The 55,116-nt window shown below is 66.1% G+C and carries 56 protein-coding genes (1 of these 56 only partly in view); 30 read left to right on the top strand and 26 right to left on the bottom strand.

The window, feature by feature from the left end; translation table 11 throughout:
* The 5 genes in view from V9K97_RS15140 to V9K97_RS15120 are tightly spaced (at most 45 nt apart) and all read left to right on the top strand, a layout consistent with a single transcriptional unit that may run on beyond the window.
* Positions 1–603, top strand: the 3' portion of a protein-coding gene (locus V9K97_RS15140) for an ankyrin repeat domain-containing protein (protein WP_337319149.1). The gene continues 96 nt to the left of window position 1, outside the view; 603 of the gene's 699 nt are visible here — the last part of the coding sequence; its start codon lies off the left edge, out of view; the stop codon is at positions 601–603.
* A gap of 45 nt (positions 604–648) precedes the next feature.
* Complete coding sequence (locus V9K97_RS15135) at positions 649–1,293, top strand: FMN-binding negative transcriptional regulator (protein ID WP_337319020.1); 645 nt, start codon at positions 649–651, stop codon at positions 1,291–1,293.
* Between the two features lie 7 nt (positions 1,294–1,300).
* Complete coding sequence (locus V9K97_RS15130; protein ID WP_443303424.1) at positions 1,301–1,531, top strand: hypothetical protein; 231 nt, start codon at positions 1,301–1,303, stop codon at positions 1,529–1,531.
* The gene (tadA, locus tag V9K97_RS15125; protein WP_337319017.1) at positions 1,521–2,645 is read left to right on the top strand and encodes a tRNA adenosine(34) deaminase TadA; all 1,125 of its coding nucleotides are present in this window, start codon (positions 1,521–1,523) and stop codon (positions 2,643–2,645) included. The genes V9K97_RS15130 and tadA overlap by 11 nt, the downstream gene beginning before the upstream one ends.
* On the top strand, positions 2,642–3,604 hold the full coding sequence (locus V9K97_RS15120) for an LD-carboxypeptidase (RefSeq protein ID WP_337297529.1): 963 nt from the start codon (positions 2,642–2,644) through the stop codon (positions 3,602–3,604). The genes tadA and V9K97_RS15120 overlap by 4 nt, the downstream gene beginning before the upstream one ends.
* Positions 3,605–3,623: 19 nt before the next feature.
* Here V9K97_RS15120 and V9K97_RS15115 read toward each other — a convergent pair whose 3' ends face one another.
* Positions 3,624–3,866 carry a hypothetical protein gene (locus tag V9K97_RS15115; protein WP_258506417.1) on the bottom strand — a complete coding sequence of 81 codons (243 nt, stop codon included), beginning with the start codon at positions 3,864–3,866 and terminating at the stop codon, positions 3,624–3,626.
* A 394-nt stretch (positions 3,867–4,260) separates the two neighbouring features.
* Here V9K97_RS15115 and V9K97_RS15110 point away from each other — a divergent pair, with 394 nt between their 5' ends.
* Positions 4,261–5,202 (top strand): adenylate/guanylate cyclase domain-containing protein, encoded by a 942-nt coding sequence (locus V9K97_RS15110; RefSeq protein ID WP_337319014.1) that lies wholly within the window; start codon positions 4,261–4,263, stop codon positions 5,200–5,202.
* Between the two features lie 10 nt (positions 5,203–5,212).
* Here V9K97_RS15110 and V9K97_RS15105 read toward each other — a convergent pair whose 3' ends face one another.
* From V9K97_RS15105 to V9K97_RS15085, 5 genes are all read right to left on the bottom strand, one after another.
* On the bottom strand, positions 5,213–5,572 hold the full coding sequence (locus V9K97_RS15105) for a response regulator (RefSeq protein WP_258506412.1): 360 nt from the start codon (positions 5,570–5,572) through the stop codon (positions 5,213–5,215).
* A 76-nt stretch (positions 5,573–5,648) separates the two neighbouring features.
* Positions 5,649–6,869 carry a hybrid sensor histidine kinase/response regulator gene (locus V9K97_RS15100; RefSeq protein WP_337319012.1) on the bottom strand — a complete coding sequence of 407 codons (1,221 nt, stop codon included), beginning with the start codon at positions 6,867–6,869 and terminating at the stop codon, positions 5,649–5,651.
* Entirely contained in the window at positions 6,859–7,464 is a 606-nt protein-coding gene (locus tag V9K97_RS15095; RefSeq protein ID WP_337319010.1) for a chemotaxis protein CheB, read from the bottom strand. Before V9K97_RS15095 ends, V9K97_RS15100 begins: the two co-directional genes overlap by 11 nt.
* On the bottom strand, positions 7,461–8,327 hold the full coding sequence (locus tag V9K97_RS15090) for a CheR family methyltransferase (RefSeq protein ID WP_337319008.1): 867 nt from the start codon (positions 8,325–8,327) through the stop codon (positions 7,461–7,463). The genes V9K97_RS15095 and V9K97_RS15090 overlap by 4 nt, the downstream gene beginning before the upstream one ends.
* Entirely contained in the window at positions 8,324–11,830 is a 3,507-nt protein-coding gene (locus tag V9K97_RS15085) for a response regulator (RefSeq protein WP_337319006.1), read from the bottom strand. The genes V9K97_RS15090 and V9K97_RS15085 overlap by 4 nt, the downstream gene beginning before the upstream one ends.
* Before the next feature lie 214 nt (positions 11,831–12,044).
* Between V9K97_RS15085 and V9K97_RS15080 the strand changes: the two genes are divergently transcribed.
* Together V9K97_RS15080 and V9K97_RS15075 are read left to right on the top strand one after the other, a co-directional pair.
* Positions 12,045–14,333 carry a helicase C-terminal domain-containing protein gene (locus V9K97_RS15080; protein WP_337319147.1) on the top strand — a complete coding sequence of 763 codons (2,289 nt, stop codon included), beginning with the start codon at positions 12,045–12,047 and terminating at the stop codon, positions 14,331–14,333.
* Positions 14,320–14,928 (top strand): alpha-ketoglutarate-dependent dioxygenase AlkB, encoded by a 609-nt coding sequence (locus tag V9K97_RS15075; RefSeq protein ID WP_337319004.1) that lies wholly within the window; start codon positions 14,320–14,322, stop codon positions 14,926–14,928. Before V9K97_RS15080 ends, V9K97_RS15075 begins: the two co-directional genes overlap by 14 nt.
* A 19-nt stretch (positions 14,929–14,947) precedes the next feature.
* On the opposite strand, the gene V9K97_RS15070 is transcribed toward V9K97_RS15075, so the two are convergent.
* Together V9K97_RS15070 and V9K97_RS15065 are read right to left on the bottom strand one after the other, a co-directional pair.
* Positions 14,948–15,643 (bottom strand): UdgX family uracil-DNA binding protein, encoded by a 696-nt coding sequence (locus V9K97_RS15070; protein WP_258506407.1) that lies wholly within the window; start codon positions 15,641–15,643, stop codon positions 14,948–14,950.
* A 39-nt stretch (positions 15,644–15,682) separates the two neighbouring features.
* Positions 15,683–15,871 (bottom strand): hypothetical protein, encoded by a 189-nt coding sequence (locus V9K97_RS15065; RefSeq protein ID WP_258506406.1) that lies wholly within the window; start codon positions 15,869–15,871, stop codon positions 15,683–15,685.
* A gap of 175 nt (positions 15,872–16,046) precedes the next feature.
* On the opposite strand from V9K97_RS15065, the gene V9K97_RS15060 reads away from it, so the two are divergent.
* The 4 genes from V9K97_RS15060 (at position 16,047) to bioD (ending at position 20,560) form a co-directional block, all read left to right on the top strand.
* The gene (locus V9K97_RS15060; RefSeq protein ID WP_337319002.1) at positions 16,047–16,907 is read left to right on the top strand and encodes an NmrA family NAD(P)-binding protein; all 861 of its coding nucleotides are present in this window, start codon (positions 16,047–16,049) and stop codon (positions 16,905–16,907) included.
* Positions 16,908–17,227: 320 nt separating this feature from the next.
* On the top strand, positions 17,228–18,625 hold the full coding sequence (gene bioA, locus V9K97_RS15055) for an adenosylmethionine--8-amino-7-oxononanoate transaminase (RefSeq protein ID WP_337319000.1): 1,398 nt from the start codon (positions 17,228–17,230) through the stop codon (positions 18,623–18,625).
* Positions 18,609–19,841 carry an 8-amino-7-oxononanoate synthase gene (gene bioF / locus V9K97_RS15050; RefSeq protein ID WP_337318998.1) on the top strand — a complete coding sequence of 411 codons (1,233 nt, stop codon included), beginning with the start codon at positions 18,609–18,611 and terminating at the stop codon, positions 19,839–19,841. Before bioA ends, bioF begins: the two co-directional genes overlap by 17 nt.
* A complete protein-coding gene (bioD, locus tag V9K97_RS15045; protein WP_337318996.1) occupies positions 19,838–20,560 on the top strand; it encodes a dethiobiotin synthase in 723 nt (240 codons plus the stop codon). The genes bioF and bioD overlap by 4 nt, the downstream gene beginning before the upstream one ends.
* A gap of 13 nt (positions 20,561–20,573) precedes the next feature.
* Here bioD and V9K97_RS15040 read toward each other — a convergent pair whose 3' ends face one another.
* Entirely contained in the window at positions 20,574–21,623 is a 1,050-nt protein-coding gene (locus tag V9K97_RS15040) for an aldo/keto reductase (protein WP_337318994.1), read from the bottom strand.
* 223 nt (positions 21,624–21,846) lie between these two features.
* Here V9K97_RS15040 and V9K97_RS15035 point away from each other — a divergent pair, with 223 nt between their 5' ends.
* Entirely contained in the window at positions 21,847–22,842 is a 996-nt protein-coding gene (locus V9K97_RS15035; RefSeq protein ID WP_258506397.1) for an AraC family transcriptional regulator, read from the top strand.
* Positions 22,843–22,863: 21 nt separating this feature from the next.
* Here V9K97_RS15035 and V9K97_RS15030 read toward each other — a convergent pair whose 3' ends face one another.
* The 10 genes from V9K97_RS15030 to V9K97_RS14985 form a co-directional block, all read right to left on the bottom strand.
* Positions 22,864–25,233 carry a phosphoketolase family protein gene (locus V9K97_RS15030; RefSeq protein WP_337318992.1) on the bottom strand — a complete coding sequence of 790 codons (2,370 nt, stop codon included), beginning with the start codon at positions 25,231–25,233 and terminating at the stop codon, positions 22,864–22,866.
* A 35-nt stretch (positions 25,234–25,268) separates the two neighbouring features.
* On the bottom strand, positions 25,269–25,514 hold the full coding sequence (locus tag V9K97_RS15025) for a BON domain-containing protein (RefSeq protein ID WP_337318990.1): 246 nt from the start codon (positions 25,512–25,514) through the stop codon (positions 25,269–25,271).
* A 170-nt stretch (positions 25,515–25,684) separates the two neighbouring features.
* On the bottom strand, positions 25,685–27,100 hold the full coding sequence (locus tag V9K97_RS15020) for a DUF5666 domain-containing protein (RefSeq protein WP_337318988.1): 1,416 nt from the start codon (positions 27,098–27,100) through the stop codon (positions 25,685–25,687).
* A complete protein-coding gene (locus tag V9K97_RS15015) occupies positions 27,097–27,939 on the bottom strand; it encodes a DUF6502 family protein (RefSeq protein ID WP_258506393.1) in 843 nt (280 codons plus the stop codon). The genes V9K97_RS15020 and V9K97_RS15015 overlap by 4 nt, the downstream gene beginning before the upstream one ends.
* A gap of 118 nt (positions 27,940–28,057) precedes the next feature.
* Entirely contained in the window at positions 28,058–28,552 is a 495-nt protein-coding gene (locus V9K97_RS15010) for a GspH/FimT family pseudopilin (protein ID WP_337318986.1), read from the bottom strand.
* 31 nt (positions 28,553–28,583) lie between these two features.
* A complete protein-coding gene (locus V9K97_RS15005) occupies positions 28,584–31,661 on the bottom strand; it encodes a pilus assembly protein (protein ID WP_337318985.1) in 3,078 nt (1,025 codons plus the stop codon).
* A gap of 46 nt (positions 31,662–31,707) precedes the next feature.
* Positions 31,708–32,259: a pilus assembly PilX family protein gene (locus tag V9K97_RS15000; RefSeq protein WP_337319145.1), complete on the bottom strand. Its 552-nt coding sequence runs from the start codon at positions 32,257–32,259 to the stop codon at positions 31,708–31,710.
* 2 nt (positions 32,260–32,261) lie between these two features.
* Complete coding sequence (locus V9K97_RS14995) at positions 32,262–33,425, bottom strand: PilW family protein (RefSeq protein ID WP_337318983.1); 1,164 nt, start codon at positions 33,423–33,425, stop codon at positions 32,262–32,264.
* On the bottom strand, positions 33,422–34,012 hold the full coding sequence (locus V9K97_RS14990) for a prepilin-type N-terminal cleavage/methylation domain-containing protein (protein ID WP_337318981.1): 591 nt from the start codon (positions 34,010–34,012) through the stop codon (positions 33,422–33,424). Before V9K97_RS14990 ends, V9K97_RS14995 begins: the two co-directional genes overlap by 4 nt.
* Positions 34,006–34,413 (bottom strand): type IV pilin protein, encoded by a 408-nt coding sequence (locus tag V9K97_RS14985; protein ID WP_337318979.1) that lies wholly within the window; start codon positions 34,411–34,413, stop codon positions 34,006–34,008. Before V9K97_RS14985 ends, V9K97_RS14990 begins: the two co-directional genes overlap by 7 nt.
* 285 nt (positions 34,414–34,698) lie before the next feature.
* On the opposite strand from V9K97_RS14985, the gene V9K97_RS14980 reads away from it, so the two are divergent.
* The 3 genes from V9K97_RS14980 (at position 34,699) to V9K97_RS14970 (ending at position 36,428) form a co-directional block, all read left to right on the top strand.
* On the top strand, positions 34,699–34,959 hold the full coding sequence (locus tag V9K97_RS14980) for a hypothetical protein (RefSeq protein WP_337297511.1): 261 nt from the start codon (positions 34,699–34,701) through the stop codon (positions 34,957–34,959).
* A gap of 25 nt (positions 34,960–34,984) precedes the next feature.
* Positions 34,985–35,224, top strand: coding sequence for a hypothetical protein (locus V9K97_RS14975; protein ID WP_126745835.1), 240 nt, complete (start codon positions 34,985–34,987; stop codon positions 35,222–35,224).
* Positions 35,225–35,399: 175 nt separating this feature from the next.
* Positions 35,400–36,428 carry an AraC family transcriptional regulator gene (locus V9K97_RS14970; protein WP_337318978.1) on the top strand — a complete coding sequence of 343 codons (1,029 nt, stop codon included), beginning with the start codon at positions 35,400–35,402 and terminating at the stop codon, positions 36,426–36,428.
* Between the two features lie 13 nt (positions 36,429–36,441).
* Here V9K97_RS14970 and V9K97_RS14965 read toward each other — a convergent pair whose 3' ends face one another.
* Positions 36,442–37,641 carry an ABC transporter substrate-binding protein gene (locus tag V9K97_RS14965; protein WP_337318976.1) on the bottom strand — a complete coding sequence of 400 codons (1,200 nt, stop codon included), beginning with the start codon at positions 37,639–37,641 and terminating at the stop codon, positions 36,442–36,444.
* A 200-nt stretch (positions 37,642–37,841) separates the two neighbouring features.
* Between V9K97_RS14965 and V9K97_RS14960 the strand changes: the two genes are divergently transcribed.
* The 10 genes from V9K97_RS14960 (at position 37,842) to V9K97_RS14915 (ending at position 45,837) form a co-directional block, all read left to right on the top strand.
* Positions 37,842–39,101, top strand: coding sequence for a dienelactone hydrolase family protein (locus V9K97_RS14960; RefSeq protein ID WP_337318974.1), 1,260 nt, complete (start codon positions 37,842–37,844; stop codon positions 39,099–39,101).
* Positions 39,101–40,066 carry a PDR/VanB family oxidoreductase gene (locus V9K97_RS14955; protein WP_337319143.1) on the top strand — a complete coding sequence of 322 codons (966 nt, stop codon included), beginning with the start codon at positions 39,101–39,103 and terminating at the stop codon, positions 40,064–40,066. The genes V9K97_RS14960 and V9K97_RS14955 overlap by 1 nt, the downstream gene beginning before the upstream one ends.
* Before the next feature lie 27 nt (positions 40,067–40,093).
* Positions 40,094–41,398 carry an aromatic ring-hydroxylating dioxygenase subunit alpha gene (locus V9K97_RS14950; RefSeq protein WP_337318972.1) on the top strand — a complete coding sequence of 435 codons (1,305 nt, stop codon included), beginning with the start codon at positions 40,094–40,096 and terminating at the stop codon, positions 41,396–41,398.
* Complete coding sequence (locus V9K97_RS14945; RefSeq protein ID WP_337318970.1) at positions 41,395–41,880, top strand: aromatic-ring-hydroxylating dioxygenase subunit beta; 486 nt, start codon at positions 41,395–41,397, stop codon at positions 41,878–41,880. The genes V9K97_RS14950 and V9K97_RS14945 overlap by 4 nt, the downstream gene beginning before the upstream one ends.
* A gap of 20 nt (positions 41,881–41,900) precedes the next feature.
* The gene (locus V9K97_RS14940) at positions 41,901–42,509 is read left to right on the top strand and encodes a cysteine hydrolase family protein (RefSeq protein WP_337319141.1); all 609 of its coding nucleotides are present in this window, start codon (positions 41,901–41,903) and stop codon (positions 42,507–42,509) included.
* Positions 42,506–43,288, top strand: a complete 783-nt coding sequence (locus V9K97_RS14935) for an SDR family oxidoreductase (protein WP_337318968.1) — start codon at positions 42,506–42,508, stop codon at positions 43,286–43,288. Before V9K97_RS14940 ends, V9K97_RS14935 begins: the two co-directional genes overlap by 4 nt.
* Positions 43,289–43,421: 133 nt before the next feature.
* Positions 43,422–43,709 (top strand): BufA1 family periplasmic bufferin-type metallophore, encoded by a 288-nt coding sequence (locus V9K97_RS14930; RefSeq protein WP_258506368.1) that lies wholly within the window; start codon positions 43,422–43,424, stop codon positions 43,707–43,709.
* 15 nt (positions 43,710–43,724) lie between these two features.
* The gene (gene bufB, locus V9K97_RS14925; RefSeq protein ID WP_337318967.1) at positions 43,725–44,570 is read left to right on the top strand and encodes an MNIO family bufferin maturase; all 846 of its coding nucleotides are present in this window, start codon (positions 43,725–43,727) and stop codon (positions 44,568–44,570) included.
* Entirely contained in the window at positions 44,567–45,355 is a 789-nt protein-coding gene (locus V9K97_RS14920; RefSeq protein WP_337318965.1) for a DNA-binding domain-containing protein, read from the top strand. Before bufB ends, V9K97_RS14920 begins: the two co-directional genes overlap by 4 nt.
* Positions 45,352–45,837, top strand: coding sequence for a DoxX family protein (locus V9K97_RS14915; RefSeq protein ID WP_258506364.1), 486 nt, complete (start codon positions 45,352–45,354; stop codon positions 45,835–45,837). The genes V9K97_RS14920 and V9K97_RS14915 overlap by 4 nt, the downstream gene beginning before the upstream one ends.
* A 121-nt stretch (positions 45,838–45,958) precedes the next feature.
* On the opposite strand, the gene V9K97_RS14910 is transcribed toward V9K97_RS14915, so the two are convergent.
* Positions 45,959–46,903, bottom strand: a complete 945-nt coding sequence (locus V9K97_RS14910) for an alpha/beta fold hydrolase (protein WP_337318963.1) — start codon at positions 46,901–46,903, stop codon at positions 45,959–45,961.
* Positions 46,904–47,019: 116 nt separating this feature from the next.
* Between V9K97_RS14910 and V9K97_RS14905 the strand changes: the two genes are divergently transcribed.
* The 4 genes from V9K97_RS14905 (at position 47,020) to V9K97_RS14890 (ending at position 50,968) form a co-directional block, all read left to right on the top strand.
* Positions 47,020–47,841: an AraC family transcriptional regulator gene (locus V9K97_RS14905; protein WP_258506362.1), complete on the top strand. Its 822-nt coding sequence runs from the start codon at positions 47,020–47,022 to the stop codon at positions 47,839–47,841.
* A 72-nt stretch (positions 47,842–47,913) separates the two neighbouring features.
* The gene (locus V9K97_RS14900; RefSeq protein WP_337318960.1) at positions 47,914–48,597 is read left to right on the top strand and encodes a hypothetical protein; all 684 of its coding nucleotides are present in this window, start codon (positions 47,914–47,916) and stop codon (positions 48,595–48,597) included.
* Between the two features lie 407 nt (positions 48,598–49,004).
* A complete protein-coding gene (locus V9K97_RS14895) occupies positions 49,005–49,814 on the top strand; it encodes an alpha/beta fold hydrolase (RefSeq protein ID WP_337318958.1) in 810 nt (269 codons plus the stop codon).
* An 8-nt stretch (positions 49,815–49,822) separates the two neighbouring features.
* A complete protein-coding gene (locus V9K97_RS14890) occupies positions 49,823–50,968 on the top strand; it encodes a PAS domain-containing sensor histidine kinase (RefSeq protein WP_258506359.1) in 1,146 nt (381 codons plus the stop codon).
* On the opposite strand, the gene V9K97_RS14885 is transcribed toward V9K97_RS14890, so the two are convergent.
* The 5 genes from V9K97_RS14885 to V9K97_RS14865 all read right to left on the bottom strand — a co-directional run.
* Positions 50,952–52,682 carry a bifunctional protein-serine/threonine kinase/phosphatase gene (locus V9K97_RS14885; RefSeq protein ID WP_337319140.1) on the bottom strand — a complete coding sequence of 577 codons (1,731 nt, stop codon included), beginning with the start codon at positions 52,680–52,682 and terminating at the stop codon, positions 50,952–50,954. The genes V9K97_RS14890 and V9K97_RS14885 overlap by 17 nt on opposite strands.
* Before the next feature lie 30 nt (positions 52,683–52,712).
* Positions 52,713–53,525 (bottom strand): formate/nitrite transporter family protein, encoded by an 813-nt coding sequence (locus V9K97_RS14880; RefSeq protein WP_258506356.1) that lies wholly within the window; start codon positions 53,523–53,525, stop codon positions 52,713–52,715.
* Positions 53,526–53,597: 72 nt separating this feature from the next.
* Complete coding sequence (cobA, locus tag V9K97_RS14875) at positions 53,598–54,377, bottom strand: uroporphyrinogen-III C-methyltransferase (protein WP_337319139.1); 780 nt, start codon at positions 54,375–54,377, stop codon at positions 53,598–53,600.
* 64 nt (positions 54,378–54,441) lie between these two features.
* The gene (gene nirD, locus V9K97_RS14870) at positions 54,442–54,861 is read right to left on the bottom strand and encodes a nitrite reductase small subunit NirD (protein WP_337318956.1); all 420 of its coding nucleotides are present in this window, start codon (positions 54,859–54,861) and stop codon (positions 54,442–54,444) included.
* Between the two features lie 20 nt (positions 54,862–54,881).
* The coding region (locus V9K97_RS14865) for a hypothetical protein (protein ID WP_337318954.1) at positions 54,882–55,116 on the bottom strand (235 nt) is incomplete at its 5' end.

Here is a 55,116-nt window from a genome sequence, read left to right as displayed (position 1 = left end):
GAGGTGCTGGCCTATGAAGGGCTGCACCGGGCTGCCTGGCATGGCGACCTGCCAAAACTCAAGAGCCTGATTGCCTCCGGCGCCAACCTGGACGCACGCGATGCGCGGGGCCGCACGCCCTTGCACGTAGCCGCCCATGCGCGGCAGCGCGAAGCGGTGAAGCTGCTCGCCAAGGCCGGCGCAAAACTCGATGCGCTGGAAGACGATCGCTACGACGCGGTCACCATCGCGTCGGTGGCCGATGACGTCCAGACGCTGGCGCTGCTGCTGTCGCTTGGCGCCAGTGCAAAGCAGGTGACGAGCCGCTATGACGGCACCGCACTCATCGCGGCGGCGCACCTGGGCCACGACGAAGTGGTGCGCCAACTGATTGCGGCCGGCGCGCCGCTGGACCATGTCAACAACCTGCACTGGACGGCGGCAATCGAAGCCGTCGTGCTCGGCGACGGCGGTTTGCGTCACCAGCGCACGCTCTCGGCGCTGATCGATGCCGGTGCGAACCTGCAGCTGGCCGACCGCCAGGGCAACACGCCGCTGCAGCTTGCCAAGGCCCGCGGCTACACCGCGATGGTGAAGCTGCTGGAGGCACCGCGCTCAAGATAGGGCGGCTCGGGGGACAATCGGGCCTCTCCACGAGGAAACCGCCCCATGTACATGCCCCCGCAGTTCAACGCCAAGGATCCGGCCATTGCGCTGGAGCTGATGCGTGCACACCCGTTCGCCAGCCTGATCTCCAATGACGACGAGGGGCTGCCGTTCGTCACGCACCTGCCCATCGTGGCCGAGCAGCGCGAAGGCGACCAGCTCGTGCTGCTGGGGCACTGCGCCAAGCCCAACCCGCACTGGCGCTACCTGCAGGCGCGGCCGCAGGCGGTCGTCACTTTCATGGGGCCGCATTCGTACCTGTCGCCTTCGGTCTACCCCGACCTGGCGCGGGTGCCCACCTGGAACTATCTTGCGGTGCATTGCACCGTCGAGGCCCGTCTGATCGAAGAGCCCGTCGACAAGGATGCGCTGCTCAAGAAGCTCATTGGCGACCATGAGCCCGCCTATGCGCAGCAGTGGCGCGATTTGGGCGAGGAGTTCCAGCTCAAGATGCTGGCCGGCATTGTCGGCTTCGAAATGCGCGTGACCTCGCTGCAGTGCAAGCTCAAGCTCAACCAGCACCGCCGCGAATCGCATGGCGCCATGCGCGCCGTCTACAGCGCCGGCACGCCGGACGAGAAGGCCCTCGCGGTGTGGATGGAGCGCCTTGGCATGACGGGCGAAGCCCCGGTGGCACAAGGAAGCTGAGATGCGCATGTTCGGATTGCTCGGCCTGGTGCTGGCACTGGTGATCGTCGGGCTGCTTGCGAAGAAGCAATTGGCCACCACTGCAGCCCCGGCGTTGTCGGTGGTGCCCGGCGTTGCATCACCCGCGCCAGGCGAGGCGCCGGCCAATGCGCGGGCGCAAGTGCAGCAGGTTCAGACACAGGTCAACCAGGCGCTCGACGCCGCGGAGCAAGCGCGCAAGATGCCGGATGACAACTGAGCCCCTACAGCTTTCGCAGACCGGCGACGCGCACTGGATGGCGCTGGCGCTCGACGAGGCGCGCCGGGCCGCCGAAGCCGGCGAGGTGCCCGTGGGTGCGGTGCTGGTGAAGAACGGCCAGGTCATCGCCACAGGCCGAAACACGCCGGTGGCGCAGCATGACCCGAGCGCGCATGCCGAGATCAACGCGCTGCGCGCCGCGGCCGCTGCGCTTGGCAACTACCGGCTGGACGGCTGCGAGCTCTTCGTCACCCTCGAGCCGTGTGCCATGTGCGCGGGCGCCATGCTGCATGCGCGGCTCGCGCGCGTGGTGTTCGGCGCGGCCGATCCCAAGACAGGCGCGGCCGGTTCGGTGGTCGATCTTTTTGCGGAACCCCGGCTGAACCATCGCACGCAGGTGCAGGGCGGGGTGCTGGCAGCCGAATGCAGCGCCGTGCTCCAGCAATTCTTCAAGGAGCGGCGCGATGCGGCGCGCGAGCAGGCCGAGCCCTTGCGCGATGACGCACTGCGCACGCCGGCCGAGCGCTTCGATGCGCTGGAGGGCTACGCCTTCGAGCCGCGCTACGTCCAGGACCTGCCCAGCCTGCAAGGCTGGCGCATGCACTACATAGACGAAAGCGAAGGCGAAGGCCCGAGCGCCGCGCAGACAGCCTGTTGCCTGTGCCTCCATGGCCCCGGCGAATGGGGCTACTTCTTTCGCCATCTCGTGGGCGCGCCGGGGCTGCGCACGCTGGTGCCGGACCTCATCGGCTTCGGCAAAAGCGACAAGCCCAAGCGCGAAGCGGTACACACGCCCGAATGGCACTGCCAGGTGCTGAGTGAGTGGCTCGACCGCATGCCGGCCGGGCCGATGGTGCTGGTGCACAGCGCCGCAGGCACCGGGCTCGCGGCGTTGCTGCAGACTGCCAGACCCGAGCGGTTCACGGCCGTGCTCCTTGCACCCGATGCCGGCGAGCCGGTGGGCGATGCATGGCGCGCGCCGTTCCCGGACCGTGGCTACCAGGCCGCGCTGCGCGCGCTCGGGCCCATTGCTTCGTCATCGGGTCCGAGTGCCGAGCTGGCCGCGTCGCTCGCACAGAAGGCTCGCAACGCAATGGGATACTCGGCGGCGTGACCAAACACATCTACATCTATTCCCCCTCCAGCGCGATTCGCGACAAGGCCGCGTTCCGGCGCGGCGTGGCAAGACTCAAGGCGCTGGGCTATGAAGTCGAAGTCGACGAGGCCGCGCTTGCAGTGCACCAGCGTTTTGCCGGCGACGACGCGACACGGCTCGCCTCGATCAGCCGCGCTGCCGCCAGCGGGGCCGACATTGCCTTGATTGCGCGCGGCGGCTATGGCCTCACGCGTATCCTCGACGCCATTCCCTACAAGGCCGTGGCCAAGGCGATCCAGCGCGGAACCGAATTCGTGGGCCTGAGCGACTTCACGGCCCTGCAGAACGCGCTGTACGTCAAGACCGGCGCCGTCACGTGGGCCGGCCCTGCGGTGGGCGAAGACTTCGGTGCCGAGGGCGGCGCCGACGACATCATGGAAGCCTGCTTCGACGACCTGGTGAGCGGGCAGGGCGAAGGCACCGGCTGGCGCATGCCCGTGCGCGACGCCGGGCTGAAGATCAAGCCCGTGCACGACGCCACCCTGTGGGGCGGCAACCTTTGCGTGCTCATCAGCCTGCTCGGAACGCCTTATTTCCCGCAGGTGGATAAAGGCGTGCTCTTCATCGAAGACACCAACGAGCACCCGTACCGCATCGAGCGCATGCTCGACCAGCTGCGCATGGCCGGCGTGCTGGCAAGGCAGCGCGCCATCGTGTTCGGGCAGTTCACCGGCATGCGCAAGGTGCCGGGCTATGACCGCGGGTTCGGTTTCGATTCAGTGGTCGACCGGCTGCGCGCGGCGCTCAAGGTGCCGGTGCTCACGGGGCTGCCCTTCGGACACGTGCAGACCAAGGTGCTGCTGCCCGTGGGGGCCAAGGTGGAACTTGCCGCCGAGGGGCGGGATGTGTTCATGGTCTGGGGGCACAGGCACGCGCATGGCCACGATGCGCATCACGCGCACGACCACGCGCATTGACCGCCCGGTGCCGGCGCCGCTATTGGTGCTGCGTAAAGCGCTGGTGCACGCGCGGGCCCATCGAGCCAGGCAGGCCGCCCTCGAACATGCTGTTGATGGCCTTCATCTGGCGGCGGGCTGCCGCTTCGCCATCAATGGCGCTGAGCGCCACCATCACGTCCTGGCGCAAATACCAGAGCGACTCCACATCGGTCGCAAACCGCACGCGCTGCGCAACGCGCTGTACCGAATGGCCGCCGTGCGCCTGCAGCACCGAAAGCATGGCCGAACGAATTCTTCCCAACTGGTTTTCTCCCATCCGGGGAGACCCGAAACCGGGAATTCCGAAGAAGCGAAAAAAGCGACGAAAAGTCAGCATGAGGACTAAAAGCGTATTGCCGGAAGCAAGGACGGTTGCTACCTTAAGCCTCAGTCGGGCGATTAACAAGTTCTGAAACAGTGTTTCTTGTTTGTAAACAACAAACTTTACGCTTCAATTGAAGTGGTCGTTGGCGTTTGACTACGAAAGTTGTAAAAAATTAATGTCATCTAGCGAATGGCCTAACAAGTTCAAAACGCATAAATGGGGTTAACAGGTTCGTCCCGAGCGTCGATCCGCCAACTGGCCGTTAATGTGTGGGCATCAGCAACTGTTGCCATCGAGTTCTCCCAACAGCATGGATGCCAATTCCACAGTCGTTTTCGCTGACCTGACCGGGAGCTCCCGGGTCTTTGAAGCCATGGGAAACGCGCGCGCCACCGAAACGGTGACGCGGCTCACCCAATGGATTGGCACCATCTGCCAGGCGCACGGCGGCAGGGTGGTCAAGTCGCTGGGCGACGGCGTTTTTGCCATCTTCTCGCACGCCGCCGCGGCCACGCATGCGGTCATCGAGTTGCAGCGCTACCACCAGAAGCGCCTGGTGGCCTGGCCGGCGCCGCTGCGCATGGCGCTGCAGATCGGCGTGGCAAGCGGCGAAGTGCTCGAGGTGGAGGGCGACTGCTTCGGCGATGCGGTCAACCTGGCTTCCCGGCTCAGCGACCTGGCGGGGCCCGGGCAGATCTGGGCCACCGACGCCGTGATTTCGCAGTTGCGCGAGGTCGGCGTGCGGCATCGCGACCTGGGCCTCATCACCATTCGGGGCCGCAGCGAAATGTCGGCCGTTCACCGTATCGACTGGCAGGAGGAGGTGACCTCGTTCCTGACCGTGCCGGCCGCGCTCATGCCCATGCGCCTGCCCGACTCCTCCTTCGGCCAGATCGAGCTCGCGTGGCTCGACGTGCGCTCCATGTTTCGCACTGAAGAGTTGCCGATTCACCTGGGCCGCGTGAACGACGCGCAATTCGTGGTCACCGATCCACGCGTTTCACGGCTGCATGCGCGCATCGAGCTGCGGCAAGGCAGTTGCGTGCTGACCGATCTCAGCACCTACGGCACCTGGGTGCGGTTTCACGGCAACGGCGGGCCGAGCAACGAGATTGCGCTGCGCCGCGAAGAATGCGTGCTGCATGGCAGCGGAGAGATCGGCCTGGGCGCATCGCTGAGCGACTTCACCGCGCCCACCATCGCCTTCAAGACGGCCGGTACCGAAATGCAGTTGTCGCCGCGCGCCGCCTAGCGCCGAAAGCTCATTGCGGCGCCGAAAGAATCGCGGCGAGCTGGCCGAAGTCGATCGGCTTCTGAAGATGGTGGTCGAACAGGTCCTGCGCCGAAGCGCCGGCGGCGTCTTCCGCTGAAAAGCCTGAAATAGCGACCAGCAGCCGCGGGGCGCCTTCCGCAGCCTCCGAGCGCAGCCGCCGCGCCACCTCGGCACCCGGAAAATCGGGCAGGGTCAGGTCGATGAGCGCCGCATCGAAGTGCTCGGCCTTGGCCGCGTCCATCGCCTGCTGCGCGGTGTAGGTGCAGCGGGCGGTATGGTCCTGCAAGGTCAGCAGTTCCTGCAGCAGGTCTGCGGCGGCCTGGTTGTCGTCGACGATCAGCACATTCACGGTGGCACGCTTTCAATCAGCTTGGGCGAACCACGCAGTATCCCGGTCAAACGCAAGGTGTGCAGTAGGAAGGCGCCTACGCTTCCGCTTGCGCCGCAGTCCGGGCGACGGATTCCAGCGGCAGTTCGACCCGGAACAGCGCCCCTTCGCCCGGCGTGCTCTCCACCTCGATGCGGCCGTTGTGCAGGCACACGATCTTGCGCGTGATGTACAGGCCCAGGCCCAGGCCGGACGCGTGCTTGCGGCTGTCGTCCGTGCGTTCGAACTGCTCGAAGATGCGTTGCTGGTCTTCAGGTGCAATGCCGATGCCCTGGTCGCGCACCGTGATGTGCGCGGTGCCGCCAACCCGGCCGAGCACCATTTCGACCGGCTTGCCGCGGCCGTAGCGCAGTGCGTTGGTCAGCAGGTTGGTCAGCACCTGTTCGATGCGGAACTCGTCCCACACGCCCCGCAGTTCGCGCGGCGCCTCGAGCGCGATCTCCGAGCCGGCGGCCTCGGCCTGCTGGCGCAGGCCCTCCACCACGGTTCGCGCAAGGGCCGCCAGGTCCACCGGCTTCGGCTGTATCGAGAGCGCATCGCGCCGCATGCGCGTCACGTCGAGCATGTCGTCGATCAGCCGCACCATGTTGCGTATCTGCCGCTGGTCGCGTTCGATCATCGCGGGCAGCCGGTCCGCGGCAAAGGACTCCAGGTTGCCCTTGGCCACATGCAGCTGCCGCAACTGCGTTTCGAGGTAGAGCGTGTTGAGCGGCGTGCGCAGCTCATGCGAAACCATCGACATGAAGTCGTCGCGCATTTGCACCGCGCGCTCGAGCTCGCGCTGTGTATGCCGCAGCTGCTGCACCAGTTCTTCCTGCTTGTGGTTGGCTGCAGCCAGCTTTTCCATCTCCTGGCCCAGCGCCTTGCGGTGGCGGTGCAGGTCGACGAACACGTTGACCTTGCTCGTGACCGCATGCGGATCGAGCGGCTTGTGCAGGAAGTCGACCGCGCCGCTTTCGTAGCCCTGAAAGGCGTAGTTGAGTTCGCGGCCCGCCGCGCTCACGAAGATGATGGGAATGTGCCGCGTGCGCTCGGTGCCGCGCATGAGCTCGGCCAGTTCGAAGCCGTTCATGCCGGGCATCTGCACATCGAGAATGGCCAGCGCAAACTCGTGGTCGAGCAGCAGCGCAAGCGCCTGCTCGGCCGAGGTCGCGCGGTACACCGCGCGCCCGGGGCCGCGAATCAGGGCTTCGAGCGCAAGAAGGTTTTCCGGCAGGTCATCGACGATCAGCAGCTTGCTTTCGACGTCAATGGGCATGGGTGGACTCCAGTTGCAAGAGCAATGCGCGGAGCTCGCGCAGGGGCAGCACGTGATCGGGAAAATGCAAGGCAATGGCCGCTTGGGGCATGATGGAAATCTGGGCTTCGTTGGGGTCCTGAACGGCGGTGATGCCGCCGGCCTGGTGAATGCGATGCAGGCCCTCGGCGCCGTCTTCGTTTGCGCCGGTCAGCAGCATGCCGGCGAGCGCGGGGCCGTAGGCGTCGGCGGCGGAACTCATCAGCACGTCGATCGAGGGCCGCGAAAAATGCACCGGCGGCTCGCAGCTGAGCGAAAAGCGCCGATCGCGCTCGATCGACAGGTGATAGCCCGGCGGTGCGAAATACACATTGCCGGCCGCGAGTGGCATCTTGTCCGCCGCCTCGTGCACGGGCAGGTGCAGGCGATCGGCAAAGATCTGCGCCAGGTGGCTTTCGTGGTTTTCGGGCACGTGCAGCACGATCACGACCGGAAGCTTCCACGATGCCGGAAGCCCATTCAGCAGCGTGAAAAGCGCCTCGATGCCGCCGGCGGATGCGCCGAGCACCACGGCCTCGACACGCCGGCCCGGGGTTGGGGGTGCGGTCAGCTTCATGTGGCCTTGCGGTAGATGCGCTCCGGCTTCGAATGCGCATCGAAGCGCTGCGAATAACTCGAAAAGTCGATGCTCTCCTTGGAGCCCAGCCCGAGAAAGCCGCGGTGGCAGAGCGACTCATGAAAGAGGCCCAGCGCGCGGTCTTGCAGCTCGCGGTTGAAATAGATGAGCACGTTGCGGCAAGACACCAGCTGCGTCTCGGCAAACACGCTGTCGGTGGCCAGGCTGTGGTCGGCAAAGATGACGTCGGCGCACAGCGATGGGTCGAAGCGGGCGGCCTCGTAGGCGGCCGTGTAGTAGTCGGAGAAAGAACTCCGCCCGCCCGCGCGCTGGTAGTTGGCCGTGTACCCGCGAACCGCCTCGATCGGAAAGATGCCCTGCCGCGCCTTTTCGAGCGAAGCGGGGTTGATGTCGGTCGCGTAGATCTGCGTGCGCGAGAGCAGGCCTTCTTCGCGCAGCAGGATGGCGAGCGAAAACACTTCTTCGCCGGTGCTGCAGCCTGCCACCCACACCTTCACCGAGGGATAGGTGTGCAGGATCGGCACCACATGCTGGCGCAGCGCAAGAAAGTAGGCGGGGTCGCGGAACATCTCGCTCACGGGAATCGTCAGGTACTGGAGCAGCCGGCCGAACAGCGCCGGGTCGCGCAGCACTTTTTCCTGCAGCGCCGAAATGCTCGGCAGCCCGAGCTGCGCGAGCGCATGCAGCACGCGCCGCTTTTGCGACGCCACGGTGTAGTTGCGGAAGTCGTAGCTGTACTTGAGGTAGATGGCCTCCATCAGCAGCCTCAGCTCGATCTCCGTGTTGCTCAACGGGGAGGGCGGGGAGGCCGGCAGCGGCGAGGGCGGGACGGTGGAGGTCACAGCCGCTCCATTTTCGGCAACCACACGCGCAAGAGCGAGAACAGGCGCTCCAAATCCACAGGCTTGGCCAGGTAGTCGCTGGCGCCGGCGGCCAGGCACTGCTCGCGGTCGTCCTTCATGGCCTTGGCGGTAATTGCAATCACGGGCAGCTTGTCGAAGCGCGGATCGGCGCGCAGGCGGCGCGTGGCTTCCAGGCCGTCCATCTCCGGCATCATCACGTCCATCAGCACCAGGTCGATCTCGCGCACCTGGGCGAGCTTCTCGAGCGCTTCGCGGCCGTTGCGGCCGATCTCGACCGCCGCGCCGCGCTGCTCCAGCGCGCTCGTCAGCGCGAAGATGTTGCGCACGTCGTCGTCCACCAGCAGGATGGTGCGGCCCTCGAAGATGCGGTCGCGCCCGCGCGCGGCCTTGAGCATGCCCTGGCGCTCGCTGGAAAGTTCGGCTTCCACCTTGTGCAGGAACAGCGTGACCTCGTCGAGCAGCCGCTCGGGCGACCGGGCGCCCTTGATGATGATCGAGCGTGAATAGCGCTGCAGCTCGGCTTCTTCGTCGCGCGTGAGATTGCGCCCGGTGTAGACGATCACCGGCGGAAACGAAACGATTTCTTCCGCCGCCATCTGCTTGAGCAACTCGCCGCCCTGCATGTCGGGCAGGTGCAGGTCGGTGATCATGCAGTCGAACACCCGCTTGCGCAGAAGCTCGAGCGCCTCTCCGCCGGAGCCCACGGCAATGATCTCGATGTCTTCGTCGCCGATGAGCCGTATCACGCTCTCGCGCTGCAGCGCGTCGTCTTCGACCAGCAGCACGGTCTTGACCTTCTGCGTGAGCTTTTCCTCCAGCCGGGCGAACACCTGCATCAGTTCGGCGCGGGTGGCCGGCTTCTGCGCGTAGCCGATGGCGCCCATGTGCAGCGCGGCGGCCTGCGCGTTGTCGGCGGCCGACACCACATGAATCGGAATGTGGCGCGTCTTCGGCGAATCCTTCAGCCGCTGCAGCACGTCCAGCCCGGTGCTGTCGGGCAGGCGCATGTCGAGCAGGATCGCGTCGGGCAAGAATTGCTGGGCCAGCTCGAAGCCGTCCGCAGCACCATGCGCCACCAGGCAGCGGTAGCCGAGCTCGTGCGCCAGGTCGTAGAGGATGTGCGCGAACTGCGGCTCGTCCTCGATCACGAGCACCCGGCGCACCTGGTCGCGCGGCAGCTCGCGGTCGTCGGCAAAAAGCGGTGGCGGCACGGCGCCCCCGGGTGCCGGCGGCGCGGGCAGCGCATGCCCGGTGAAAGAGGTGGGAAGGGTCGAAGAGGGGGCCAGCGCCGCAGGCGGTGTGGCCGGAACCGGGGCTGGAGCCGGCGCTTCCAGCCCTTGCGGCGCGACGGCCGGCAACTGCAGCGTGAAGGTGCTGCCTTGGCCGGGCTGGCTTTGCACCGCGAGCGTGCCCCCCAGCAGCCGCGTGAGGTCGCGCGAAATCGAAAGACCCAGGCCCGTGCCGCCAAAGCGGCGGCTGGTCGTGCCATCGGCCTGGTGAAAGGCTTCGAAGATCAGCGCTTGCTGGTCGGGTGCAATGCCGATGCCCGAATCGGAAACCGCGAAGACCGCGCCGCCGTCCGGCGCGGCGGAAACGACCAGCGCCACCTCGCCGCTGTCGGTGAACTTGATCGCATTGGAGAGCAGGTTCTTCAGGATCTGCTCGACCCGGTGCCGGTCGGTTACCAGCAGGGGCGGTGTGCCCGGGCGCATCTCCAGCCTGAAGGCCAGCCGCTTTTCGCCGGCCAGCGGCTTGAAGGTGCTCTCCAGGCTTTGCGCAAGTTTGTCGAGCGCCACGTTCTCGACCACGATCTCCAGCTTGCCCGCCTCGACCTTCGAGATGTCGAGGATGTCGTTGATGAGCGTCAGCAGGTCGTTGCCCGACGAATAGATCGATTCGGCGAACTTCACCTGCTCGGGGCTCAGGTTGCCTTGCGGGTTGTCGCCAAGCAGCTTGGCCAGGATGAGCGCACTGTTGAGCGGCGTGCGCAGCTCGTGCGACATGTTCGCCAGAAACTCCGACTTGTAGCGGCTTGCCCGCTGCAGCTCGTCGGCCCGGTCTTCCAGGTCGCGCTGCACGCGGCGCAAGGCGGCGTTGCGCTGGTCCAGCGCCTCGGTGCGTTCCGAAAGCTGGCTGTTGGTCTGCTCCAGCTCGGCCTGCTGGTTCTCCAGCATGGCCTGCGAAGCCCGCAGCGCGCGCGACTGTTCCTCGAGCTCCTCGTTGGCGGTGCGCAGTTCTTCCTGCTGCACCTGCAGCTCTTCGTTCAGCTGCTGCGTTTCGGCCAGCGCGTCCTGCAACTGTTCGCGGTAGCGGGCCGCGGCCAGCGAATCGCCGATGTCTTCGCCCACCAGGTCGAGCAGGTCGTTGGCGCGCGAATCGGGCGCGGCCGGAAGGCCGAGCTCGACCACGCCGTTGACCACGCCATTGCTCGACACCGGCATCAACAGCACGGCCGACGGCGCCATTTCGCCCAGGCCCGAATTGACCTTCAGGTAGTCGGCCTGTATCGGCTCGACGAGCATGCGGCGCCTTTCCGCCGCAGCCTGGCCAAGCAGGCTCTGGGTGGGCGAAAACACTTGCGGCGAAGCTTCGGCCTCCATGGAGAAGCCGTAGCTCGCCGCACGGCGCAGCGACCCGTCCCGCTCGCGAACGTACAGCGCACCCACCGCGCTGCCCAGGTGGCGCGAGCAAAAGGCCAGGACCTTGCGGCCCAGGTCGTTGGCGCTCAGTTCGCCCACCAGTTCGCCCACCAGCTCGGTTTGCGCACTTCGCAGCCACGCCTGCTGCGCCAGCCGCTCGGCATGCGCGGCTTGCTCCTGCAGCACCACGTCGTAGCTGTTCGAAAGCCGCACCAGCTGCCGCCGGCCGAAGTACGCCACCAGGCCGGTGAACAGCAGCGTGAACAGCAGGAACGTGCCCACCACCAGCCAACTCGTGCGATTGGCCTGTTCGCTGCGCTGGAAACGCAAGCCCTGTTCGGTCTCGATGAAGCCGGCAAACTCCGCCCGCATGGCGTCGCTCAGCTGCTTGCCGCGGCCTTGCCGCACCGCCTGCTGGTAATCGGAGCCGCCCTTGCGCACGGCGATCAGGCCGCGGGCGTATTCATTCCAGTCCTGCTGGAGCGCGGCGATGCGTTCGAGCCGCTCCTGCTGCTGCCGGTTGTCCGAAACCAGCTTGCCGAGCGCATCGATGTCGCCCTTGATCCTGGGCAGGGCGGTTTGGTAGGGCTCCAGAAAGCTCTCGTCCCCGGTAATGAGAAAACCGCGCAGGCCGGTTTCCATGTCGATGCTGCGCCGCTGCAGCTCGCTGGCGCTGCGCGTGACGCGGTCGGAGTGCTCGACCGCACCAATGGTCGACAGCAAGAAGACGATCAGCCCGACGAACACCAGTGCGCCGATCAGGCCGCCCAGCAGCGGCAGTTTCAGGTTGCGGCTCAGCAGGCGGTCGAAATCATCGGGGTCGATCGCGGTCGGAGTTTTCATTCGGGCAAGATTTGTAAGCAAAACTTTTCTAGTTTTGCCCAAGTCCGAGGTCCTTTGTGTCGGAGAAGGCCCCGAGACGCTCCTGTGCGGCAAATGCGGTGCGCCAACTGGGGCTCGCAGTTATACTGTTGTTTCATACAGTGCCAGCCAAGTGACAGCGAATCCTTCGATCAAGCTGCAGAACGGGGTAATCGATCCGCTCGGCGAGCGCACGGTGTCCGTCAAGGCGCTGTGCGCCTTCGCAGCCAAGGAGGGCGACCTCGACCTGCGTTTTGTGCCCGCGCCCAGCGCGCTCGAGGGCATGGCCGGCCACGCGCTGGTGCAGGGCCGGCGCGGCGACGGCTACCAGAGCGAGGTGGCGCTGGTCTCGCACTGGGGCGCACTCAAGGTGCGCGGCCGTGCCGACGGGCATGACCCGCGCGAACGCCGCGTCGAAGAAATCAAGACCTTCCGCGGCGACTTCGACGCCATCCGCGGCAACCACCGGGCGCTGCATTGGGCACAGGCACGCACCTACGGCTGGATGCTGTGCGAAATGCATGGCTACGAGCGCATCACCGTCGCGCTGGTGTACCTCGACCTCGCCACCGGCGACGAAACCGTTCTCGAAGAGCAGCACGAACGGGCTGAGCTCCAGGCGCATTTCGAGCGCCTGTGCGCGTGCTACAGCGCGTGGGCCGAGGCCGAAGCGACCCACCATGCCGCGCTCGATGGCGCGCTCGGCCGGCTCGAGTTTCCGCACGGCACGTTCCGCGCGGGCCAGCGGGAACTGGCCGAGGCGGTATACCGCGCCGGCGTGAACGGGCGCTGCCTCATGGCGCAGGCGCCCACCGGCATCGGCAAGACGCTGGCCACCATCTTTCCGCTGCTCAAGGCCCGGGCCGCGCAAAAGATCGACAAGATCTTCTTTCTTACCGCCAAGACCTCCGGCCGCGCCGTGGCGCTGGACGCGCTGCGCTTGCTGGGCAAAGACTGCGCACAGGTGCGCGTGCTCGAGCTCACCGCGCGCGAGAAGGTGTGCGAATACCCCGACCGGGCCTGCAACGGCGATTCATGCCCGCTCGCCAAAGGCTTCTACGACCGCCTGCCCGCCGCGCGAGAGGAGGCCGTGCGCACCGCACGGCTCGACCGGCAGGCGCTGCGGCACATTGCGCTGGCGCACACCGTGTGCCCCTATTTCCTCGCGCAGGAAATGGCGCACTGGTGCGACGTGATCGTGGGCGACTACAACTACTACTTCGACGGCAGCGCCTTTCTCTTTGCCACCATGAAAGATGCCGAGTGGCGCGCGGCCGTGCTGGTCGACGAGGCGCACAACCTGCTGGAGCGCGCACGCGGCATGTACACCGCACAGCTCGACGGCCCGGCGCTCGAAGATGCCCACCGCGCGGCGCCTGCCGCGGTGCGCGGCCCGCTCGCCCGGCTCTACCGCGAGTGGGACACGGTGCAGCAATCGCAGACCGAGCCGTATGACGTTGTCGACGAGGTGCCCGAGCGCTTTGCGCGCGCGCTGCAGGCGGCCACCATGGCCATGGGCGAGTACTTCACGGCCACGCCGGAGGCCCTGCAGGGGCCGCTGCAGCGCTTCTTCTTCGACGCGCTGCAGTTCGCCCGGCTGGCTGAATCGTTCGGCGACCATTCGGTTTTCGAGCGGACGCTGGGCCCCTCGCAAGACCAGCAGCAGCGCAGCCTGGCCATCCGCAACCTGGTGCCCGCACCGTTCCTCGAACCGCGGTTTGCCGATGCCGCATCGGTCACCTGCTTCTCCGGCACCTTGTCGCCTTTCGAGTTCTACCGCGACGCGCTCGGGCTGCCGGCGGACACGGCCTTGCTCGACGTGGCTTCGCCTTTCTGCAGCCGGCAGCTGCGCGTGGAAGTGGCCATGAACGTGTCGACCCGGTTCCGCGACCGCGCGGGTTCGCTGCGCAGCGTGGCCGAAATCATCGGCGCCCAGTTCGAGCGCCTGCCGGGCAACTACCTCGCGTTCTTCAGCAGCTTCGACTACCTTGAGAAAGCCTGCGCGGCTTTCCTGGCCAGGCACCCCGGCGTGCCGGTGTGGGCGCAGACCCGCGGCATGGCCGAGGCCGAGCGGCGCGACTTTGTGGCTCGCTTCGAAGAAGGCGGGCAGGGCATCGGCTTTGCCGTGCTCGGCGGCGCATTCGGCGAAGGCATCGACCTGCCCGGAAGCCGCCTCATCGGCGCCTTTGTAGCGAGCCTGGGCCTGCCGCAATACAACGCCTTGAACGAAATCACGCGCGAGCGCATGCAGGCGCGCTTCGGCAAAGGGTACGAGTACACCTATCTCTACCCCGGCCTGCAAAAGGTGGTGCAGGCGGCCGGCCGGGTCATTCGCACCGAGCAGGACCGGGGCGTGCTGCATCTGCTCGACGACCGGTTTGCACGCGCCGAAATCCGTCAGTTGCTGCCGCCCTGGTGGGAACTGCAACTGGGCGGCCCGGCGCGTGCCAGAGACGAATGGGGAGGCTTTGATGCGGTCCGCTAGGCGCATCCAGCTGGCCGACGAGCCCGACCTGTTCGGCGAGGTGCCGGCGGCCGCGATCGAAGGCCTGCGGTACAAGCACGAATTTCTCACGCGCGCCGAGGAACAGGAGCTGCTGCGCATCGTGCAAGGCTTCGAGCTGCGGGAGATGCGCTACAAGGAATACACCGCACGCCGCCGCGGCATCAGCTTTGGCGGCAGCTACGACTTTGCCAACCATCGCTTGAAGCCCGGCGCCGCCATGCCGGAGGTTTTCCACCCGCTGAGGGCCAGAGTGGCCGAATGGATGGGCATGGCGCCCGGGGATTTCGCCCACATGCTGGTGGCCGAATACCGACCTGGGACGCCGCTCGGCTGGCATCGCGACGTGCCCGACTTTGAAGACATCGTCGGTGTTTCGCTGCTCGGCGACGCGGTGATGCAGCTGCGGCCTTATCCCCCGGCCAGCGCCACGGCGCCCGCGAGCCTCGAACTGCTGATGGAGCCGCGCTCCATCTACATGCTGCGCGGCGAAGCGCGCTGGGCATGGCAGCACGCCATTGCGCCCACCGAGACGCTGCGCTATTCGATCACCATGCGCACGCGGCGGCGCACATGACATCTCGCGCGGCCAGGGCTTAGGCAGGGGCTGCCGTTCGAGTCCGTCGCGGGGCGCGCACCGGCCGGGGCGCGGGGGCGGCACGCTTGGCAGTTTTAGTGGCCGCCGTTTTCTTCATCACATCCGAGGCGACCCGCAGGTCCTTGAGCCAGGCTTCCCACGCGGCCTCTCGTTGCTCGGGGTCGCCGCGCAGCAGGGCAGACGGGTGTAGCGTGACCAGCACGCGGTGGCCGGCGGCATTCTCCTGCCACTGGCCGCGCTCCTTCATCACGGCCACGGGCCGGCCCAGCAAAGAGCGCGCGGCCGTGCCGCCCAGGGCAATGAAGGCGCGCGGCTGCACGAGTTCTATCTCGCTTTCGAGCCAGTGCCTGCAGGCCTCGGCCTCGCGCTGGCCCGGCGTCTTGTGGATGCGGCGCTTGCCGCGAAGCTCGTACTTGAAATGCTTCACCGCATTGGTCACGTAGAGCTTCTCGCGCGACCAGCCGAGCTCGGCCACGGCGCGGTCGAACAGCTTGCCGGCGGGGCCCACGAAGGGGCGGCCCACCAGGTCTTCCTTGTCGCCCGGCTGCTCGCCCACCACCATCAGCACGGCCCCGACCGGGCCTTCGCCAAAGACCGACTGCGTCGCGGGCTCGCCCAGCGGGCACTCGCGGCAGGCGTCGGTGGCGATGCTCAGCGCCTTCAGGGCGGCAGTGGCTTCGTTGCGGTGAGACACGGTCGAGACGACGTGTGGTTTGCGTTCAGCCGGCCGCCCTCAGTGCGTGCCGCCGCCCCGCCGCGACTGGGTCTGGTTGCTGCTGCCGACGTGGCTTTCGCGGTCATGGCGGCTTTCGGCGGTGCGGCGTGGCTCGTTGCGGGGCGTGGGGCTCTGGTTGCCCGCCTTGTTGTGATCGGGCGGGAGCGAGCCGCGTTCATCGGGGGTGTTCGGGTTCGTCTTCGACATGAATTGCTCCTTGAAAAAATGCGTGGACATGCATTTCTCCGCGCGCCGCGCGGCCGCCTGTGTGGGAATAGACCCACGACGGGCGTCGTCCAAGCCGGGCGCTCGCGGCGGCAGCGAGCCAATAGCTTCGAGCCATGTCATTTCCGGTTTGCAACCGTTGGAGAAAGGCACACGCATGACGCACATCGTCCTTGGCGCGACCGGGCATGTCGGCTCGGTGCTGGTTTCTGCGCTGCTTGCGCAAGGCCAGAAGGTGATCGCGGTCACGCGCGACGCCGCACATGCCGAAGCCTTGCACCGGCGGGGCGCCACCGTCGCTGAGGCCGACGTGTTCGACGTGCCTTCGCTGCGGCGCGTGGTGGCCGGCGGCAAGCGCCTGTTCCTGCTCAACCCGCCCGCGCCGCCTTCGACCGACACCGCTGCAGAGGAGCAAAGGAGCCTGGATTCCATCCTCGAAGCGATCGAAGGCTTGCCGCTCGAGAAGATCGTTGCCGAATCGACTTACGGTGCGCAGCCTGGCGACCGCATCGGCGACCTCGATGTGCTCTACCGGATGGAGCAGGCGCTTGCCGCCCAGCCGGTGCCCGTGAGCGCGATTCGCGCGGCCTACTACATGAGCAACTGGGACGCCTCGCTGGAAACTGCGCGCAGCGAAGGCAAGCTGCACAGCATGTACCCACCCGACTTCACGCTGCCGATGGTGGCGCCGCGCGACCTTGGCGAGTTCGCGGCGCAGCTCATGCGGGGCGAGGCCCGGTCTTCCGGTCCGCACTATGTCGAGGGACCCGAGCGCTACTCGCCGGGCGACGTCGCGCGAGCTTTTGCGGAGGCGCTTCGGCGGCCGGTCGAGGTGGTCGTGACGCCGCCCGACCAGTGGGAGCAGGCGTTCCGTTCGATGGGGTTTTCGGAGGCCGGCGCAAGGTCTTATGCCGCCATGACGCGCCTTACCCTCGATAACAAGGAAGAGCCGGAAAGATCCGAACGCGGGGCGACTTCTCTGCGCGAATACATCTCGGCGCTGGTGAAGAAGGGCTGAAAACGCCAAGCTGCCGGGCCCAATTTTTCTGATTTTCAAAATCAGCCATCGCCCTGTCCGATAACAAGAAAAGACACCCGTGCACCGGCGGACCCTCGATATTCCGCAACTATCTCTATCGCCTGCAAGACAACTTGCGTCCGGCCCTTCGCACGTTCTATGCACGCGAAGCCGCCGTGTTGCACGAGCTTGATTCGAACCGTCAGCCTACGCCGGTCAACGCCGCTCAAACCGTCAGCATCTCGCATCGGAGCCGGCGGTTTGCCGCGGCCGATCTGCGTCGATACGATCCCGCGCCTTGCTCCTAAAGGATTACGCGGATGCCGCCAACGACTGCTACCCACCCGACGCCCGCGCCGTCAAAAAACGCGAGCTGGCAACAGCGCAGCCGGCGCCACGTGTGGCATCCGTGCACGCAGAGCATCCGGCTGGAGGCTGTGCCACCGCTGCCGATCACGCGGGGCGAGGGCGTCTGGCTCTACGACCACGACGGCCGCCGCTACCTCGACGCGACGAGTTCGTGGTGGGTCAATCTCTTCGGCCACGCGCACCCGGCCATCAACGCCGCGCTGAAAGACCAGCTCGACACGCTTTCGCACGTGATGCTCGCGGGCTGCACGCATGCGCCCGCGGTGGAGCTGGCCGAGCGGCTCGCCGCGCTGACCGGCCATGCGCTCGGCCATTGCTTCTACGCCTCCGATGGCGCATCGGCGGTGGAGATCGCGTTGAAGATGAGCTTTCATGCGTGGCGCAACGCGGGCCGCAGCGGCAAGCGCAACTTTGTCGCGCTGCGCAACGGCTACCACGGCGAGACGCTGGGCGCGCTGCATGTGACCGATGTGCCTGTGTTTCGCGATGCCTATGCGCCGCTGCTCGCGAACGCGCACCTTGTTGCCTCGCCTGACGCACGGGCCGCACTGCCTGGCGAAGATGCAGCCGACGTGGCACGGCGCGCCGCCGCCGAACTGGAGGCACTGCTGGCCGAAAGCCATGCGTCGATTGCCGCCGTGATCGTCGAGCCGCTGGTGCAATGCGCCACGGGCATGGCCATGCACGACCCCGAATACCTGCGCCTGGTGCGCGCGCTGTGCGACCGCTACGGCGTGCACCTCATCGCCGACGAGATCGCAGTGGGTTGCGGGCGCACCGGCAGCTTCTTCGCGTGCGAGCAGGCCGGCATCTGGCCCGACTTTCTTTGCCTCTCCAAGGGCATCAGCGGCGGCTACTTGCCGCTGGCGCTGGTGATGACGCGCGATGCGATCTACGAAGGCTTTGTCGACGACGACGTGGCGCGCAGTTTTCTGCATTCCCATTCGTACACCGGCAACGCTCTGGCCTGCCGCGCTGCCATTGCAACGCTCGACCTGTTCGAGCAAGAGGATGCGCTGCGGCGTAACCGAGCGCGCGCCGAACGGCTCGTCGGCCGGTTGCGCGAAGGGCTGCGCGGAATACCGGTCGATCACCTGCGCCAGCGCGGAATGATCACGGCCTTCGACGTGCGCGAACCTGGTGCCCGGTTTGCCGAGCGCTTCCATCTGGCCGCGCGAGCGAACGGGTTGCTGATGCGGCCGATCGGCGCCACGGTGTACCTGATGCCGCCGTATGCGATTGGCGATGGCGAGATCGATCTGCTGGTCGATGCAACGCTGGCCACGCTGCGTGCGCTCGACGTGCCCGGCCGCGCGGAACAGGGGGGCCGCGATGTCGCGCTTGCTTGAGCGCCTCGAGGGCGAGGTTGCAGTGCTCGACGCGCAGTCACTGCGCCGCAGCAGGCAGATTGCCGAGACGGCCTGCGCGCCCGAGCAGACGCTGACGCTTGCCGGCGCACAAGCGCAGCGCGCCATGCTCTGCTTCAGCAGCAACGACTACCTCGGCCTTGCCGCGCACCCGGCGCTGGCCGCCGCATTGGCCGAAGGCGCGGCACGCTATGGCACGGGCAGCGGCGGGTCGCACCTGGTGCTTGGCCATTCGCGCGCGCATGCGGAGCTGGAAGAGCGGCTCGGAGACTGGATGGCGCCCTTCATTCCCGAGGCGCGCAGCCTGTTCTTCTGCACGGGCTATATGGCCAACCTTGCGGTGCTGTCGGCGCTGGGCGGCGCCGAGGCGGTGATTTTTTCGGAGTCTCTCAACCATGCGTCGCTGATCGACGGTGCGCGGCTCGCCAAGGCGCGGGTCGAGCGCTATCCGCATTGCGACCTGGCCGCGCTGGATGCGCAGCTCGGCGCCTGCGAGGCGCCCGTCAAGCTCATCGTGAGCGATGCGGTCTTCAGCATGGACGGCAACATTGCGCCGGTGGCCGGGCTGCTCGCGCTGGCGGAGCGCCACGATGCCTGGCTGGTGCTGGACGACGCGCACGGCTTCGGCGTGCTGGGCGCCACGGGGCGCGGCGTGCTGCAGGCGGAGGGCCTGCGCTCGGAGCGGCTGGTGCTCGTCGGCACGCTTGGCAAGGCGGCCGGGGTTTCGGGGGCGTTCGTGGCGGCGCACCGCACCGTGATCGACTACCTGGTGCAGCGGGCGCGGCCGTACATCTTCACCACCGCTGCACCGCCGGCCATTGCGCATGCGCTGATTGCAAGTCTCAGGCTGATCGAAGGCGAAGAGGGCGATGCGCGCCGGGCGCGCCTGAAGGCACGCATCGCCCAATTGCGCCGGGGCCTCGGGGCCATCTTGCCTCCCGACGCCAGCGCGTGGCTGCCGGAATCGCCCACCGCGATCCAGCCGCTGATCGTCGGCGGCAACGCGCGTGCAATGGAAACGATGGCGCAGCTGGATGTTCGCGGCCTGCGCGTGGGTGCGATCCGTCCGCCGACCGTGCCCGCCGGCACCGCGCGCCTGCGGATCACGCTCTCGGCCAGCCACAGCGAGTCCGATGTGGCCCGGCTGGTCGATGCACTGGGCAATGCATTGGCGCAGCAGCCAGAGGTGCACCAATGACGCCCCGCCGCTGGTTCGTTACCGGCACCGACACGGGCGTCGGCAAGACGCTGGTCAGCAGTGCAATGCTGAGCCTGCTGGCCGACTCCGGCCTGCGCTCAGTCGGAATGAAGCCGGTGGCGGCGGGCCTGGATTGGGTCGATGGTGCGTGGCGCAACGACGATGTCGAGCAGCTGAATGCCGCAGGCAATGTCGATGCGCCGCTGGCGCTGCGTTGCCCCTACCTGCTGCGCGCGCCGATGTCGCCGCACCTGGCGGCGCGGGAAGAGGGCGTGCGCATCGAATTGCCGCCGCTGCTCTCGGCCTTTGCGGCGTTGTCGGCGCGTGCCGACGCGGTGGTGGTCGAGGGGGTTGGCGGGTTCTGCGTGCCTTTTGGCGACGACCTCGACAGCGCAGACCTGGCCGTGGCGCTGGGCTTGCCCGTGGTGCTGGTGGTCGGGCTGCGCCTGGGCTGCCTGAATCACGCGCTGCTCACGGCCGAAGCCATCCGGGCGCGCGGCCTCATGCTGGCAGGCTGGGTCGCGAGCATCGTCGAACCGGAAATGCTTGCGCCCGAGGCCAACCTGCAGACCTTGCGCGGCCGGCTCGGGGCGCCCTTGCTCGGCGTGGTGCCGCATCTGGCGGAGGCGTCCGCGGCCAATGCCGCGCGGCATCTCGACCTGCGGGCATTGCGCGCCACCGGGGCGCACCCGGCGCGGCGGGCTGCCGCGCTCGCCTGAGCTGGCCAGCCGCTCAGCCGCGCTGGCCTGATTCCGCCAGGCGCTTGGCCCGCGCGCCGCCTTGGCGTTCGAGCATCCAGCCCGGGTATTCGGACGGCAGCGCGCTCACCTTGTCGAGCGTCGCAAGCTCATCGGCGTTGAGCCGGATGCCCGTTGCGGCAATGTTGTCGTCCAACTGCTCGACGCGCTTGGCGCCCACGATCACGCTGGTTACCACCTGCTGGTGCAGCAACCATGCCAGCGCGATCTGCGCCACCGACACCTTGCGCGCCTCGGCCAGTTCGCGCATCGCGTCGATGCAGTCGTAGGCCCGCTCCACATTCACCGGCGGAAAGTCGAAGGTGGTGCGGCGGCTGCCTTTTTCGGCTTCGGTATTGCGCCCGTACTTGCCGCTGAGCAGGCCGCCCGCCAGCGGGCTCCAGACCATCAGGCCGACGTTTTCGCTGCGCAGCATGGGCGCCAGCTCGCGCTCCAGGTCGCGGCCCGCGATGGTGTAGTAGGCCTGCAGCGATTCGAAGCGCGCGAGGCCCTGGCGCTCGGCAATGCCCAGCGCCTTCATGATCTGCCAGGCGGCCCAGTTCGAGACGCCGACATAGCGCACGTGGCCTTGCTGCACCAGGTTGTCCAGCGCGCGCACCGTTTCCTCGATGGGCGTGACCGGGTCGAAGCCATGGATCTGGTACAGGTCGATATGGTCGAGCTGCAGGCGCTTCAGGCTGGCCTTCACGCCGTCCATGATGTGATAGCGCGAGGCGCCGGCCGCATTGGGGCTCTTGCCGGCTTCGCCGAAAACCTTGGTGGCAACCACGACGTTGTCGCGCGGCACCTTCAGGTTCTTCAGCGCCTGGCCTGTCATGGTTTCCGAGAGGCCTTCGGAATACACGTCGGCGGTGTCGATGAAGTTGATGCCAGCATCCAGCGCCCGGCCGACCAGGCTTTCGGCCTCGGCCTGCTGCAGGTTGCCGATGTGGCCCCAGATGCCGCTGGCGCCGCCGAAGGTCATGGTGCCGAGGCACAGCTCGGAAACGAACAGGCCGGTGCGGCCGAACTTGCGGTATTGCATGGAGAGGTCCTTTGCGTTGGAGGGGCGTCGGCAAAAAGTATCCGCCCGCGGCCCCCGGGCCGACGAGCGCGTTTCTGCAAAGTCTTTGCCTATTTCTCCAGACCTATGTCCAGGCCCGTGCAGATTCATGAGTGCGGCGCTAAGCTTTGAACCACCCGATCCTCCACGCTGCCCGCACGCCGGCGCAGACTTCGTTGATCCAACTCCGCGACAAGGCCCGAACATGTCCGACGAAACACCCGAAACCACTGCCGCCATCGCCCAGCCGATGCCCCTGGAGCCCGAACTCGACGAAGCCAGGAAGGAACTGGTGGCGCTGATCAACCGCATCACCGGCGGGCGCGACGGCACGGTGGAAACACCGGTGGCCGGCCTGCAGGTGTTCTGCATCAGCAAGCCCGACGGTCCCAAGCACGCCTTTGCAACCCCGGCGCTCGGGCTGATTGCCCAGGGCTCCAAGCGGATCATCGTGGGCGACGATATCTATGTGTACGACCCGATGCACTACCTGGTGACTTCGGTCGACCTGCCCGTATGCGGCCAGGTGCGCCTGACGAGCGACAACGAACCCTATCTCGGCGTGCGGCTGGAACTGGCAATGGACGACATCGGCGAGCTCATCGGCGACGAGAAGCTGCCCGCCAAGGCCAATGCGCCCGCCTCGCGCGGCATGTACGTCAACCGCATTGCCATGCCGGTGCTGGAGCCGGTGCTCCGGCTGCTGCGGCTGGCCGAATCGCCCGAGGACGTGCCGATCATGGCGCCGATCATCAAGCGCGAGATCATGTACCGCCTGCTGGTGAACGGCGAGGGCGCGCGGCTGCGGCAGATTGCATTGCAAGACAGCCACACCCAGCGCATTGCCAAGGCCATCAGCGCGCTGCGCGTCAACTATGCGCAGTCGCTGCGCATCGAAGACATGGCGCGCGCGGTGCACATGAGCGTGTCGTCGTTCCACCATCATTTCAAGGCCGTCACGGCCATGAGCCCGCTGCAATACCAGAAGCAGCTGCGCCTGCAGGAGGCGCGCCGCCAGATGCTGATGGCAGGCGCCGACGTGGCGAGCGCCGCGCACAGCGTGGGCTACGAGAGCCCGTCGCAGTTCGCCCGCGAGTACGGCCGCATGTTCGGCGCGCCGCCGCTGCGCGACAAGCGGCGCTGGCTCAGCGACGCCGAGAACGACGCGCAGCTGGGCGGCGCGACCATGGCGGCGGCCTGAGCAAGGGCGCTGGCGCGCCGCTCAGCGCGCCCAGCGCCAGTTCTCGATCTCGGGCATGTCCTTGCCGTGGCGCGTGACATAAGCGCGGTGCTCCAGCAGCTTGTCGCGCAGATGTTGCTGCACATGGCTCGCGCTGTTGCGAAACCGCTCCACCCGGCCTATGGCATCGGCGGCCAGGTGAAAGCGGTCCAGCCGGTTGAGCACAGTCATGTCGAACGGCGTGGTGGTGGTGCCTTCTTCCAGGTAGCCATGCACATGGAAGTTGCCGTGGTTCGTGCGCTTGTAGGTCAGCCGGTGGATCAGCGACGGATAGCCGTGGAATCCGAAAACCACCGGGCAGCCGGTGGTGAAGATCGAGTCGAAGTCCGCATCGGGCAGCCCGTGCGGGTGCGCATCGGGTGACTGCAGCGCCATCAGGTCGACCACGTTCACCACACGCACCTTCAGGTCCGGCAGCATCGTGCGCAGCAGGTCGACCGCGGCCATCGTTTCGAGCGTGGGCACGTCGCCAGCGCAGGCCATGACCACGTCGGGCATGGCGCCTTCGTCGTTGCTGGCCCAGGTCCAGACGCCCAGGCCCACCGTGCAGTGGCGCACCGCGGCATCGATGTCCAGCCACTGCGGGCCGGGCTGCTTGCCGGCGACGATCACGTTCACATAGTTGCGGCTTCGCAGGCAATGGTCGACCACGGAGAGCAGGGTGTTGGCATCGGGTGGCAGGTACACGCGCACCACCTCGGCCTTCTTGTTCACCACATGGTCGAGAAAGCCCGGGTCCTGGTGGCTGAAGCCGTTGTGGTCCTGCCGCCAGACGTGGCTGGTGAGCAGGTAGTTGAGGGAGGCGATTGGCCGCCGCCAGCCGATGCCGCGCGTTACCTTGAGCCACTTGGCATGCTGGTTGAACATCGAGTCGACGATGTGGATGAACGCCTCGTAGCAAGAGAAGAAGCCGTGGCGCCCGGTGAGCAGGTAGCCTTCGAGCCAGCCTTGGCAGAGGTGCTCGCTGAGCACTTCCATCACGCGGCCGTCGGGCGACACATGGTCGTCACCGGGCAGGATCTCGGCGGTCGAGGTCCGCGCCGTCACGTCGAACAGGTCGCCGAGCCGGTTCGAGGCGGTTTCGTCCGGCCCCATCACGCGGAAGTTGCGTGACGCTGCGTTCAGGCGCATTACCTCGCGCAGGAAGCGGCCCGCCACGCGCGTGGCCTCCGCGTCCGACGCGCCGGGCGATTCGACCGCAACGGCATGCTCCCGGAAGGGCGGCATTGCCAAGTCGGTGAGCAGCAGGCCGCCGTTGGCGTGCAGGCTGGCGCTCATGCGCTTCGCCCCCTTGGGCGCAAGGGCCGCAATGTCGGCACGCAACGCGCCGCCGTCGTCGAACAGCTCCTCGGGCCGGTAGCTGCGCATCCAGTCTTCGAGCAGCGCCACATGGCCTGGCTTGCCGGAAAAACCCGTCAGCGGCACCTGGTGCGAACGGAACGTGCCCTCGACCGGCACGCCGTCCACCTGGCGGGGCCCGGTCCAGCCCTTGGGCGAGCGCAGCACGATCATCGGCCAGCGCGGCCGTTCGCTGAAGCCGTTTTTTCGCGCGCGGGCCTGGATGGCGTGGATGTCGTCGAGCGCCTTGTCGAGCGCTGCCGCCATCAGGCGGTGCATCTGCGCAGGATCGTCGCCGGCCACGAAGTACGGCTCGTGCCCATAGCCTCTCATCAGTTGTGCCAGTTCTTCGTCGCCGATGCGTGCGAGCACGGTGGGGCCGGCAATCTTGTAGCCGTTGAGATGCAGGATGGGCAGCACCGCACCATCGCTCGCGGGGTTCAGGAACTTGTTCGAATGCCAACTCGCCGCCAGCGCGCCGGTTTCCGCCTCGCCGTCGCCGACCACGCAGCAGGCGAGCAGGCGGGGGTTGTCGAACACGGCACCGTAGGCATGCAGCAGCGAATAGCCGAGCTCTCCGCCTTCGTGAATGGAGCCCGGCGTTTCGGGCGCCACATGGCTCGGAATGCCGCCCGGAAACGAGAACTGCGTGAAGAGCTGTTTCAGCCCTTCGGCGTCCGGCCCGACATGGGGGTAGACCTCGCTGTAGGTGCCTTCGAGGTAGGTGTTGGCGACCACGCCCGGGCCGCCGTGTCCCGGCCCGGCAATGAAGATGGCATCGAGCTCGCGCGCGTTGATGACCCGGTTCATGTGCGCGTACACGAAGTTGAGGCCCGGCGTGGTGCCCCAATGGCCCAGGAGGCGCGGCTTGATGTGGGCCAGCTCGAGCTTCTCGCGGAGCAAGGGGTTGTCCATCAGGTAGATCTGGCCCACGGACAGGTAGTTGGCCGCGCGCCACCAGGCGTCGAGAAGCGAGAAGTCCTGCTCAGCCGCAGGCGGGGAGGTAAGAGGCATGGGCTGCTTTCTTCGGGTTGCCGGTACCCGAAGTGTCAAAGCTTGGGCGGTGTAACGGCTTGATGCGCATCAACCGTGGTCAACTGGTTCACGATGGTTCCGATGCCTTCGGCGCGGCGCACGGCGCGCTCCACGGCGGTCTTCAGGCGTTCGCTGGCAAGCCTGCCCTGCAACGTGACCACGCCGCCTTCCACGCACACGTCGACATCGCATCCCACCACTGCCGGGTCCCAGTTCAGCTGGGCGAAGACCTCGTGCCTGAGTTCAAGATCGGGGTTCATTCCAAACCTTTCGAAAAAGAGGTTGTTCGAACAGGGCCGTTCTTCTTCTTTTTCGTCGCGCTCAGCTCACAGGATGCCGCGATCGAGCCGGAGGTGCAAATGCAACCCCTGGGTTTTCTCGGGCGTTTTTTGGGGCACGCGCCGGCCGGCTGGACGGCGCGGCTGCGCGTCTATGGCGTGAAGGTGACGCGCTTCGCGATGAGCACGCCGTTTTCGACCGTATCGCCGACCACGGTCACGCGGCGGCCGTTGGCCAGCTGGACGATGGTTCCGCCTTCGAACGCGGTTCCGGGGCGGCCGGCGTCCACCTGGCGGCCCTGCACCCGGAAGTTGGAGGGCGACTGGTAGCCGCCGATGGCACCGATCAGCGTGAAATCGACCGGCCCGCCGACGCCCGGGACGTTGCGGATGCGAAGTTTCTTCACCACCAGCACGCCGTTGGTCATGAAGCCGTCGAGCTCGACCTTGACGCCGTTGCCGATCGACGACGCCAGGCCGCCGGTGATGAGGGCGTTGGATGCATTGACCGCAGTGCCGAGAACCTTGAAGTCGCCGAGCCCGTTGTAGTTGGCGACGATGCCTGCGAGCTGCACCGCCGCGGTGTTCTGGGTGGGTATGGCATACCAGCCCTGCACCTTGGTGGCGTTGAAGATGCCCGCAAACGGAGCCACGGTGCCGCGCACGCGGACGATGGCGCCCTCGGCAAGGGTGGATTCATCGATGCCGCCGGAGAACAGGGCGCCGTTGTACCTCACCGTGATCTGTCCGAGCATGAAACTCTTGCCGAGGCGGTCGAGGTTCTGCACGAATCCGGTGACCAGTGGCTCGGCCGAGGCCGGCTTCAGCTCGACGCGGGTGGCACGCAAGGTGCCCGGCGTAGAGGGCAGGCCCCATACCTGTACCTGGCTTGCGGCGACCAGGTCCGACAGGCTGTTTCCGCCGCTCCATACGGTGGCGTTGTCGGTGGTGACCGTGGTGCCCATCACCACAAAGCTGCCGCCTGCAAGGTCGATGGAAGAAACCGCGCCGCGCAATTCGGCCGCCGAAAACACCTGCTGCGCCGTGGCCGCGGTGAACTGGTTGTCGATCTTGCCGGCAATGCGCACGCTCATGCCGATCTGCAGCTCACTCGTGTCTTCAAGGCTGAAGGTGGCGGCGTCCGTGTTGTAGCGCACGCCGTTCAGGATGATGCTGCCAATGCCGCCCACGGAGCCTACGCCCGTCGCGTCGGCGGTGCTCACGCCGGTGCCGCCCGAACCCACGCCCGAACCGTCGTCGGTGCCGTTGCCCGCCGTGCTCGTGCCATCGCCATCGCCATCGCCACCGGTGCCCGTGCCCGTGCCCCCGGTGCCTGCACCGCCCGTGCCCGTACCGTCGGATCCACCTGCGGTGCCGGCGCCGCCGCTACCGCCGGTGCCCGTAGCAGGGGAGCCGTCGCCGCTCCCGCCACCCACGGCCGCGCTGCCGCCAAGGCCCACGCCGCCGACGGAAGTTCCGCCGCCGCCACCCCCTCCGCCGCACGAGAGCAGCAGGGCCATTGCTCCGGCAAGGAGGATGCCGCGCATCCAACGGTAGTGGTTCTTCATGGCGTTTTTTCTTCCCGCTTGGGGGCGACGACCGGCGCAAGCGGCGCGGCGTCGTCTTCATAATAAGTGTAGATGCCGACCCGGATGCGCCCTTTGGCGCCGTTGGGGGCGCGGTCGACGGCGCGCGTCATCTCGCCCGCCAGTTCGTGGTGCAGGGCGGACCAGCGTTCGCGCACCAGCTGATGGATGCTCTCGCAATCTTCCATCCCCAGGCCGCGCGCGTACACCGCGCGCTCGAGCATTCGAGGCTGCTCGCCAAGGGTGTTGGACACCGCGGCCAACAGATGGTCGCGGCCGTTATCGCCCAGAAACGCCAGCATGGCTTGCAGGTTGTCCACCGGCACGAATCCGTCGACCTTGAGTTCGGCGCAGCCGTCCTGCTCGGCCGCCATGTTCAGGCGCACCAGCTCGTCCAGGATGGCGCGGTGGTGCACATTGCCGCGGCTGCCGAGCCGTGCCACGGTTTCGAAGGAGGGAATGTCCTCGGCGTCGGCGGTGATCGGGAGCCGCTGGTAGGCCTGGTTTTCCGACACCATCTGCAGCCACAGTGTGAATGTCTTGGCCGCGGCCGAGATTTCCGTGTGGGGCAGGGCATCCACCGGAGCGCGAACCTTGGAAGTCACGGCCTTGCGATTCAGCCCGGTCGTGACCGACAGCTGGCTGATATTGGGCTTTGCCACACCCTGCTTGCGCCAGGAGCGCGTGGCTTCCTCCAGCAGCAGGTCGCGCAGCAAGACTTCCAGGTGCGGGTGCTTCACCCCCATGGCCAGGGCGAGCCGCACCACCGGCCGCAGAATGCGGCCGCACGCGGCAAGTGCCCAGTCCAGCTGGTGTTCCATGAAATGAGACGTTTTTACTGATTCAATCGCGGTGCAAGGGCGTGAACTGACGGGCCCCGAGGCCCGCGTTAGTGCACTATTGTCCGCATCGCCGAGGATCGCACAAAAAAGACCTCATTCATGCACCACAGGTACCCACACTGGTTCGGGTGATCGATGAACGCCCGGTGGCGCTGATTTTCACCACCCGCTCCTGGTTGCCCACGGGGCTGGCGCGGCAGATCGTGATGTCGGCCGCGGTGCCGCCGACGCCGGTGGCGTCGAAGCTGAGGGCGCTGAGTCCGCCGCTGTCGCGCATCTGGTAGCCGCTGGCCGCGGCCGGCTGCTTCTGGATCACCTGCCCGCCGTTGCTGATGACGATCCAGCCGGCCTCCCATTGGCCGTTGGTGGCGCAGGCCGTGCCGTTGGCCGAGGCGCACAGCGTCACGGCCGCGTTGCGCTTGATCGCTTCGCTGCGCGCCAGCTGGCTGCCGGCCACCAGATCGGTCGCGTAGGAAGTCAGCCGGCTCGAAAGCCGGATGTTGTCGAACGAGGGGACGGCCACCGACACCAGCACCACCAGCACCACGATGGTGACCATCAGCTCCACCAGCGTGAAGCCACGTGTTCGCATGCCGGCGGTTGTCTGCACCTTGCGCACCCTTTTACTTCTGGATGAACCAGTAGACGCGGCCCTTGGGCTGCGTGAAGGCGGTCTTGACCGCGGCACCCTTGGGGCTCAGGAACGAATCGGGGTTGGCGCCGATCACCACGTCGCGGAAGCTGCCGTTCACCATGACCCGTCCCACCACGGGCGAGGGCGCAAGGCCGCCGCCGACCACGTTCTGGAACCGTGCGCCCTGCGCGCCGGCGTTCAGGTAGGCCAGGTTGTAGACGTTGGCCGTGCCCAGGTCGGCGCGGCACGACTGGCGCACCGACGGGTCGGTGGGCGTGTGGGTGTTGAAAGTGGTGTTGCCATAGGCGGTCACCGACGAGGTCACCACCTGTTCGCCCGGCGCAAGCACCAGGTACCAGCCCTTCTTGGCCGCCAGGGCGGTGGGCGAAGGCTCATCGGTGCCCGTAATGGCCAGCAGCGAGCCGTGGCACAGCAGCGAGTTGCCGTCGCAGTTGCCCGATTCGCTGGTGAGCCAGGTCGCGTCGGCGGGCTTGTCCACCATCATGTAGAAGCGGTTGGAGACGCTGAGCGCAGCGGTGTAGGAGCGCAGCGGCTTTTCGCGGTCGCCCGATCCCAGCAGCAGCACGTTCATGCCGTTGTCTTCGACCACGTCGGGGCCGAACATGAACTTGCGGTTGGGCGTGCAGGTGGTGCTCGCAACATCGCAGCCGAGCGAAGCGATCTTGGTCATCGTCCAGCTGCCCGGTGCGGCAGCGCCGATGGCAATGCGGTAGACGTTGCCGCCCAGGTCGGCCGCATAGGCGATCTTGGCCAGCCCCGCGCTGTCGTTCACGACCGTGACTTCGCCGGTGACCCCGCGGTCGGTGATGAAGGTCTTCAGCACATTGCCGGTGCTGGCATCGAGCACGTAGATCCTGTTGCCCTTGGCCGCCGCCCCGCAGGCTTGGGCCGCAGCGGTGGTGTCGACGTCTTCGCACTTGTCGTAGCCGCCACCGAACATCACCATGGGCGTGCTGCCCGAACCGTAGCCGGCCGACTTGACGATCTTCGGCGCCGACCAGGTCTGGCCGATGCCTGTCATGTCGTTTGCACCCGTGTCGCAGCCGACGTCATTGTCCTGGTTCGGGCAACCCCTGCGCCACTTGAGAATGGGCGAGGCGGGGTTCGACACATCGAAGGCATAGACCAGGCGCCCGCCGCGGCGCATGCTCGCGTAGAGCCAGGCTTCGTTGCCCTGGCGGTAGGCCGCCATGGCACCGTCCATGCCGTAGGGCTTGGGGGCGGTCGCGCCCACGCTGACCGGCAATCCGGGAAAGTTGATGCGCGTGGTGTTGTCGTACAGCCGCTTGATGCTGCCGTAGAACTCCGGCGGCACAAAGGACCACATCTCGCTGCCGGGCGCAGCGGAGCCGATGGCGGCGCTCTGGTTGCCGTTGACCGCGCGCAGCATGCCGTCATTCGCGCCGTAGAACACCACCACCTGTGGCTCGCTGTCGCTGCCGTAGTTGATGGCCACCGGACGCGAGTGCACCACGTCGCCGTGCACCGAAGGGCGCATGGCCGTGGTGGAGGTGAGCGGCGTGCCGTCGGCGGCACGGCGCTCGTCACCCTTGTTGTCCAGGCCGCGAAGCCATTCGATCAGCGCAGTGCGCTCGGCGTCGGTTGGCACGCCGAGCGCCTCTTTGGTGATGCCTGCGGTATTGCCGGTGGCAAAGCTCGTCAGGATCGAGCAGTCGTCCGCAGCGCAGGTTTTCACGTTGCGATCGGCCGTGAGCAACTGCCGCAGCATGTAGCCTTGCGCGCCTTTTTCCACCACGTTGCCGTCGGGGCTTTCGGCGGCCTCCTTGCCAAGGCAGTCGCCGGCGGGGCGAAAGCTCCAGTAGGCATCGGTGGTGCTTGGCGCCGGTGTCCAGAAACTTCGCGCGCAGGGCGCGATGAAGCCGGTCTGGTTGTTGATGGCGTTGGTGTCGGCCGCGTCCTGCAGGATCAACTGGTTGTTGGTGTCCAGGCCGAGCTTGTACTGCTTGAGATTGCCGTTCCAGCGCGGATAGGCGGAATCGTCGGGCCGGAACATACCCACGAACACCTGGTTCAGGTAGGTGCCCTGCGTGTTCACGCTCACGGGCAGGCTCACTGACGAGAAGACGCTGTTGACCGACTGGATCTTGCTGAAGATGTCGTCCAGCGCCTCTTTGAGCGCTACGCCCAGGTCGACCTTGGCGCTGAGGTCGTAGTACTCGCCTTTGCTCTGGCCGGCCATGCTCTTGAGCAGCGCGCTCCAGCCCGGCCCCTGGCCGCCGGTGGCCTTGGCGGCCTCGACGGTGTAGACCTTCACGCCCATGCTGGTTTGCAGGAACTTGGCCCATTCGTCTGCCACGTTGTCCTGCGAGCCGCTTGGGCTCAGCGGGATCATGGTGGTGGTGCCTCCGGCCGCGCGCAGGGCGTTGGTCGAGGTGGTGGTGTCGCTGTTGTTGTCTTGCGCGGCGCCGTTGCTGATGTAGATGACGTAGGTGCCGATGCAGTTGGTGGTGTTCGGCCCGCGATAGGTGCTGCTGTTGATGGCCGCCAGCGGATTGTCCGGAAGCGCATAGATCGCCTTGGACGCCGCGGTACCGAAGACATTGCCGGTGTAATCAGCCTTGGCCTTGTTGTTGCCGCCCATGGGCGCGCCGCTTGATAGATAGCGGTAGACCTCGGCCATCATCTTGCCGGCCTTGCCGCCATTGGACTTGTCGTCGAGCTTGTCGAAGCTGCGGATCAGCGCGCCGTACGTGCGCCTGTTGTCTTCGTCCATCATGCGCACGCCGGCACGCAGGTAGGCTCCGTCGATATTCGAATTGCCGCCGCCCGTTTCGCTGAACATCATCACGCCGACCTTGAACTTGCCGACCGGCAGGCTTTCGAAGGCGCTGGCCAGCGCATTGATCTCGGCGGTGAAGGGCTGGTTCCAGTTGGCCGTGTTGTCCAGCACGAACAGCACGTTGGGCGCGTCCGTCACGGTCTGGTTGTAGCCGACGAAAAGATCGATGTCCTCCGCCTGCGCCGCGGAAAGGCCGAACATCAGCAGCGCGGCGGCCCACAGCGGCCGGAAGAAGTTCTTTTTCATGATGTCGATCCGTTCATCGTCGTGATCATTCGCAGGAGAGGTCTGGCTACGAGCACAGCGCTTCGAATTGCTCTTTGGTCAGGAGCGCCCGCACGCCCTGGCGTACCGCGGTGACCGTGCCGCTGGCGGCATGGGTCACGCTGGTGCTGATGTCCCACACCGTGTTGTATTGGTCGGGCAGGGCATTGAGCCCCGAGCCGGTGGTGGATGAATTTCCGCCGATACCGCCTGGCCCCGCAGTGCCCCCGCCGGTGTCGGTCGACTTGGTCGCGCGCACGCAGGTGGGGGGGGCGATCTCCACGATGTAGTCGTCGGTGCCGTCGTTGTTGATGTCCACCCGGCTCTGAGTGCCCAGGGGCATGGCCAGCGAGGGCGAGCCGTCCACGCCTGGCAGCAGCAGGGAAGAAGCCACTATCTCGATGGCGCGATTGGCCGCAGCCACCGCCTCGTTGCGGTTCTGCATGTTGCCGACCGACTTGAGGTTGGTGTTGCTGAGCGTGAACCCGGCCGTGACGGCAAGGGTGATCAGCACCAGCATGATCAGCCCGACGATCAGCGCCGCGCCGCCTTGCCTGTGCATGGGGAATGAGGATGGCATCTTCACGGCGTCTCCCTGCGGCCGGTCACGTTGGTCATGCGGATCGCGGTGGTGAAGGCATGCCGCTTGTAGCGGTCGTTGAAGGGCCCGAGCGTTGCGCTGCCAAGGTTGTAGGTGCGCGTGTCGCTGTGGCCCGGAGACACCTCGATGCTGCGGGCCACCACGTAGAGCTTGACGGCCGCCACGTTGATCAACTGGTCGGCGGTGCAGGGCGAAGCGGTGCTGCAATGAACAAAGTTGCCGTCGGGGCTACCGTCGCCGCGGTTGGTGGGGGAGGACCTGACGGCCGCATCGGCCCAGGAAATGGCCTGGGTGTAATTCACCGCCGCGCCGGTCTTGCTTAGCGTGTCCAGGCCCAGTTCCACGCGAAAGCCCTCGACGCCTTCGATGAGAGGCACGGGCGGCTGCTGCGCCAGCCCCGTCGCCGAGAGATCGAAGCGCGAACGCGCCAAGGTCGGGATGCCGTCGCCGACTGTTTCGGCGTAGTCGCGCACGTAGTAGATGTCGGAGATGAACTTGCGCTTGGGCGACGGGGTCGTGCAGTTCTTGCTCATCATGGTGGCAAAGCCCGCCGTGTTGAGGTCGAAATCCGACGGCTTCTGCGTGCCGCAGAAAGACGACTGGAAGTACAGCTTGCCGAGCGTGTCGGCTTCGCAATTCGGCATGCCGGCTATGCAGGTTTCGGCGTGGCGCACCACCAGCACGTCGGTGTCGGCTTTCTTGTTCGTCAACAGGCCGGCGCAGCTGGCCGGCACGGCGTCGTACGCCTGCACGGGCATGTCGAGCAGGCTGCGCTTGTAGTCTTCAGTCCAATTAGCCGCCGAATAGGGCAGGCACGGATCGGGCGCATTGCCGGTCGGCACCTTCGCTGGCACGCCCGAAACCGTGAGGTCGTCGAATTCGGGCATGTAGTTTTCCCAGAAGCCCGCGTGCGTGATCTCGTTCTCGAGCACAAAAACGCTGAGGCGGCCGCCCTCGATCTGGCGGTTGACCTTGACCATTTCGCGCTGGGTGTTGTTCACATTGAGGAACAGCGCGATCAGCGCCGCCAGCACGATCAGCATGATCGTGACCGACACCATCAGTTCGATCAACGTCAGGCCGCGCTGACGCTGCAGGGCACGCGCAAGTTGGCGGGTTTTGCCTGCTGGGCGCGCGCGCATCATGAAAGCGTCCCGATGCGCACCAGCGTCGTCACGGTCCGGCGGCACCTGTCGGCGGTGCACTGCGGGCTTGGTGTTGATGCGGTGGGGGCCACGTCGTAGGCGTCCTTGCCGCAGGCCACGCCTTCGGGCGGTGCGGCAATGGGCACCAAGCCCTGCCAGGCGACGGTGATCAAGTATTCGTTGTTGCCCAAGTCCTCCACGCAGCCGCGCCCACCGATCATCGCGCCCAGCTTTGTGTTGCCCGAGGTTTCGGCCGCGCCCTGCAGCGCGTTGCACCACTCCATGGCGTCGATCTGCTGGCGCGAGCCCGTGCCGGTGGGGCAGGCGATGCCGGCGCCCAGCGGCGAAGCAGTGACGTAGCTGGAGGCCATGCGGCGATTGATTGCAATGCGGCTGGCCATGTCGTTGAGCAGTATCAGCGCCTGCGAGCGCTGGTAGGACTCCATCTCGGACGACTGGAGGCGTGCCTGCAGGCCCACGAGCCCGAACAGGCCGAAGGCGAGGATCAGCAGGGTGACCAGCACTTCGATCAGCGTCGCGCCGCGTTGTGCGGTGGCGCGTTCGGCGGTCGGACGCGGCTTCACCATTTGTCGGCCGGCGTTTTCGCGCCTTGGTTATCGAGGGTGAGGTCGCCGTCGGACGCCTGGGCGCCTGTCGAATCGAAAGTCAGGACAAAGCCGGGAGGAGTGCCTTCCGCAGACAGGGTGATCGTGTAGTCGTAATTCGCGGCAACATCCGCAGGCAGCGAGTAGCCGCTGGCCGTCAGCGCCGTCTTGTCCGCATAGCTGCGGTTCGCCAGCAGGAACTGCTGCTGCCGGTTGGCGATTTCCATCATCTGCGCCTGGGCTGCGGACCGCTTGGCCCGGATCACGTATCGCTGGTAGCTCGGGATCGCGATGGAGGCGAGGATCGCGATGATCACCACCGTGATCATTACCTCGATCAATGTGAAGCCATTGCGCCGACGCGAAAACGAGAGCTTTTTCATTCAGCTGGCCAAGGTAATGATGTGTCAGATTGTATGTAAATGTGAATTTATCACATTCGAGCGTTAAATAGTGCGCCTATGGCCCGGACTATTTCGCGTCTGCAAGGCAGGTGTTGTGTACCGGCACATCCGAAGCACCGACACATTCAACACTTTGAAAAGGGTGCCGAGGCGAGGATGCTTCCGACTGATGGACGCTGGCGTCGTCCTACGTCCGGGCTCGCCGCAGTTCCCAGAATCGATTCATTGCCACTTTGCTCCTCGAGCGAGCAGGAGTCGAACGAAATGAACAGAGAACCCGGAAATCTGGGCTCGGGCGACGGATCCCGGCCCACCACCAGCGGCGGGGTAGACAACATCGGCGCGGGAGAAAAGTTCACCAGCAGTTCTTCGGCCACCGGAGAACAGGACTCGGCACCGGCCCCCGCCGAGCGCATGGCGAGCAAGCGCAAGAACGTGGAGGCATCGCGCCACGACGGTTCCGCGGCCTACGGGCTGCGGGAAGACCTCCGCTCTGAAACCAACAAGGAGCCGAGCAAGCCCTAGCGGCTTGCGCGGCCGAGGAGCCCCCATGACGACTTCGGAAAAAGCTTTCCCCTTTCCCACATCCAAGAACCACGGCAAACCCGCGGTCGAGCCGGCCAAGCCGGTCGAGCAGGCGCCCAGCGAAGAGGCCCTGGACAGCGGCGTCGAAGAGTCCTTTCCCGCCAGCGACCCGGTTTCGGTGACCGTAACCAAGGTCAAGCTGCCGAAGGCGCAGCAGGACAAGGACAAGGAAAAAGCGGAAGAGACCGGCGGCAAGCAGACCTAGGCAGCCGGAACCAGGCCACGACCGAAAGCGGCGGACTGCCGGGCAAGCTTCTTGCACGCCCGCGCATGCCGCCCGGGGCAATCCCCATGGCAGGACCCGGCCTCGGGCGGTAGATTGCGCTCCTGCCCCGGCGGCAGAGATCGCTCTCACTACTTTTGGCCCCCGAGGAGTGTTCGTGGACGCATGGTCGAGCCAGCAGCTTTCCACCCTGTATGGGCGCGAGATCTTCCGATCGCGCGAGGCGGACGAAACCCACGCGCTGGTGACCCATGAGCTGAAGGCGCACCGGAGCACCTGGGGCCGCGGCAATGTCGATGCGGTCTTTTGCCGGGCAGAACTCAGTGCACTGTCGCTGTGCATCCTGCGGTACGGCTGCGATGTCGACATCGAGCCCGACACGCTGGGCAATTTCGTGCTGGTCCAGATGCCGCTGCGCGGCCATGCCGAAGTACATACCGGCGGCCAGACCGTGCAGATCCATCCCGGCCAGGGCGCAGTGGTGTCCGCGCACAAACCCGTGCGGCTGCGCTGGCACGCGGACTGCGAGCAGTTGATGCTCAAGATTGACCTTGCCCGTCTGCAGGACGTGGCACGCCGAACGTTTGCCGCAAGGCCTGCGGGCGGTGCAGGGGCCGCGGCAGAAATCGGTGAAATCGACTTCGAGCTGCCGCTCCGGCTCGACGATGCCGCGGGCACCCAGTGGTGCCGCATGGTGGCCGGCCTCGCATCGCTGCTCCCCGCGGACGGCCACGAGCCGTATGACCCCCGCTGGCTGGCCCACTACGAAGACAACCTCATGCTCTACCTGCTGTGCCACCGGCCCAATTCGGTGCGGCGGCAGCACGACGCGCTGCGGCTCGGGTCGGAGGCAGCCAGCAAGCGGCAGCTGCGGCTTGCCGAAGAATTCATGCGCAGCCGGCTCGATGCGCCCCTTTCGCTGGAAGAGGTGGCAGAGGCCGCAGGCGTGTCGCGCCGCGCCCTCGGCCTGCTGTTTCGGCGCTACCGCGATCTTTCACCGATGGAAGTGCTGCGCAACATGCGGCTCGATGCCGCGCACGCCCAGTTGGCGCGGCACGACGGCGCCAGCGTGACCGAGGTCGCCTTCAGCTGCGGCTTCTCGCACCTGAGCCGTTTCGCCGCCTGCTACCGCGAGCGCTTCGGCCGGCTTCCGCGCGAAACTTCGCGAGAGCCGGCGCGGCACTAGACAGCCGGCGTCGTCAGGCCGGCTTCATCGCGCATTTGGCGGAGGAGCTGTCCTGGTAGTTCTGCAGCACCGTGCCGATCACCTTGTTGGCAATGCGCCCGTTCGCGTCCTTGCCGATCACGCGCAGGTAGTAGTTCTGAATGGGAAAGTTGTTGGCGCCATAGCTGAAGTCGCCGCGCACCGACTTGTACCTGGCGGCCTTGATCGCCTTCAGCAGTGCCGGCCGGTCCGCCACCTTGCCGCCCACGTCTCGCACCGCTGCGTCCATAGCCATGAGCACGTCGTAGGCCTGGCCCGCATAGAAAGACGGGTTGCGCCCGTTGTTCTGCTCCCGGAAATCCGCCACGAAGCGCTTGTTTGCCGGGTTGTCCAGGTCGTATGACCAATGCGCGGTGTTGAAGAGCCCGAGCATCGGCTCGCCCACGGAGGGAATCATGTCTTCGTCGGCCGAGAACGCGGTCGAGATCAGCGCCACGTCTTTCGACAGGCCGGCGCCCACAAACTGCTTGATGAAGCTCACGCCCATGGCGCCCGGCAGAAAGAAATAGAGAGCGTCGGGTTTGGCCGCGCGAATCTGTGCGATCTCGGCGGAGTAGTCGAGCTGGCCGAGCTTGGTGTAGAGCTCGTCGCTCACCGCGCCCTTGAAGTTGCGCTTGAAGCCGGTGATTGCATCCTTGCCGCCAGGGTAGCTCGGCGCGATGAGCGCGACCTTCTTGAAGCCCTTGTCCGAAGCGAACTTGCCCGCTGCTTCGTGGTACGCATCGTTCTGGTAAGACGCGCCGAAGAAATACGGGTTGCACCTGGCCCCCGAGTAGTCGCTTGGGCCGGTGTTGCTCGAGAGATAGGGCACCTTGGCCGCGAAGAGCGGCGCCCCCACGGCCAGCGCGACCGTCGAGCCGATGGGGCCGGTGAACAGGTCGATCTTGTCGCGCAGCAGCATGCGCTCGACCACCTGCCGGGCCAGGTCGGGGCTGCCGCCCGTGTCCGCCTCGACAAACTCCACAGGCACCCCGCCGAGCTTGCCGCCCAGCTGCTTCATCGCCACCGCAAAGCCGGCCTTCGCCTCGGCGCCGCCTACGGCAAACGGCCCGGAGAGGTCCATTGCCAGGCCGACCTTGACGGTTTGCGCCTGGGCCAGGGCCTGCGGTGCGAATGCGGCCGTGACGGCGAGCGCCAGCAAAGCGACGGCGGTTGGGATTCTTGCCTGCGACATGAAGGATCTCCTCAAGGGGGTGATTCGGATGGCGTGGGTTGCAACAAAGGTATGTATGCGCGGGGGCCGAGTCTCCACGGCACGCGAACGGCGGGCTATCCACTTTTCGCGCGGCATGCGCCTGCAAGAAGTGGACAGACAGCGCGCGGGCCGCTCCACAGAATCGTCCGCCGAACCCCACCACTTCGGAGACTCGCCCCATGAGCCAATACATCGACATCGCAGCCGCCGACGGCCAGACCTTCCGCGGCTACCTGGCCTTGCCGCCCTCGGGGCGAGGCCCCGGCATCGTGCTGTGCCAGGAGATATTCGGCATCAACGACTACCTGCGCGAGGTGGCCGACCTTTACGCCGAAGAGGGCTACGTGGTGCTCGCGCCCGACCTGTTCTGGCGCATGGAGCCGAATGTCGAGCTCGGCTATTCGCCCGAAGACTGGCAGCGCGCTTTCGGCTTCTTCCAGAAATTCGATGTGGCCGCCGGCGTTTCGGACATCACGGCCAGCGTGAAGGCGCTGCGCGCGCACCCGGCATGCACCGGCAAGGTAGGCGCGCTGGGCTTTTGCCTGGGCGGAAAGCTCGCCTATCTTGCGGCCGCACATTCAGGCGTCGATGCGGCGGTGGGCTACTACGGCGTAGGCATCGAGGCAGACCTGGACGTGCTGCCAAAAATCGAATGCCCCATTGCGCTGCACTTTGCCGAGCTCGACAAGTTCTGCCCGGCTGAAGCGCGCAACCAGGTGCTCGAGGCGTTTGCAGGCAAGCCCCGTGCGCAAATGTATGTGTACCCCGGCGTCGACCACGCATTCGCACGCACCGGCGGCGAGCATTTCGACAAGCCCTCCACGCTCATGGCCCACCAGCGCTCGATGGCGCTGTTCAAGGACGCCATCGGCCCCGTCTACGACCTGTCTGCGCTCTGGGACAAGCACTGCGAATACGAGTTCGCAACACGCGATGTGGTCGCCACCATGGGCACGATGGTGAGCGAACCCTATGTAAATCACATACCCACCATGACCGGCGGGGTAGGGGCCAGGGAGCTCTCGCGCTTCTACAAGCACCACTTCATTCCGACCACGCCGCCGGATACGCGGCTTACCCCCATTTCGCGCACCGTGGGCGCCACGCAGATCGTCGACGAGATGCTTTTCTGCTTCACCCACACGGTGGAAATCGACTGGATGCTGCCGGGCATCGCGCCCACCGGCAAGCCGGTGGAAATTCCGCTCGTCGCCATCGTCAAGTTTCGTGGCGACAAGCTCTATCACGAGCACATCTATTGGGACCAGGCCAGCGTGCTGGTGCAAATTGGCCTGCTCGATGCAAAGGGCCTGCCGGTGGCGGGTGTCGAGACGGCGCGCAAGCTGGTGGACGAGCAGCTGCCTTCGAACACGCTGATGCCGCGCTGGCAAAAGTCGGCCAGCTTGACCATCGCCGATCCGGCCCTGCCACTCGGATGATGGCGGGCGACTCGGAGATGCTCGAACTGGTGGTGGAAGCGGTGAGGCCGCTCACGCCCTCCATCAAGGCCTTCGTGCTGCGGAGTGCACATGGCGCGGCCTTGCCGTCGTACACGCCCGGCGCCCATCTGGGCGTGCAGGTCGTCCAGCCCAACGGGCGCATCGGCCAGCGCGCCTACTCATTGGTGGCACCGCATGCGGACGGCCGCAGCTACGAAATTGCGGTGTTGCATGAACCGAAGGGCTCGGGTGGCTCTGCCTGGATGCACGGGCTGAAGCCCGGCGCCGTGTTGGCCGCCCAGCCGCCGCGCAACGACTTCGCGCTGCATGCCGGGAGCTTGCCGCCGCTCCTGATCGCGGGCGGCATCGGCATCACGCCGCTGCTGTGCATGGCGCGCGCGCTGGCCGCCGAGGGGCGGGCATTCGATTTCTTCTATGCCACGCGAAGCGCGGGGCACACCGCTTATCTGGAAGAGGCGCGCGCACTGGGCGCCACCGTCGTTCACGACGGCGGCGACTCGGCCCGCGGCCTCGACCTGCGCGCTGCGCTTTGTGCCCCGAAACCCGGGCGCCACCTTCATGTGTGCGGACCCAAGGGCATGGTGCAGGCCGCGGTCGACGTGGCACGCGCTCTCGGCTGGCCCGGCGACCACGTGCACTGCGAACTGTTTGCCGGTGCGCTGGAGCAAGAGGGCGACAAACCTTTCGAAGTGCGCACGCTGCGCTCCGGCAAAACGCTGACCGTGTCCGCCCACCAGAGCCTGCTCGACGTGCTGATCGCTGCCGGGCTGGACCCGCTGTACGACTGCCGCCAAGGCGACTGCGGCGTGTGCGCCGTGGCAGTGGAAGAGGGCGTTCCCGACCACCGCGACCACAACCTGAGCGCCCGAGAAAAAGCCGAGGGCCGGGCCATCTGCACCTGCGTGTCCCGCGCGAAGACGCCGCACCTGGTGCTCGACATCTGACCACCACATTTCAGGAGACCCATTCCCATGACCATCGACCTGCAGGCGCTCGTGCAGCCTGACCGCGTGCACAAGCGCGTTTACACGGACCCCGCCATCTTCGAACTCGAGATGGACCGCGTCTTCGGCCAGGCCTGGCTCTACGTCGGCCATGAGAGCCAGGTGCCGAACATCGGCGACTACTTCACCACACGGCTCGGCCGCGAGCCCGTGGTGATGGTGCGCCACACCGACGGTGCGGTGAGCGTGCTCTACAACCGCTGCCCGCACAAGGGCGCGAAGATCGTGCCTGACGGCAGCGGCAGCGCCGGCAAGTTCTTGCGCTGCCTTTATCACGGCTGGACCTTCAAGTGCGACGGCAGCCTGCTCTCGGTGCCGCTGCGCAGCGGCTATGAGGACACCGCGCTCGACCTGAAGGCGCAGCAGCACTCGGTGCGCAAGGTGGCGCGCGTGGCCAGCCACCGCGGCTTTGTGTTCGCGAGCCTGGCCGAAGAGGGCCCTGAGCTCGTCGAGTTTCTGGGCGGCGTGGCCACCTCGCTCGACAACTTCTGCGACCGCGCGCCAGACGGCGAAGTGGAGGTGGCCGGCGGCGTGCAGCGCGTGATCCAGCGCAACAACTGGAAGATCTTCTTCGAGAACCTGCACGACACCATTCATGCGGTGGCCACGCATGAATCGTCCTGGCGCGCGGCCAAGGAAGAATTCGAATCGATGCCGGCCGGCACGCCCAAGCCCTTCGAGGTGGTGATCGTTGATGGCAACGGCGAGCCGCTGGAGTTCTGGGAAAAGCTCGAACTCAAGGGCTACGACCATGGCCACGGCTTCATGGAAGGCATCTTCGTGCCGCCCACCGATCCTGTGAGCCTGGCCTACGTGGCGGCGCTTCAGGCAAAGCAGGGCGAGGCGCGTGCCGACCAGATCCTGCGCGTGAACCGGCACAACACTATCGTGTACCCAAGCTGCTCACCGCACACCTCGTTCCAGCAGATCCGGGTGATACGGCCGCTCTCGGTCGACCGCACGCTGGTCGAAATATTCAGCTTTCGCCTGAAGGGCGCGCCGGAGGCCACATTCCAGCGCACGCTCAAGTACACCAACATCGTCAATTCGCCGTCGTCGAACGTGATGCCTGACGATTTGGAGGCCTACAACCGCGTGCAGGAAGGCCTGGCTTCCGATGGCGGCGACTGGGTCAGCATGCACCGCGGAATGGGCCGCGACCAGCCCTTGCCGGGCGGCCGGTCTTCCAACGGCAACAGTGAAATGCCGCCGCGCAACATGTTCGCCGCCTGGGCTTCGTACATGGGCGTGCAGACGGGAGCCGCCGAATGAACTTCAACGACTGGCAAGAGCAGCAGGACATCACGCAGTTCCTGTTTAACGAAGCACGCCTGCTCGACGAGCACCGCTGGGACGAATGGCTGCGGCTGTTCACGCCCGATGGGCTGTACTGGGTGCCGCTGGTCCACGGCCAGACCGATTACCTCAACCATGCCTCGCTGTTCTGCGAAGACGCCTTGCTGCGCTCGATGCGTGCGCGGCGGCTCGAGCAGGCCCGCGCCTATTCGCAGCAGCCGCCGACTCGCACCGTGCACGTGCTGGGCAACATCTCGCTCGAGTCGCGCACTGAAGCCGGCTGCGTCGTGCGTTCGACTTTCCAGCTGGTCGAGTGGCGCAAGACCGAACAGCGCGCGTTCGGCGGCAGCGTGCTGCACACGCTGCGCCGCGAAGGCGCCGAGTGGCGCATCGAAATGAAACGCGTAGAGCTCGTCAATTGCGACGCGCCGCACGAAGCCTTGCAGGTGTTCATGTGACCAAGGCCGCATTGCTCGCCATGCACTACCAGAACGACGTGCTGCACGTGGACGGCAAGGTGCGGGTGGGCGTGGCCGCCGACGACCCCGCGCGGCCACGCCTGATCGCTTCTGCCGCGCGGCTGATTGCCGGCGCACGTGCGAGCGGCGTGCCGGTCATCTTCGTGCGCATCGCCTTCGCGCCAGGGTATGCGGACTGCCTGCGCAACAGCATGCTGTTCCGCCGTGTCGCCGAAACCGGTGCCGTGCTCGACGGGCAGTGGGGTGCGGAGTTCTACGGCGAACTGGCGCCGCTGCCCGGCGAAGCAATCGTCACCCACAAGCGCAACAATCCGTTCTGGGCCAGCGGGCTCGAAGAGGTGGTGCGCAGCACCGGTGCCACGCGGCTGTACGTGGCGGGCATTGCGACAAACCACGTGGTCGAGCACGGTGCGCGCCACGCCAGCGACCTGGGTTATGACGTGGCGGTGGCGGCCGATGCATGCAGCACCGCGCAGCCGCACCTGCATGCGGCCAGCCTGGAAACCCTGGCCATGCTCGCGGATGTGATGCTTGTCGATGAAGCGATTGCACGCATGAAGAACAATGAAGGTCCCAAGGACATGAAAGAACCGAAAGGCACGCCATGAGTCTGCAAGGCAAGGTTGCCATCGTCACCGGCGCCGCTGCAATGCTCGGCGGCGCCATCGTTCGTGCCTTTGTGCAGGCCGGTGCGCAGGTGCTGGCTGTCGATATCGATGCCGTGCGCGGCGAGGCACTGCAGGCCGAACTCGGTAATCGCTGCCGCTTCGTGGCTTGCGACATCGCATCCGATGCGGCACTCGATGCGTTGCTGGCCGACGTGCTCGCCAGCGAAGGCCGCATCGACTTTCTCATCAACAACGCAGTGGTCTACGGCGACAACGGCATGGCGGCCACGCGAGGCGAGTGGATGCGCGCTTTGGACGTCAACCTCGTGTCCGGCGCGGTGCTGGTGCAAAAGGCGGCGGATGCGCTGGCCGCGCAGCGCGGCGCCATCGTCAACATGGGCAGCGTGGGCGGCAAGTTCGGCACGGCAAACCGTGCGCTTTATCCGGCGGCCAAGGCCGCCATCCTGCAGCTCACGCGCAACCAGGCCGCCACGCTGGCGCCACGCGGCGTGCGCGTGAACTCAGTGTCGCCCGGCTGGACCTGGTCCGATGCGTTGAGCCGCATGGCAGGCGGCGACCGTGCGCATGCCGACCGCATGGCGGCACCATTGCATCCGTTGGGCCGGGCAGGGGACCCGGACGACGTCGCGCAAGTGGTGCTGTTTCTGTGCTCGGACGCCGCGCGCTTTGTGACCGGTGCCGACATCCCGGTCGATGGTGGCTTCTCGATGCTCGGGCCCGACCAGGGGCGATCGGCCCGCGATTGGTTCGACGCCTGAGTTTCTGCGCGCAAAAATTTTTTTTTGACGATCGAGAGGAGCGCTGTAACCCCGGCTTCCGAAGTGGCGAACTAAAAAATAACCGCGCATTCCGGCGCGGTTGCAAATGTTCAACCATCTTCGGAGCTCATCCATGATCAACCGTCCTCTCGCCATTACCGCCCTTGCACTGGGCGCCCTTGCCGCCGGTTCCGCCATTGCGCAAGACAAACCCATGGCCGACAAAATGGCTGCGATGGAGAAGTGCTACGGCGTTTCGATGGCAGGCAAGAACGACTGCGCCGCCGGCCCCGGCACCACCTGCGCGGGCACTTCGAAGGTGGATTACCAGGGCAACGCCTGGAAGAACGTGCCGGCCGGCACCTGCGCCACGATCAAGACGCCCAAGGGCATGGGTTCGCTGGCTCCCATCAAGTCCTGACCGGCGCGCGCCGCCATGCCAGAAGCCCTCACGGCCGGCGTTGGGCTCAAGCCGGAGCACTACGAGCCTGCGCTCGGCGCACGAACCGAGGGCCTGTGGTTCGAGGTGCACCCGGAGAACTACATGGTGGCGGGCGGCCCGCGGCTCGGGTGGCTGGAAGCGATTCGCTCCCGCCATCCGGTCTCGCTGCATGGCGTCTCGCTTTCGCTGGCGGGTGAGTCCGAACCGGATGCCGCGCATCTTCAGCGGCTCGCGGCGCTGGCGCGGCGCATCCAGCCGGCGCTGGTGTCGGAGCACTTGGCATGGTCCACATGGAACGGCCAGTACTTTCCCGATCTGCTGCCTTTTCCGCGCAGCACCGCCGCGCTCCACCGCGTTGCGGCCAATGTGGCGCGCACCCAGGACGCGCTGGGCACCGCCATCGCCATCGAAAATCCGTCCCACTACCTGCGCGTAGATGGGCATGAATGGGACGAGATCGACTTTCTTCACGAGCTGGCGCGGCGCACGGGCTGCAAGCTGCTGCTCGACATCAACAACGTGTACGTGTCGGCCCGCAACCTGGGGTTTTCAGCCAATGACTGGATCGACCGTTTCCCGCATGCGCTGGTCGGCGAAGTCCATCTTGCAGGCCATGACGCAGACCCGAACCTGGGCGACACGCTGCTGATCGATTCGCACGACGCGCCCATCGCGCCGGAAGTCTGGCAGCTGTATCGGCGCTTTGTCGAACGCGCCGGTGCCCGGCCCACGCTGATCGAACGCGATGGCAACGTGCCCGCCTTCGAAGAGTTGATGGCCGAGCGCGACCAGGCCGCCGCCGAACTCGAGCACGCCACAACGCAGGAGGCCACCGCATGACCACGCCGCATGGCCTGTTTCAGCAGGCGTTTGCAAAGGCGCTGTTCTCGCCAACCGAAGGGCTGAACCCCGCGATGCGGGAGCTTGCAGCGCAACCCGCCTTCGCCGTGTATCGCAACACCGTGATGAAGGCCTGCATCGATGCACTCGCGGCCAACTTCCCAACGGTCGCGCGGCTGGTGGGCAGCGAATGGTTTCGCGCCGCCGCCGCGCTCTATGTGAATGCCGAAGCGCCGCGAGACGGACGCCTTCTGCATTACGGCAGCGGCTTTGCCGATTTTCTGCACAGCTTCGAGCCTGCCGCCGAACTGGTCTACCTGCCAGGCGTGGCGCAACTCGACACGCACTGGCGCGAGGCCCATGTCGCAGAGGACGCGCCCGCCGCCGATGCTGCATGGGTAGCCCGCCAATCGCCGGAGCAGATGGCAGCCTTGTCTCTCAGACCTCATCCTGCGGCACGCTGGGCGTGGTTCGACGACCAGCCGGTGTTCAGCATCTGGGAGCGCAACCGCGCGCGGGGCGAAGTCACCGATGAACTGGCCTGGAAAGGCGAGGGTGCCTTGCTGACACGGCCGTACGACGCCGTAGCGTGGCAAGGGCTCACGCAGGCCGGTTGCGTCTTTCTCGATGCCTGCGCAAGTGGAGCCACTCTCCAGCAGGCGGCAGAGCGCGCAATGGCCACCGATGTGCAAGCAGACCTTGCCGCCATCTTTGCTGGCCTGCTGAGCGCCGGCGCATTCACCGCCCCATCTTCATCGCCCGCATCCAACGAAGGAACACCATGAGCACGAATCTCCAGGCGTCAGAGCCAATCGCAACTGGCAGCAATCGCGGCCTGCGCGCCCATTGGAACGCCGCGGCCGAAACGCTCACGCGCGTGGTGACGCACGATGTGCTGGCGCTGGCCACGCGCGTGGCTGTGGCGGCCATCTTCTTCTACTCGGGCCGCACCAAGGTCGAAGGTTTTCTTACGCTGACCGACAGCGCCTACGAACTGTTCCGCACCGAATACAAGCTGCCGCTCGTTCCACCCGAGCTCGCGGCGCACCTGGCGGCCTATTCGGAGCATCTGTTCCCCTTGCTGCTGGTGCTGGGCTTGTTCACGCGTGTCTCGGCGCTGGCGTTGCTGGGCATGACGCTGGTGATTCAGATCTTTGTCTACCCCGACGCATGGCCGACGCATCTCTCATGGGCGGCGCTCATGCTGTATCTGGTGGGCCGCGGCGGCGGGCGCCTTTCGCTGGACCACGCGCTGGGCATTCGCTGAGCGCCCTTGCGCCTGCGTCCCTCACCCCTTGGCCGTTGCCCAAGCGGCACGGCCTCCTTGCGCATGTCGCCATGCGCCAGGAGGCCGTCGGTTCGGCGGCAAGGCTTGCCGCCGCGCCTGCTTATTCCTTGATGAAGTTCAGCAGGTCGTTGTTGAGCCGGTCCTTGTGCGTGTCGGCAAGGCCGTGCGGTGCGCCTGCATAGACGATCAGCTTGGCGTTCTTGATCAGCTTGGCGGAAGCCCGGCCCGACGCATCGATCGGCACGATCTGGTCGTCGTCGCCATGCACCACCAGGGTGGGCACGTCGAAGCGCTTCAGGTCCTCGGTGAAGTCCGTGGCCGAGAAGGCGGCAATCGAGTCATAGGTATTCTTGTGGCCGGCCTGCATGCCCTGCGCCCAGAACGACTGGATGGAGCCCTGCGACACCTTGGCGCCCGGCCGGTTGAAGCCGAAGAACGGACCCGAGGCAATGTCGAGATACAGCTGCGAGCGGTTCTCCAGCTCGCCCTTGCGAATGCCGTCGAACACTTCGATGGGGAGCCCGCCCGGGTTCTTTTCGGTCTTCAGCATGAGCGGGGGAACCGCGCTCACCAGCGCCGCCTTCTTGACGCGGCTGGTCCCATGACGGCCGACGTAGCGCGCCACCTCGCCGCCGCCGGTGGAAAAGCCGACCAGCGTCACGTCCTTCACGCCGAGCGTGTTGATCACGGTGGCCAGGTCGTCGGCGTAGTGGTCCATGTCGTTGCCTTCCCAGGGCTGGCTCGAGCGGCCATGGCCGCGGCGGTCATGCGCAATCACGCGGTAGCCCTTCGAGGCGAGGAAAATCATCTGCGATTCCCAGCTGTCCGAGCTCAGCGGCCAGCCGTGGCTGAAAGTGACCACCGGGCCGTTCCTCGGACCCCAGTCCTTGTAGTAGAGCTGCACGCCGTCCTTGGTGGTGATGTAGCTTGCGGTTTTTGCAACCGCGGCGGCCGGTTGGCGCACGGGCGACTTGTCGGCGGCGAACACGGCATTGGCGGCGACGGCGAGAGCGGCCATGGCGAAGATGCGGGTAACGGCGTTCATGTTTCTTTCCTTTGATTCGGGTTGAGGTTTCAGGTCGGAATCGACAGAACGAACTTTACGTGTGTGGTGAAACGATTGGTGATAAAAAGTCCTGATAACTTGACTTGGAGTATTTCATGCCTGATCGGCTCGAAGCCCTGCTGACGCACTTTTCCGTCAGCGCGCGGGTGTTCCATACCGGCGCGCTGTGCGGAATCAACGACCTGGACGGGGAGGGCGCCACCGGCCAACTGCACCTGGTGCGCCGCGGGGAGGTGGGCGTCAGTCACGGCGGCGCGGAGGTGCTGCGCATCGAGCGGCCAAGCCTTTTGATGTACCCGCGGCCCATGGCGCACAGGTTCATTACCGACGCGGCGCGCGGCGCGGACTTTGCCTGCGCGCACCTGCAGTTCGAAGGCGGCGCCGCAAACCCGATCCTGGCCGCGCTGCCCGCATTCGTGTGCCTGCCGCTGGAAGAAATCGACGGCACCGAGGGCGTGCTGGAACTGCTGTTCGAAGAAGCCTTCGAGCAGCGCTGCGGCAAGCAGGTGCTGCTGAACCGCCTGTTCGACGTGGTGCTCATCCAGGTGCTCAGGCACCTGATGGAAAAGGGGCAAACCCGCTCCGGCCTGCTCGCGGGGCTGTCGCACCCGCGGTTGCGCAATGCCGTGGTGGCCATGCACGAAAAACCCGCACTCGAATGGACGCTCGACGCGCTTGCCGTCGAAGCGGGCATGTCGCGCAGCGTGTTTGCCATCCAGTTCCGCGACACCGTGGGATGCACGCCGGGGGTGTACCTGCAGCGCTGGCGCGTCGGTCTTGCGCAGCAGGCATTGCGTCAGGGGCGTCCGCTCAAGCTCATTGCGCAAGAAGTCGGCTATGGGAGCGAAGCCGCGTTGTCGCGCGCTTTCAAGGCGCAAAGCGGCCTGTCGCCGCGGGAGTGGAAGCAGGCCGCATGAGGGCGCGCTCGGGTTGCCGCTGACACGACGGTGCGGTAGCCTCCCGGCTCCAACACTGCCAGGAGTCTCCAGATGCCCAGTCGCTTACTTCTCTCCGCTGGCGCCGCCGTTGCAGCCACCGCGCTGATCATCGGTTGCGGTGCCATGGGTCCGTCATCGGGCGGCAAATCCATGAGCTTCTTCATCACCAGCGTCAACCCCGGCAAGGGCGGCGACCTCGGAGGCTTGGCCGGAGCCGACCGCTTCTGCCAGTCGCTGGCCACGAGTGCGGGGGCGGGCAACAAAACTTGGCGCGCCTATTTGAGCACCGCTGCCGCGAACGGGCAGCCGGCTGTCAATGCGCGCGACCGCATCGGTACTGGCCCCTGGACCAATGCCAAGGGTGTGGTCGTCGCCACCAGCGTGGCCGACCTGCACAGCGCCAACGCCAAGGTCGGCAAGGACACCTCGCTGACCGAGAAGGGCGAGGTTGTCTCCGGCGCCGGCGACCCCGTCAACCGCCACGACATCCTCACCGGCTCGCGCCCTGACGGCACACTGGCCGTGGCCGACCCCGGCAAGGACACCACCTGCGGCAACTGGACCAGGAGCGACGGCGGCTCCGCCATCGTGGGTCACCACGACCGCAAGGGCACCAATCCCGACCCGATAGCCAATGCTTCGTGGAACTCGTCGCACGGTACGCGCGGCTGCAGCGTCGACCAACTCAAGATGAGCGGCAGCGCTGGTCTGATGTACTGCTTCGCGACGAACTGACTTCGGCAGAGCGAACTCATCTCCCGGTTCGACTTCCGGAGTCAATCCGGTCTTTGTCGCGATCTCGTTTGCCCGCGAGGGGCCTGTGCTCCAGATAGCGCTCCCACAGATACAGCGCAGGCAAGGCAAGCAAGTGCAGCATCGCAGTGAGGATGCCAGCGCCAAACAGGGCGATTGCCACCAGAGGGCTTGCCGCAACTCCCAGGATCGTTCTGAACATATTGGTTTTAAATAAAAGATCAGCGGTCCACTAGCGCCTGCGGACAAAGCTAACCGCCCGCGATGGGAAGCTCGTACGGCTGAGCTGACGGATTACGTAGGATGCTTGCCAGACGAGGCTTGCCAGCCGATTTGGGCGGGCATACTTCGCTCGGTTTGCAAAACTACCGAGCTCCAAAGGACAACACATGACCGCCCAGTTGCAGCATCGCAATAACGTCCATGTGGCGGGCAGCGGCCCCGCCACGCTGTTTTTCGCGCATGGATTCGGCTGCGACCAGAACATGTGGCGCCTCCTGGAACCCGAGTACCGCAAGAGGTACCGCACAGTGCTTTTCGACCTCGTCGGCAGCGGCGCCTCCGATCTCAAGGCATTCGATCCCGACAAGTACGCGTCGCTGGACGGCCATGCCGCGGATGTGATCGAAATCGTGAAGGCCTATGGCGAAGGCCCTGCCATCTTCGTGGGGCATTCGGTGAGCGCGATGATCGGAGTGCTGGCTGACCTTGCCAGCCCGGGCCTCATTGCGGCGCACGTGATGGTCGGGCCATCGCCGTGCTACATCAATGATGGCGACTATGTCGGGGGATTCGAACGCGCCGACATCGACTCGTTGCTGCACACCCTAGAGAGCAACTATCTCGGATGGTCCAGCACAATGGCGCCGGCCATCATGGGCGCGCCGGAGCAACCCGCTCTCGGCGTCGAGTTGACCAACAGTTTCTGCCGCACCGACCCGGAAATCGCGAAGCATTTCGCGCGCGTCACCTTCCTGTCGGACCACCGGGACGCGATTGCCGAACTGCGAACGCCTTCGCTGATCCTCCAGTGCGACGACGACCTGATCGCTCCCGTGGCGGTCGGCGAATACATGCACAAGGTCATGCCCGACAGCGTGCTGACGATCATCGACAACGTCGGACATTGTCCGCACTTGAGCCAGCCGAGCGCCAGCAACGACGCGATCGCATCGTTTCTCTCGCAGCGCGGTTACTAGGCCCGCTCATGACAGCGCTTGGGCCTGCCGATGAGGCGCTGCTCGACGGTGCTCCCTGCGGGCTGGTCGAGACGGACGCAAAGGGCGTCTTCCTGCGCGTCAACAAGCCGTTCTGCGTCTGGCTTGGCTATGACAAGGCGGATCTGGTGGGCAAGAAGCGGCTGCAGGATCTGTTGACCATGGGTGCCCGCATCTTTCACCAGACCCATTGGGCACCGTTGCTGGAAATGCAAGGCTCCATCTCGGAGTTGAAGCTCGACATCCGGCACAAGAATGGAAGCACCCTGCCCATGGTTCTGAATGTCGTTCGCCACGGGCACGGGCCTAACCACACCCAGGAAGTGGCCCTGTTCGTGGCACGAGACCGCGACAAGTACGAACAGGAACTGCTTCTGTCTCGGAAAAAGCTCGAGACGCATATTGCTGAAGTGGAGCGCCTTCAGGCCGAGACGAAAGACCGGGCGCTTTTCGCGGAGCAGATGATCGGCATCGTGAGCCACGATCTGCGCAATCCGCTGTCGGCCGTTCACACCGGCATCCAGGTTCTCTTCAAGCATGCACCCACCGACAACCAGGCACGGGTGTTGTCGCGAATGGCGCAGTCGGTGGACCGCGCGAATCGCCTGGTGTCGGACCTGCTGGACTTCACGGTCGCGCGCGTGGGGAAGGGCATTGCGATCAACCCTCAACCGGTCGATCTGCACGAGGTGGTCGCCCAGAGCGTGGCCGAACTCGCCTTGTCTTTTCCCGATCGGACGTTGCGCCATGAAACCGAAGGGCGCGGGGCATGTCGTGTCGACCCGGATCGGATGGCGCAACTCGTCGGCAATCTGGTCGCAAACGCCGTGAGCTATGGTGACCCGGACAGGGAAGTCACCGTCAAGACCTCAGTGAATCCTGAGCGCGTCGAAGTCTCAGTCCACAACTGGGGCGCCGCCATTCCAAGCGAACTCATTTCGGCCTTGTTCCAGCCGATGGTCCGCGGATCGGCTGTCGGCACCGGCAGAAGCGTGGGCCTTGGGCTGTTCATCATCATGGGGATTGCCAAGGCGCATGGCGGTGAGGTGACGGTGGAGTCGAGCAACGCAGAAGGGACAACCTTCATCGCCACCTTGCCCGCCTTTGGAAAACCGACGCTCAGCCCCGCTGGCTGAGCAAGCCGAGCAGCACGATCACCGCGATGCCAAGCAGCAGGGCCGTGCATTTCCAGAAGATCACCGGGTTCTTTTCGACCAGCGGCGTGCCGCGGCTGTTCAAGAAATCCGGGTGGGGCTGCCGCAGGTCTTGCACAAACTCTGAAAGCACTTCGTAGCGCTTGAGCGGGTTGGGGTTGAGTGCCTTTCGCAGCACTTCGTCTACCCAGGCCGGAATGGCCCGCTGCGCGTCCAGCGCGGACCTGTACTGCAGATTTCGCTGGTCGGACCGCGTCCTGATGCGGGCCGCCTCGGCGCCATAGGGCAGCCGTCCGGTCAGCATCTGGTAGACGATGACGGCCAGCGAGAACAGGTCCGATTTTGCCGATCCGCCTTCGCCCAGAAAGTACTCGGGCGCGGTGTACTGCACCGTGCCCAGTATCTGGTCGGGCGCGGCCAGCGTGCTGTCGTCCAGGCCGGCCACCCATGCGGAGCCGAAGTCGATGATGCGCACCGTGCCCGTGCGGTCGATCATGATGTTCTCGGGCCGCAAGTCCTGGTGCAGCATTTCCAGGCGGTGAAAAGCCTGCAATCCTTTCGCAAGCTGCTCGATGATGCCGCGCACCGATTCGAGGCTCGGCCGCGGGTTGTCGACCATCCACTGCGCCAGCGTCTGCCCCTCGACGAACTCCATTGCAACGTAGAGGTAGTTGCGCTTGCGATGGCTGGCGTGCGGCTTGAGCACGTGCGCGCTGTCGATGCGCCGCGCGACCCATTCTTCGAGCAGAAAGCGGTCCAGGTGCGCCTCGTCGTTCTGCAGGTCGACGGAAGGGGTCTTGAGCACCACTCGCTGCCCCGTGTCGTCGGTCGCCAGGTAGATGTGGCTGCGATGGCTGTGATGCAAGTCGCGCATGATCGTGTAGCCGTCGAAGCGCATGCGCGCCTCCAGCATCGGCGGCAGTTGCAGCGCGGCGCGTTGTGCGTGCAGCTCGTTGATGTCGCCATCGGGCAGGGCGTCGACCCTGACGATCTGGACCGTCAGGTTGTCGGGGCTGCCGCGGGCGTAGGCTTCTTCGGCAATGCTGCGGGCCGCGGCATCCAGGTCGTTGGGGTTCGCATCCAGCGCGGACTTGATGGCGGCGGCGTCGATGTGCTCGTGAACGCCGTCTGAAGTCAGCAGGAAGACATCGCCTTGCTCGACGGGAACGGCCCGGTAGTCGATCTCCACATGCGGCCCCACGCCGAGCGCGCGGCCGAGGTAGCTCTGGCCGCCGCCCACCGAAACTCGGTGGTCTTCGGTCAATTGCTCGAGCGCCTCCGCATGCCAGCGGTAGACGCGGGTGTCGCCCACATGAAAGACGTGCGCGGTGGTCGACCTGACGACCAGCGCGCTGAAGGTGCAGACGTAGCCGCGGTCCTTGTCGAAGCGGCCGCCGCCGTTCTGGGTTTGCGCATGCAGCCAGGCGTTGGCGGCCGTGAGCACGCGCTGTGCCGAGCGGCTCACGCTCCAGGCGTCCGACGTGCAGTAGTAGTCGGTCAGAAAGCTCCTGACCGCCGACTCGCTGGCCACATGGCTCACGTCGCTGCTGCTGATGCCGTCGGCAATGGCAATGGCCACGCCCTTGGCACTGCGGACTTGCCCCTCCGGCAGGGCGGCACCGTGGAAATCCTGGTTGCTTTCCTTGCGCCCCTTGTCGGAGTGCTGGCCGATCGAGACCGCGAGTGCGGAGCGCATCGTCACCGGCGGCGAGCGGCCGTGTCTTGCTTAGCGCACCACGCGCTTGGGACCTGTCTTCACGTGCGTGGCGTAAAGCGTCAGGCCGGTGAACGAAAGGCCGCCGATGAGGTTGCCCAGCACCGTGGGAATCTCGTTCCAGATGATGTAGTCCATGATCGAGAAGTTGCCGCCCATGAGCAGTGCCGACGGGAACAGGAACATGTTGACCACCGAGTGTTCGAACACCATGAAGAAGAACACCATGATCGGCATCCACATGGCAAGCACCTTGCCGGTTACCGAGGTCGAGATCATTGCGCCGACCACACCGGTCGACACCATCCAGTTGCACAGCATGCCGCGCACGAAGAGCGTGAGCATGCCGGCGGCGCCGTGGTCGGAGTAGCCCACCGTGCGCGCCTCGCCGATGGTGGCGATCACCTGGCCGACCTTGTCGGGCGGGCTGGTGAAGCCGAAGGTGAAGACGATGGCCATCAGCACGGCCACGGTGAACGCACCGAGAAAGTTGCCGACGAAGACCAGGCCCCAATTGCGCAGCACGCCGCCGATGGTGACGCCGGGGCGCTTGTCGATGAGCGCGAGCGGCGTCAGCACGAACACGCCGGTCAGCAGGTCGAAGCCGAGCAGGTAAAGAATGCAGAAACCGACCGGGAACAGGATGGCTCCGATGATCGAGTAGCCGGTCTGCACGTTGATGGTGACCGCGAACACAGCCGCCAGCGCCAGGATTGCACCCGCCATGAAAGAGCGGATGAGCGTGTCCCGCGTGGACATGAAGATCTTGGATTCACCGGCGTCCACCATCTTGGTGACGAATTCGGAAGGCTGCAAATAGGCCATGGCGTTGCTTTGGTTTGAAGAGAAAAAAGCCGAAAGAAAAATGGAAAGGAGAGGCGAGGGGAGGCCGGAGTCTCAGGCCGCCTTCTCCAGCGCAAGATGCGCGGAAGACGCCGCGGCGGCCAGTCCCTGAAGGACATCGCCGACCACGATGATCGAAGGGCTGCACAGGTCGTTGTCGGCAATGGTCTGCTCCAGCGTTGCGAGTGTTCCCACTGCATGCCGCTGGGTCGGCAGGCTGGCGCTCTGCACCACCACGATCGGCGTCGAAGGCGGCAGGCCGCTCAGCAGTTCGTTCTGGATGCGGCCGGCGCCCGACACGCCCATGTAGATGACCAGCGTCAACCGCGCGGCATGCGCGGTGGCGGCCAGCGCTTGCCAGTCGGTGCCCGGTGAACCGGGCTTTGCATGGCCCGTGACGAAGACGACGCCCTGTGCATGGTCGCGGTGCGTCAGAGGCACGCCGAGCGAGGTCAGCCCGGCCAGGCCCGAGGTGATGCCGTTCACCACCTCGACATGGATGCCGGCCTGCGCCAGGTGCTCGACCTCTTCGCCGCCGCGGCCGAAGATAAAGGGGTCGCCGCCCTTGAGCCGCACCACGTGCTCGCCTTCGCGCACGGCCATGATCATCAGCCGCTCGATGAAGCTCTGCGGCGTGCTCTTGCAGCCACCGCGCTTGCCGACGTGGATCACGCGCGCACCGGGTTGCGCCATGGCGACGATCTCGTCGCTCACCAGGTCGTCGACAAGCAGCACGGTGGCCGACTGGATGGCCTTGAGCGCCTTGATCGTGAGCAGCTCGGGGTCGCCCGGGCCGGCACCGACGAGCGTGCAGTGGCCGTGTGCGGGTGCCATGCCTGGGTTGCGGTCGTCGCTGCGCGACGAAGACGTGAGAGTGAGGCTCATGTTGTTCGTTGTGTCAGGCAGCCGAGTCTTCGGTCTGAAGGCAGGCGCGGCTGGCCGGCCCCGCGACCGGGCGTTCGAGCTCCACCGCATGCGTGGCGAGCTCGTTCGAATCCAGGTGCACCACGCCCTCGGCGACCTTCACCGCGAACTTCGGCGTGCATCCTTCATCGGGCGATCTGGCACACCCGTCGTCGAGGCCGATGGCCCAGTTGTGCAGCGGGCAGGCCACGCTGGTGCCGAACACAATGCCCTGGGAGAGAGGGCCGCCCTTGTGCGGGCAGCGGTCCAGCAGCGCGAAGACTTGGTTCTCGGCATTGCGGAACACGGCGACGTCCACGCCCACCGGGCGCGCCACGCGGCGGGCGCCCAGCACCGGGATGTCCTCGACGCGGCAGATCACTTTCCACTCGTTGGTGTTGCTGTTGTTGCTCATGGGTTGTTTTTCCTTCTCGTTCAGGCGGCTTGGGTGGCCTTGTCCGTTGCTTCGTCCACCACCGCCACCGGCGTGAACTGCCGCACATCCACAGACGCCTGGCTCGACTCGAACCACGGATCCGGCTCCCCGTCCAGCGCGAACTGCAGCCGCTCCCACAGCGCCTTGCGTCCGGCTTCGTCTTCCAGGATCTTCTTCTTCACATAGTCCAGCCCCACCCGCCCGATGTAGTGCACCGTGCGCTCCAGGTACCAG

Origin of the sequence: Variovorax sp. CCNWLW186 (genome assembly GCF_037203865.1) — a bacterium.
GTDB lineage: Bacteria > Pseudomonadota > Gammaproteobacteria > Burkholderiales > Burkholderiaceae_C > Variovorax.
Note: the sequence above shows the minus strand (reverse complement) of the source record. Positions and strands in the feature narration are given on the sequence as shown.

Coding starts and splice junctions, on each gene's coding strand:
- V9K97_RS15135 (WP_337319020.1), top strand. CDS start 649: ATGTACATGCCCCCGCAGTTCAACGCCAAGGATCCGGCCATTGCGCTG.
- V9K97_RS15130 (WP_443303424.1), top strand. CDS start 1,301: ATGTTCGGATTGCTCGGCCTGGTGCTGGCACTGGTGATCGTCGGGCTG.
- tadA (WP_337319017.1), top strand. CDS start 1,521: ATGACAACTGAGCCCCTACAGCTTTCGCAGACCGGCGACGCGCACTGG.
- V9K97_RS15115 (WP_258506417.1), bottom strand. CDS start 3,866: ATGCTTTCGGTGCTGCAGGCGCACGGCGGCCATTCGGTACAGCGCGTT.
- V9K97_RS15110 (WP_337319014.1), top strand. CDS start 4,261: ATGGATGCCAATTCCACAGTCGTTTTCGCTGACCTGACCGGGAGCTCC.
- V9K97_RS15100 (WP_337319012.1), bottom strand. CDS start 6,869: ATGCCCATTGACGTCGAAAGCAAGCTGCTGATCGTCGATGACCTGCCG.
- V9K97_RS15095 (WP_337319010.1), bottom strand. CDS start 7,464: ATGAAGCTGACCGCACCCCCAACCCCGGGCCGGCGTGTCGAGGCCGTG.
- V9K97_RS15085 (WP_337319006.1), bottom strand. CDS start 11,830: ATGAAAACTCCGACCGCGATCGACCCCGATGATTTCGACCGCCTGCTG.
- V9K97_RS15075 (WP_337319004.1), top strand. CDS start 14,320: ATGCGGTCCGCTAGGCGCATCCAGCTGGCCGACGAGCCCGACCTGTTC.
- V9K97_RS15065 (WP_258506406.1), bottom strand. CDS start 15,871: ATGTCGAAGACGAACCCGAACACCCCCGATGAACGCGGCTCGCTCCCG.
- V9K97_RS15060 (WP_337319002.1), top strand. CDS start 16,047: ATGACGCACATCGTCCTTGGCGCGACCGGGCATGTCGGCTCGGTGCTG.
- bioA (WP_337319000.1), top strand. CDS start 17,228: ATGCCGCCAACGACTGCTACCCACCCGACGCCCGCGCCGTCAAAAAAC.
- bioF (WP_337318998.1), top strand. CDS start 18,609: ATGTCGCGCTTGCTTGAGCGCCTCGAGGGCGAGGTTGCAGTGCTCGAC.
- bioD (WP_337318996.1), top strand. CDS start 19,838: ATGACGCCCCGCCGCTGGTTCGTTACCGGCACCGACACGGGCGTCGGC.
- V9K97_RS15040 (WP_337318994.1), bottom strand. CDS start 21,623: ATGCAATACCGCAAGTTCGGCCGCACCGGCCTGTTCGTTTCCGAGCTG.
- V9K97_RS15035 (WP_258506397.1), top strand. CDS start 21,847: ATGTCCGACGAAACACCCGAAACCACTGCCGCCATCGCCCAGCCGATG.
- V9K97_RS15030 (WP_337318992.1), bottom strand. CDS start 25,233: ATGCCTCTTACCTCCCCGCCTGCGGCTGAGCAGGACTTCTCGCTTCTC.
- V9K97_RS15025 (WP_337318990.1), bottom strand. CDS start 25,514: ATGAACCCCGATCTTGAACTCAGGCACGAGGTCTTCGCCCAGCTGAAC.
- V9K97_RS15020 (WP_337318988.1), bottom strand. CDS start 27,100: ATGAAGAACCACTACCGTTGGATGCGCGGCATCCTCCTTGCCGGAGCA.
- V9K97_RS15015 (WP_258506393.1), bottom strand. CDS start 27,939: ATGGAACACCAGCTGGACTGGGCACTTGCCGCGTGCGGCCGCATTCTG.
- V9K97_RS15010 (WP_337318986.1), bottom strand. CDS start 28,552: ATGCGAACACGTGGCTTCACGCTGGTGGAGCTGATGGTCACCATCGTG.
- V9K97_RS15005 (WP_337318985.1), bottom strand. CDS start 31,661: ATGAAAAAGAACTTCTTCCGGCCGCTGTGGGCCGCCGCGCTGCTGATG.
- V9K97_RS15000 (WP_337319145.1), bottom strand. CDS start 32,259: ATGCCATCCTCATTCCCCATGCACAGGCAAGGCGGCGCGGCGCTGATC.
- V9K97_RS14995 (WP_337318983.1), bottom strand. CDS start 33,425: ATGATGCGCGCGCGCCCAGCAGGCAAAACCCGCCAACTTGCGCGTGCC.
- V9K97_RS14990 (WP_337318981.1), bottom strand. CDS start 34,012: ATGGTGAAGCCGCGTCCGACCGCCGAACGCGCCACCGCACAACGCGGC.
- V9K97_RS14985 (WP_337318979.1), bottom strand. CDS start 34,413: ATGAAAAAGCTCTCGTTTTCGCGTCGGCGCAATGGCTTCACATTGATC.
- V9K97_RS14980 (WP_337297511.1), top strand. CDS start 34,699: ATGAACAGAGAACCCGGAAATCTGGGCTCGGGCGACGGATCCCGGCCC.
- V9K97_RS14975 (WP_126745835.1), top strand. CDS start 34,985: ATGACGACTTCGGAAAAAGCTTTCCCCTTTCCCACATCCAAGAACCAC.
- V9K97_RS14965 (WP_337318976.1), bottom strand. CDS start 37,641: ATGTCGCAGGCAAGAATCCCAACCGCCGTCGCTTTGCTGGCGCTCGCC.
- V9K97_RS14960 (WP_337318974.1), top strand. CDS start 37,842: ATGAGCCAATACATCGACATCGCAGCCGCCGACGGCCAGACCTTCCGC.
- V9K97_RS14955 (WP_337319143.1), top strand. CDS start 39,101: ATGGCGGGCGACTCGGAGATGCTCGAACTGGTGGTGGAAGCGGTGAGG.
- V9K97_RS14950 (WP_337318972.1), top strand. CDS start 40,094: ATGACCATCGACCTGCAGGCGCTCGTGCAGCCTGACCGCGTGCACAAG.
- V9K97_RS14945 (WP_337318970.1), top strand. CDS start 41,395: ATGAACTTCAACGACTGGCAAGAGCAGCAGGACATCACGCAGTTCCTG.
- V9K97_RS14940 (WP_337319141.1), top strand. CDS start 41,901: ATGCACTACCAGAACGACGTGCTGCACGTGGACGGCAAGGTGCGGGTG.
- V9K97_RS14935 (WP_337318968.1), top strand. CDS start 42,506: ATGAGTCTGCAAGGCAAGGTTGCCATCGTCACCGGCGCCGCTGCAATG.
- V9K97_RS14930 (WP_258506368.1), top strand. CDS start 43,422: ATGATCAACCGTCCTCTCGCCATTACCGCCCTTGCACTGGGCGCCCTT.
- bufB (WP_337318967.1), top strand. CDS start 43,725: ATGCCAGAAGCCCTCACGGCCGGCGTTGGGCTCAAGCCGGAGCACTAC.
- V9K97_RS14920 (WP_337318965.1), top strand. CDS start 44,567: ATGACCACGCCGCATGGCCTGTTTCAGCAGGCGTTTGCAAAGGCGCTG.
- V9K97_RS14915 (WP_258506364.1), top strand. CDS start 45,352: ATGAGCACGAATCTCCAGGCGTCAGAGCCAATCGCAACTGGCAGCAAT.
- V9K97_RS14910 (WP_337318963.1), bottom strand. CDS start 46,903: ATGAACGCCGTTACCCGCATCTTCGCCATGGCCGCTCTCGCCGTCGCC.
- V9K97_RS14905 (WP_258506362.1), top strand. CDS start 47,020: ATGCCTGATCGGCTCGAAGCCCTGCTGACGCACTTTTCCGTCAGCGCG.
- V9K97_RS14900 (WP_337318960.1), top strand. CDS start 47,914: ATGCCCAGTCGCTTACTTCTCTCCGCTGGCGCCGCCGTTGCAGCCACC.
- V9K97_RS14895 (WP_337318958.1), top strand. CDS start 49,005: ATGACCGCCCAGTTGCAGCATCGCAATAACGTCCATGTGGCGGGCAGC.
- V9K97_RS14890 (WP_258506359.1), top strand. CDS start 49,823: ATGACAGCGCTTGGGCCTGCCGATGAGGCGCTGCTCGACGGTGCTCCC.
- V9K97_RS14885 (WP_337319140.1), bottom strand. CDS start 52,682: ATGCGCTCCGCACTCGCGGTCTCGATCGGCCAGCACTCCGACAAGGGG.
- V9K97_RS14880 (WP_258506356.1), bottom strand. CDS start 53,525: ATGGCCTATTTGCAGCCTTCCGAATTCGTCACCAAGATGGTGGACGCC.
- cobA (WP_337319139.1), bottom strand. CDS start 54,377: ATGGCACCCGCACACGGCCACTGCACGCTCGTCGGTGCCGGCCCGGGC.
- nirD (WP_337318956.1), bottom strand. CDS start 54,861: ATGAGCAACAACAGCAACACCAACGAGTGGAAAGTGATCTGCCGCGTC.